Origin of the sequence: Rhodonellum psychrophilum GCM71 = DSM 17998 (assembly GCF_000381545.1) — a bacterium.
GTDB classification, from domain to species: domain Bacteria; phylum Bacteroidota; class Bacteroidia; order Cytophagales; family Cyclobacteriaceae; genus Rhodonellum; species Rhodonellum psychrophilum.
Genome location: NZ_KB906677.1, coordinates 191,980 through 249,650, shown reverse-complemented (window position 1 = coordinate 249,650; position 57,671 = coordinate 191,980). Strand labels below are relative to the sequence as shown.

Genomic DNA, 57,671 nt, shown 5'->3' with positions numbered 1-57,671 from the left:
GCGTTACTTGCAAGAGATTTTAAATAACCACATTCTTGAAAATGTTTTATTTCGTCTTCAATTTTTATTTTGTCATCTTCCATATGCTGTCTGACTTTTGTATGATAGTTTTCCCAAAGTTGTAAAGGCATATAATCTCTTAAAAAATCAATGCTATATGTGATGTCCAAAATTGTTATGTAATTAATAGTTGAATAAGTTGTTCTTCTAAGTTCTTCTTGTGTGAAACTTTTAATGATTGAACTTGTAAACATCGGCATAGCGTCAACCGCATAATTACTTTCTTGGGTTTCCTTAATCTCTTCTTCAGTTACTGCAACTATTGACTTTTTTATAAAGTCCAGGTCTTCTACGAATTTTAAAGATTTGTCAAGCCCAATATATTTTGAATAATCAAGTATTACCTTTCTTTGTCTGTTAAGTTTTGAAGCTGTAGCAAATCTGTCAAAAAAGGTTTTTAAAAAAAGTCCAATTAGAGAACCAATTAAAACACCTTCAATATTTATTTTAGAAAAATCCATTTGTTTAATTTGGGGTTGTGTTTCTACTTTTTTTTTAATTCATATGACTTCACTATTTCATTAATCATCGCTTTTGTTATTGCGTTTCTTGATTTTGTCAAAGTGTCTAAAGTTTCAAAGTCTAATTCAAATTCAGGAAGTTTAATCCCAGATTGTTTTATTAAGAGGTTGTTTTGAAAGTTCAACTCAAGAGATTTCCCTAAAACGGGTATTAAACTATCAACTTCGTTACCAAAATACAAAGAAGCCATATGAACTTTTGCTGCATTCAAATAAAGATCTTTGTGATATTGAACCATAAGATTTGTCAATTCCTTTACTTCTTCGGGAGTCGTATAGTATTTGGAAGCCGCTGCATTTATTTTTATTTCTTTTGCTTTTATTTCTAATTGTAGGAGTTCACTATTTATTTCATCAACAAGTTGTATGCGATGACTGTTAATTTTGTCAATAGTTTCAACTTCATATCTTTTGTTCCAATATTCTTGCTCGCTTGATAATTTGCTATTTTGTAAAAAATATTGAGTTAATGATGTTAAAAGAGCAGTCACGATTGCAGTAACTAAAATTTTGCCGTAACCAGTCTCAATTTTTTTTTCATTGTAACTGGATTTGTTAGAAAAATCTTTACTGCCTGTGGTGTTGGTAGTTTCTTTGTTGTCTATATTTTCGTTGTCTATTGTCATTTACGGTTATTTGCTGTTAATATAGCTGCTAACGTTTTGCCGCTTTGCGAAGGCGGGGATTTTTAGCACTAAACTTCATTAGATGCACAAAACTTGAATTTAGTACTTCACTTTCATAGAAGTACGAAACCCCCGCTTTTGCAAAACGGCTGTTAGCTGATGTTATTGATTTTCATTTTGTTTCATTAATTCAAAGCATAATTTGTCAATATTCTCCATTTTCGGATTAAATGCTGAAACATTAGATAAAATAATTACCCCATTTTTCTTTTCTGCATCTAAAACCATTGATGAAGAATAACCACCTGTCCCTCCATTATGCCAAATCCAATTAAACCCATTTTCAGTTTTGAGAATATGCCAGCCTAAACCAATTTTCATATTTTCGCTTATGTCAAAAGTTGGATTTCTAGTCAATGCAAGTTCTGTGTTTTTAGGATTGAATTGTGCATTTGCGAATTTTACCAAATCTTCTGTTGTCGATAAGATTCCGCCACCTCCAAAAAGAACATCAAAATCCCAATTAGAAACAAATTCGCCATTTTGGTCTACTCCTCTAACAAGTCTGTCATCCAACTTTTGAGAAGTTGTATATGAACTTTTCATTTTGTATTTGTCAAAAACCCTCTTTTCTAATAATTTCTGGAAACTCATTTTTTGTGATAAACCCAAGGTATAACCCAAAAGTCCTGCACCTAAATTTGAGTAGGAATATATTTTTGAAGGTTCATTTTCAAGTTTTAGCAAATTTTTAAGGTACTCCTCAATTTCTTTTTTACCATAATTCTTGTATGGATTAGATTCATTAGATAGGTCTAAGTTTTCAGGTAATCTTGATAAGCCCGAAGTGTGATTAGCTAAACTTTCAAAACTTATTTTAATGTTATTTTTGAAAGGAAATGAATAATATGTATTTATTTCGTCTGTCAATTTGAGTCTCTTCTCTACAACAAGCGAAGCCAAGACTGTTGAAGTGAAAACTTTTGTAATTGAACCGATTTCAAAAATTTTATTTTGATTTACGTAGGGTTTTATGGTGTCATTTACTTTTATAATTCCGTAATATTTTGTTTTTCCATTTTGAATTAAGGCAATGGAAAGTTGAGTGTTATTCGGAAAATCTTTGGATTTTGAAAAGATGATTTCAGCAATATCTGTCGGATAGTTGCTTAATGCGTTTACAGTGATGCTTTCGGTTTTTTTCGGCTCTTCGTAAGGCTTAATGAAAAGCCCATTAATTTGGTTTTGCTCGTCAAGTGAAATGTTGACCGCTAAAACAGCTTTTTCAAAATTCGTTTTATAAGTTGCATAAGTTCCTTGTTGATAACTCACAAATTCCGTTTTTTCAATTTTCCCAACTTGACTTTTCAAGCCAGTTAAAAATTGATTTGTTTTGTCAATAGGTAATGCTTGTTTCATTTCAAGCGAAAAACTGTTAAAAATATCTTCATACTTTTCAGCATTGTAATTCTTTTGAAAATTGTCAATAGCATTTTTGTAATTGTCGGTTTGTGCAAACACAACATTTGTCATAAATGTTAAAATAAAAATAATTGTCGTTTTTTTCATACGTTCGGTTGTTTATAATATCAGCTAACGTTTTGCAGCTACCCGAAGGTGGCGATTTCGGAGCACTTCACTGTCAACCAAGCAGAAACTTTGATAGAAGCACAAAGCTTGATTGAACCACTGAACCGCCACTTTTGGGTAGGTGCTGTTACAGGCTGGCGTTTTTGTTTCATTAAGTTGTCAAGTTTCATATTGTCAACTTGTTATGCTTTTTAATATTCGTCTGTTTCTGTTGTTCATTAAGTCTAATGTATGTTCCTTATATTTTTTATACTCGTCAATTGTCTGTGGTAATGGCGGTCTGTTGAAATTGTCAAACGGTAGAGAAAATTTAATTTGTCCGTTTTGGTCAACAAAGTCTTGTAAATGAAAAAAGTCAACATAGCCATTAAAGTCAACAAACAAGTCAAAAAAGTCATTGTAATTTGTAATTGTCTTTGAAAGTGGGCTTTCTTGGTCTTTGTAAAAACGTTTTATGCACTCCAATGTCAAGTCAAACCTGTCACAAATTATTCTACTTACTCCTCTGGCTTGATTAATTGTGAAACCATTCTTTTTATGTGCTGGAAAAACTATGTGTCCGCCAATTGTCCGCACTTTATGTTTTAGTTCTTCTCGTTCATTGTCTGAAAGCCAACCGTCAAATTTGTTGCTATATTTCCCGTCAAAATGAGGACACATTCTGTCGCTTGATAAATTCATTGTGAAGTTGTTTTTCAAAAGAAATCTTCCATAACTGTCTCCTTTAATTTCCAAGGTGAATTCTTTTCCGTTTGGTAATTCTTTATTCCATAACAACTTGTGAGTTTCATATAATTTTAGACTGTCCGTATCAGGGTCGCCACATTTACTGTCTTTTCGAAAGTCAAAATCTATATCAATTTGTTCTGTCATTTTTACGTCAAATTTCATTTTTATTGTCGGGCTGTGTCGTCCTACGCTTGCCTGTAACGTTTTACTTTCCGCAACCATTGCGCCATGTAATCCATTAGACTTACATGGCGCAATGGTTGCGGTTATTTTCCAATCAGCTAAATGTAAAACCAATCTTTAAATATCCAATCCGGCCATCGGACTTTTTATTTGGTCAGAACCCTTCGTAGTAATATGAGTGGTTTTTGAAGTTTCATGGCCTAATAAACTTTGTATATACCTTAAATCTGTTCCGTTTTCAAGTAGATGGGTGGCGAATGAATGTCTTAAGGTATGGACCTAACATTTTTCTGAATTCTGGTTATTTTTAAGGATTGAAAAGAACCGGAAACTCCGGATAAACTGGATGTCGGTTTCATTTTTGGGCAGTCTCAAGATGATTTTTCTGCCGATGACTTCTATTTGGAGCGGTTTTCTGTACATTTTAAAAAGATTTTCTAAAAATATTGGCTTTCGAAGCCCATATCCCGCCAATTTAACTCGGATTTTGCATTTGGATCCGTAGTGAGAGGTCAAAATGCAAGAAAATCAAGTATTTTACGAATAAGGCATAGCATCGCTATGGTGAATGAGTTAAATGCAGCGAAGCGATTGATTTTGAAGCATTTTGAATTCGGAATAGGAATTTTAATGCATATTCCGGGTTTAAAGTATCCGAACAAAAACCTAATCCATTTAAACGTTTAAAATCCCATCACTTTTATTTTCCCACAAACCCATTTCTTCCGACCTTTGGGAAATTTGTTTTTAATTTGCTGACAATGAAAAAAATAAAAGACAATGAAGTCCGCTGGGGTATACTCGGAGCGGGTGCTGTATGTGAACTCAAATCCGCACCTGCCATGAACCTGGTACCCAACAGTCGATTGGTGGCCGTCATGCGCCGCGACGAGGAAAAGGTCAAAGACTACGCCCAAAGGCATGGGGTGGAAAAATGGTACACCGATGCCCAAGCCCTGGTCAATGATCCGGAAGTCAGTGCCATCTATATTGCCACGCCGCCGGATGCCCATCTCGAATTGACCAAAATGGCTGCCGAAGCCGGGAAACCGGTTTATGTAGAGAAACCCATGGCCAGGACCCATGCCGAATGCCTGGAAATGATCGAGGTCTGCGAAAAGGCCGGAGTGCCCTTGTACGTGGCGTATTACCGAAGATCCTTGCCTCATTTTGTCAGAATTAAGGAACTTATCCAGTCCGGTGCCATCGGGGAAGTCAGGACACTGCACATAGACATGAAAAAACCCCAAAGGCATCAGAAAAAGGAGGCCTTGGAAAGCAATTGGCGCGTCAATCCCGAAATCGCCGGAGGTGGTTATTTTTACGACCTCGCTTCGCATCAATTCGACTACCTGGATTTTCTCCTCGGGCCCATCGCCCAGGTCAAGGGCTTTTGTACCAACCAAGGGCAACAATACCCTGCGGAAGATTTGGTCACGGCAGCCTTTAGGTTTGAAAATGGGGTTTTAGGCACGGGAAATTGGTGTTTTACCACTGCTGCTGATACCGAATCCGACCGGACCGTCATTTATGGCAGCAAAGGAACAATCGAATACGAAACCTTTGGCTCAGGAGGATTTATCCTGGATACAGAGCAGATGGGCTTGGAACGCTTCCAATTGGAACTCCCCAAAAACATCCAACATTTCCTGATTGAAAACATCGTGGAGGACTTGATGGGAGTGGGAGTAGCCTTGAGCACGGGCGTATCGGCTGCACGAACCAACTGGGTCATGGAGCAAATCATTGCCGATCGGGATGTCTGATCGGGATTTTTTGATACAGCACAATATTCTGTTTACAATTCCTGCTTAAATCGATACTTTTAATTGCTTGGTTGGTGAATAATAATATATTTGTTGGTATGTAGTATTAACAATAAACCAATCAATAAATATGGAACAAGCAATTACTTACTTAATCCCCGCACTGGGGATCATCGGGCTTCTTGCAATGGCCATTAAATCCGCCTGGGTAACCAAACAGGAAACAGGTGATGGAACCATGGTCGAATTGGCCGGTTACATCGCCCAGGGAGCCATGGCATTTTTAAGGGCAGAGTGGAAAGTTTTGACGTATTTTGTCATTATTGCTGGAATTCTTTTGGCTTGGTCCGGTACCACCGTGGAGACTTCCAGTCCGGTGATCGCCATTTCCTTCGTCATCGGAGCGGTTTTGTCCGCTTTGGCAGGCTATATCGGCATGAATATCGCCACCAAAGCCAATGTCCGCACGACACAAGCAGCCCGAACAAGTCTAAAAAAAGCCCTTCAGGTATCCTTTACCGGTGGTTCCGTGATGGGCCTCGGCGTGGCAGGATTGGCTGTTTTGGGTTTAGGATCCTTGTTCATCATCTTCTATCAGGTATATGTAGTGAGCGCCGGAGCGGGCGTGAATGGTCTTGAAATGGAAAAGGCACTTGACGTACTCGCAGGATTTTCCCTCGGTGCGGAATCCATCGCGCTATTCGCAAGGGTAGGGGGTGGCATCTACACCAAGGCTGCCGATGTAGGGGCTGACTTGGTCGGGAAAGTGGAAGCAGGCATCCCGGAAGACGATGTCAGAAACCCCGCAACCATCGCCGACAATGTCGGGGACAACGTTGGGGATGTGGCAGGAATGGGCGCCGATTTGTTCGGTTCCTATGTCGCCACGATTTTGGCCACCATGGTCTTGGGAAGGGAAATTATTTCCGAAGATCAATTTGGCGGCATTGCACCGATTTTATTGCCAATGGTCCTCGCAGGTTTGGGTATCATTTTTTCGATCATGGGCATGTTGTTTGTCCGGATCAGCGATGACCAAGGAGACGTTCAGAAAGCGCTCAACATGGGCAATTGGTCCTCGATTGTTTTTACTGGAATAGCATCTTACTTCATCGTGAGTTATATGCTTCCCGAAACGATGATCATCAGGGGGTACGCTTTCTCCAACATGGATGTGTATTATGCCATTATCTTGGGGCTTGTCGTGGGTACTCTGATGAGCATCATCACAGAATATTATACCGCCATCGGGCGGAGACCTGTGAACTCCATCATCCAACAATCCGGAACAGGACATGCTACGAATATCATTGGCGGACTTTCCGTAGGAATGGAAAGTACTGTGTTGCCGATTCTGGTCTTGGCCGGGGGTATTTATGGAGCGTATGAATTTGCGGGATTGTATGGTGTGGCCATTGCTGCTGCCGGCATGATGGCGACCACTGCGATGCAATTGGCCATTGATGCTTTTGGACCTATCGCAGACAATGCAGGCGGTATCGCCGAGATGAGCCAATTGCCGAAAGATGTGAGAACGCGAACGGATATTTTGGATGCAGTGGGGAATACCACCGCTGCTTCGGGAAAAGGATTTGCAATCGCTTCTGCGGCATTGACCTCCTTGGCGCTGTTCGCCGCTTTTGTGGGCATCGCCGGGATTGATTCGATTGATATTTACAAAGCCAATGTGTTGGCGGGATTGTTTGTGGGTGGCATGATTCCTTATATTTTCTCTTCCCTCTGTATCGCTGCCGTAGGCCGTGCCGCCATGGACATGGTCAACGAAGTGAGAAGACAATTCCGGGAAATCCCCGGAATCATGGAATACAAAGCCAAGCCGGAATACGAGAAGTGCGTGGAAATCTCCACGAAGGCATCCCTTAGGGAAATGCTCCTTCCGGGCGCAATCGCCTTGCTGGTTCCGATTGTCGTTGGCTTTACGTTTGGCCCCGAGGTTTTGGGAGGTTTGTTGGCGGGTGTGACCGTTTCTGGTGTGCTGATGGGACTCTTCCAGTCCAATGCCGGAGGAGCTTGGGACAATGCCAAGAAATCCTTTGAGCAAGGTGTCATGATCAATGGAGAAATGCATTACAAAGGATCTGAGGCACATAAGGCTTCCGTGACGGGAGATACCGTAGGAGATCCCTTCAAGGATACTTCAGGACCATCGATGAATATTTTGATCAAATTGATGTCCATCGTGGCCTTGGTCATTGCTCCGCACATTTCCGAAAGAGAACGTACAGAAACCATCGGAATGGAGAAACAAGAAATCAAAAAAGAAATCCAATTTGAGCAAGTCAAAAAAGTCGATGTAGAAAAAGTATTGGTGATCAATAAAAACGATTGATTTCCGAAAATGGATAACAATGGAAAAGCCACCTTTGGAAAGGGTGGCTTTTTTTGTGGGGATTTCAAAAACAGTTTGAGCCGAAGGGTGTAGAAGTATTATCCCTCCTTGGGGTTTTTTTTCGTCGGCGTTTCCTTTCCAAATCCCAAATGCTGTATTTTTCAGGCTTTTCCACTGGTCCATTGGGTCTGGTGGAAAAGTAGCGGATATTCATAAAATATATTCTTTCCCCAACAGTAAAAAAGAAAGGATTGCATCCAGAACACAATCAATATCAATACCCAATCGATAGAAAACCAAACAATAAACTAATCGGTGTTTTTTAGAATAAAATCAGTTTGTTTTTTGATCAATATGTGATATAATGCCAATGGGTTATAAAATAAAAGAGAATTTTATAACCCTTAAACCAGCCGATTATGTTTTTTTCATTTGTTTGCTCTTGTCGAAATCATTAAAAAAATCAATTACTCCCCATTCTCCACTTGGAAAAATTCGGTGAAGAATAAGAATTGATTTCATCACCTGCCATCGGTCCAATGCCTTCTGTGCATTGGGTGAAAACAAAATCAAATCATTTTTAACCCCTAAAAATCATATTATGAAGAGAAGATTTACGAATCTGGTCCTTTTTTTCACCCTGTTTGTGCTGGCAATTCCCGTGAATGCACAGCAATTTACAGTGAAAGGAAAAGTAACCACACAGGAAGATGGTGGGCCTTTGCCCGGCGTCAGTGTCTTGATCCGGAACACCACAACGGGAACGGTATCTGACATTGATGGCAATTTTAGCCTCAATTTGCCCACGGGAAATGAAACGCTCAGTTTTTCATTTATCGGTTTTGAAACACAAAATATCGCTGTAGGAAACAGATCCACCATCAATGTGGTGATGCGACAGGACATTTCACAGCTTTCCGAAGTGGTCGTCACAGCATTCGGTATCGAACAGGACAAAAAAGCCTTGGGCTATGCCGCCCAAAGTATCGGCGCCGAGGCCATCAGCAGAACCAAACAAGCCAATTTGGTCAATTCCTTACAAGGCCAAGTTGCAGGTGTTCAGGTCACCAATTCGGGTGGCGCTCCCGGCCAAAGTGCCAGGATCATCATCAGAGGAATCAACTCCCTTGATCCGAGCGCCGATAATCAACCGCTTTTTGTGGTGGATGGCGTCCCTGTGGACAATTCCACCATCGAATCCAGTGGTACGCCAAGAGGGCTTACCAACCGGGTGGCGGACATCAATCCCAATGACATTGAATCCATGTCGGTCTTGAAAGGTGCTGCTGCGACGGCACTTTATGGGGTTAGAGCGGCAAACGGCGCCGTGATCATTACCACCAAAAAAGGGAAAGAAGGGCAAGTGCGTGTTGATTTTGCAAGTTCGGTGGGTTTCGACGAGATCAATCAATATCCCGGATTCCAAAACAAATATGGTCAGGGATTTTCCGGAGTGTATGATCCAAACAGTTTCTGGCCCGCTTGGGGAGCCCCGATCTCCGAAGTGGCCCAGACGGTGGATGGCCATCGATACCAAGACAATTGGAGAGGTGCGATGCAAACAGGTGTACAAATAGACAATTCTGTTTCCATTTCGGGAGGAAGTGAAAAAGCGACCTTTTATGGCTCCTTCGGCAGATTGGATCAGGAAGGCGTGATTCCCTTCAGTGATTGGGACAGAACCACGGCCAAGCTCTCAGGGCAAATCAAAGTGAGTGAAAAATTCAACTTCGCCGGTTCCATCAATTTTTCCAACTCAGGAGGGAAAAGGGTTCCCCACGATAGGTTTATGGAAAGATTGGTGTATTGGTCCGAGACCACGGACATCAATGATTATATCAAACCGGATGGCACGATGGTCTCTGTCGGGAGCAATACCAACCCACTTTATGATGCTCGGTTTGCTACCTATGAGGATGATGTCAATAGGGTCATTGGGAATATTTCCTTCAATTACAGTCCCGCCGATTGGGTGACCTTTAGCTACCGATTGGGAAATGATTTCTACAGTGATAGCAGAACAGAAATCACTCCGGGTCCGAAGGGAATAGACGGGGAACAAGCATTGAGCGCCACAGGATTCCTGGAGGAAACCAGGATCAACAGCCGTGACTTGACCTCCAATTTTTATGTGACTCTCAAAAAACAATTCAATGACGATTGGAATACCACTTTGAGATTTGGAAATGATGTTTTCGAAAGAAAATTCGATCGCTTAACCTCAAGAGGTGAGAATTTTGTCATTCCCGAATTCTATAACCTCAGCAATACTTCCCAGATTTTTGCCAATCAGGGGAAAAGCATCAGAAGGCTCGTGGGTTTTTATGGGGATCTGATGGTGGATTATAAGAATCTATTGTTCCTGAACATTACCGGAAGGAATGACATCTCTTCCACACTTCCAAAGGACAACAATTCCTTCTTTTACCCATCGGTGAATCTTGGCTATGTGTTCAGTGAAAGTGTATCTCTTCCTTCTTGGATCACCTTTGGCAAGTTAAGGGCATCTTGGGCACAGGTAGGGAAAGATACCAATCCACACATCTTGGGTGCAACGTATTCTTCGCCTAATGTTTTTCCGCTCAACGGACAGGTGGGTTTCACTAGATTCAGCCGATTCGGGGATCCTATGCTGAGACCGGAGCAAACCACTTCATTGGAATTTGGCACCCAATTGGCCTTTTTTGACAACAAAATTGGATTGGATGTCACCTATTACAAATCAAACGCCAAAGACCAAATCATACCGGTGCCGGTTTCCGACGCAACAGGTTTTTCTTCTTACGTGACCAATGCAGGGGAAATCCAAAATGACGGGATCGAAATCGTGTTGAATGCTACGCCAATTAAAAGAGGTGATTTCAGATGGGATGTGACTGCAAATCTTTCCATGAACAACAATGAGATCAAATCCATCCGGGAGGGAATCGACGAGATTGTCTTGGGAAGCCAGTTTGGATATGTGGGAAGTACCGTCACCATGAAATTGGTGGAAGGGCAAGCCTACGGCAATATCTATGGCAGCAGTTACCAACGGTATTATGCCAACGGAACTCCGGAAGGACTACAGGTTTTGGACCGAAACCGACCTCAGATAATCGGCGCAAATGGTTTTCCCCTCAGAAATGCAAACCAGTTGATTTTGGGAAATGCCGTTCCAAAATGGTTTGGCGGACTGCGAAATCAATTCTCCTACAAGAGTTTTGATCTGTCCATGTTGATTGATTTCAGGACCAATGTCGAGCAGTACAACCAGTTTGACAATTTCCTTTCCGCATTTGGTATCGCAAAATATACCGAGAACAGGGAAGAATCCATTGTTTTTGACGGTGTCTTGGCCGATGGATCTGCCAATAATCAGGAAGTTTGGCTGGGACAGGGAGTGGGTCCAGACGGAAGAAACTACGGCGCTGGATTTTATAGAAACACCTATCGGGGTGTGAGTGAGAATTTCGTGCAAGATGCGAGTTTTATCAAGTTGAGAAACATCACGCTGGCCTATAACCTCAGTCCTGATTTATTAGAAAAAACGCCCTTCCGAACCGCGAGATTTTCCGTCGCAGCCAACAATATCATTCTTTATACCCCTTGGGACGGTTTCGATCCAGAATCATTTAGCGCAGGTGCCGGAGGAAATGCCATAGGCTTCACCGGTCTTGGTTTTCCAGGCGTGCAAAGTGTGTTTTTTACCTTGAATTTGGGCCTTTAATCAAAAGAAGACAACATGAAACTGATCAATATATTTAAAATATCCCTGGGCGTTGCCATCATTTCCATGGCTACTTCCTGTGAAACCTATCTGGACGTCAATGAAAACCCGAACAATCCACAGGATGCACCGATTTCAGGTTTGATGACTAATGCCACCTATGAGACCTCTCTCAATGTGTACAGGATCGGAAGCATTACCTCCAACTATGTTCAGTATTTGGCATCTCCCAATCCAGGAACTTCTTCCGATATCATGGAGCCGATCAATTATAGCGGGACATGGTTTTCACTGTATGACGTGATGACAGACTTGACGGACCTTATCCGAAAAGCAGAAGAAAGCGGCGCCAATCACCATCTGGGTGCTGGAAAGGTCCTGATGGCCCTCAACTTGGGCATGACCGTTGATATTTGGGGAAGCGTACCCTATTCAGAAGGTTTTAATTTTACCTCCGTGACTCCTGTTTATGACAATGACCAACAGTTATATACAGAAATCCTATCTTTATTGGACCAAGCCATCGCCAATCTTTCCGGTCCCACTTCCATTTCCATTGGCGGTGATGATTTCATTTTCAATGGGAATGTTTCCAAGTGGATCAAATTTGCAAATATGCTGAAGGCAAGAAATCTTTTGCATACCAGTGGATCAGCTTCCTACAATCCCAATGAGGTCCTGACTGCACTCAGCAATGGATTTACTGCCAATGCGGATGATGCAAAAGTTGACTTCTTTGAGCAAAGGTTCAATCCTTGGGCGCAAATTGCGATCAACAATCAAAATCTGTTGCTTGGAGGTTGGATTTCTACCCAATTTATCGAGGCATTGGATGGGACCTCTTATCCAGCCAGTGATCCACGGCTTCCCCTGATGGTCGGTAGGACCAACGCCGGGCAATTTGTAGGTGTCGAAAATGGAGCGGGTAGGGGCAATGCACCTGAATCCGGCGCAAGATCCACTTTGATCCCGGGCCAATTTTATACCAGCACGCAGTCTCCAGTGCTGATCGCCACCTTTGCAGAGCAAAAATTTATTGAGGCTGAGGCTGCTTTTGCCTCGGATAAAGGGCGTGCCTACCAAGCATATTTGGATGGAATCTCCGCCCACATGCAAATGCTAGGCGTGAGCAGTGTTGCCCAACAAGCCTATCTGCAAGACCCGAGTGTCAGCATGGGTGAAGCCAATTTTACCATCGATGCAGTTTTCAAGGAAAAATGGGTGGCTCTTTTCTTACATCCCGAAACCTGGAATGATGCCCGGAGATTTGATTATGGCTACAAAGACATGACCACGCCGCAGAATCTAAATCCAGCCTTGAACGGTCAGTTTATCCGAAGACTCGCCTATCCGGACAGTGAAGTGAGTAGAAATGGGAAGAATGTCCCTGAAGTAACCTTGTTGGACAGAATATGGTGGGATCAATAAAATCAACCGGTATTCAATAAATAAAAGCCTGTCAGAAAATCTCTGACAGGCTCATTTCTTCCTGATATTGCGATTCATGGTGAGATATTTCACATTGCCATTTTCCACAATTCTATCATCGGATCATAATCACCCACCTATGGTATACACAATTCAAAATTGGACAATGCATATTTTCTCCAGGCAGTTTTTCTTAGAATGGAAATGCTTCAGTCAAAACGCCAGACATACCTATTTCAAATTTAACTTGGAAAGATGAAGAAAATTTTAGCATTCCTGATCCTGCTCTCATTGGGGTCCTGTACGGTTCAGAAGATCAAAAAATCAGTTCGGGATTCCGAAGTTTTTGGCAAAGGCCATATTGGATTTATGTTGGTGGATCCGGAAAAGAAAAAAACGCTCTTTGCCCTCAATGAGGAGAAATATTTTATCCCTGCGTCCAATACCAAGCTCTTTACTTTTTACACCAGTTATAAACTCTTGGGCGAGGAGCGGGTCAACGGACTAAATTACATCCAAAAAGAGGATTCTCTTATTTTTTGGGGAACAGGTGATCCCACCTTACTTCACCCTGATTTCAGGGACAGTACTGTGGTGGATTTCTTAAAAAATGCACGGCAAGCGCTTTACATGGTCAATACTTTTGATCAGGTAACCGCTTTTGGTTCGGGTTGGTCATGGGATTGGTACAATTATTATTATGCGACCGAAAGGTCTTCCTTGCCTATTTATGGCAATGTGGTTCGCTTTTCCAAAAAGCCCGATGATAAGGTTGGTTTTTCTCCTGATTATTTCCAAAGTCAGTCATTTGAGGACATTCCTTCGGAACGGTACAGCATTTTGAGAGAAGAAGACCAAAATATTTACCATTATGGTATAAACAAACAGCTTGAGAAAGAACTCGGTTTTGAAAGCGACAAGCCTTATATCACCTCTGCCCAATTGACCGCGGACATGCTTTGTTTGAAGGTTGGGAAAAATATTACGCTCATTCCCAACCAAAATTACCAACACCGAATCCACCAAAAATTATCCACGGCAAAAGCTGACTCCGTCTATTCCCAAATGATGAAAATCAGCGATAATTTCTTGGCGGAGCAATTGCTGCTTTTGGTATCGGATCATTTATTCGATTCTCTGAATATCTCCTCTGCGATCGCTTATGCCAAGGAGAATCTGCTGAAGGATCTTCCGGATGAACCCATTTGGGTTGACGGTTCGGGACTTTCGGCCAAGAATATGTTTACCCCGAGAACCATCATCGCTTTGTTGGAAAAAATCAAGGAAGAAATCCCCATGGAAAAAATCCAAGCTTATTTCCCAGCGGGAGGGGATTCCGGGACGATCCGCAATTGGTACAAAGCAGATCCCGGACAAACGCCCTATATTTATGCGAAAACAGGTTCCCTGAGCATGAGCAATGCGCTCAGCGGATATTTAATCACCAAAAGTGGAAAAACCTTGTTGTTTAGTTTTCTCCTGAACAATTACGCAATCCCTTCGGGTGAATTGAAAAAGGAAATGGAGAAGGTATTGTACCAGATCCATAAAAAATATTGATGGAAGATCTTAAAAGCTGTCCATTCAGGATTTTCCCAAATCGATTCTTTCTCACACCTGTTAATCCGTATTTACAAAATTAAAATTTTGATTTGACCATTAAATGGCAAATCCAAAGCACTCTTAAAATTCACCAAATCATGCAAAGACAATCCTTAACGCTATTGTTCCTCAGTCTCTTCCTTTGGCATTGTGCATCGAAAGCCCCTGAAAATGAATTTCCTGAACTGGAATCTGCCCTGCTTGCTGAATTGGAAAATGCACAGGGAGATTTTGCAATCGCTTTCAAAACTCTCGACGATCCTTCTCAAATGGTATTGATCAATGAAAAAGAAGTCTTTCATGCCGCCAGTACCATGAAAGTTCCGGTGATGATCGAAATGTACAAGCAAGCTGGGCAAGGGAAATTTTCGATGAAGGATTCTATCCCCATCATCAATGAATTCAGGAGTATTGTGGACAGCAGCCTTTTCAGCATGGACTTGGGCGTGGACAGCCAGGAGAATCTCTACGAAAGAATAGGCCAGCAAGCCACTTATTATGAGTTGATGTACGAAATGGTGACCATGAGCAGCAATCTCGCCACCAATATCCTGATCGAAAAAATCGGGGCAGACAACATCAATGCCACCATGCGGGAAATGGGCGTTTTGGACAACCAGGTATTGAGGGGCGTGGAGGATTTGAAGGCCTTTGATGCAGGTCTCAACAATACCACGACTGCCTACGATTTGATGCTGATCATGGAGGCCATTGCCAAGGGTGAAACCGTTGATTCCGCCTCCTCTGAAGAAATGATGGACATTTTGATCGATCAAAAGTTCAATGAAATGATTCCAGAACTTTTGCCCAAAGACGTGGTCGTGGCACACAAAACAGGAGCCATTTCCGGTGTCGAGCATGATGCGGCCATCGTGAAATTGCCTGATGGAAGGGCTTATGTTTTGGTCATCCTGAGTAAGAATCTGGAGGATGTCGAAAAAGGGAAATCGCAAATCGCCCAGATTTCCAAAATTATTTATGAGTATGTGATTTCAACAGACAAATGATGAAAAAGTTAATACTGGTATTTTTCAGCTATATTTTTCTGCTGACCGAGTTGGCGGCGCAGTCGTTTTCCGTCGAGCAGATTTCCAGTTTCTCCTTTCCTTCGGAATTGACAGCTTCAGCCAGTGGAAACAAAATCGCCTGGGCCATGAATGAAAAGGGACTGCGCAATGTCTATGTTGCAGAAGGTCCGGAATTTTCCCCCCGAAAAATCACCGCTTTTATCGAAGACGATGGCCAGGAAATCAGTGGTCTCCAATTTTCCCCCGATGGAAACTGGTTGATCTTCGTCCGTGGCGGGGACCATGGTGGAGGAAATGCCAATGTTCCCGTAAATGTCACACATGCCACTGTGATGCCAAAAGTAGAGATTTGGAAAGTCCCATTTGCCGGAGGCCAAACAGAGGTGGTCGCGGAAGGGGATGAACCCATGGTTTCTCCAGATAGCAAAACTGTCGCTTATCTAAAAAATGGCCAGGTTTGGAGCGTTTCGATTTCTGAGGGTGAACCAAAGCAGCTCTTTCAGGTCAAGGGAAATGTGCATTCCCACAGTTGGTCGCCGGATGGAAGCCAACTGCTGTTTGTCGTCAACAGAGGCACGCATGCCTTGATCGGGGTATTCTCCAATGAAAATCCAGCGCTTCAATGGCTGGCGCCTTCATTCAGCCGAGACCTAAGTCCAAAATGGTCTCGTGATGGAAGCCAGGTGGTTTTCGTAAGGACTCCCGGTGGATCCGGAGCCGCTTTGCCATTATTAGAGCAGCGGCATCAACCTTGGGAAATCTGGATTGCAACAGTCGAAACCGGATTGGCAGTCAAAAGATGGAAAGCACCCGAAACGCTAAGAGGTTCCGTACCCACCACCAACGGTGGATTCAATCTCCACTGGGCAGCCGACAATAAAATCGTTTATCTGTCTTACGAAGATGGCTGGCCACATCTCTATGCGATGGATGCCAATGCTGGTCCTTCTTCTCTTTTGACACCAGGGGAATATATGGTCGAACACATAAAACTGGCCAAGGATGGGAAATCATTGGTTTTCTCTGCAAACACTGGGAATTTACCAGAGGATATCGATCGCAGACATATCGGCAGGGTTTCCATCAATGGTGGAAAAATGGAACTGCTGACCGAAGGGGAAGGAATCGAAGCCATTCCAGTACCACTTGCCGATGAAAAACAAATCGCTTTTTTCAGCGCTACCGCAAAAAGATCCTTGTTGCCCGCACTCGTGCATTCAGAAACAAAGGAAATCAAGCTGCTTGCAGAAAACCTGATTCCCAATGATTTTCCCCAAGACAGGTTGGTGGTGCCCAAGCAAGTCAAATTCCAATCTCCCGATGGTTTCACGGTGTATGGTCAGCTCTTTGAAAAGGAGGGAGGCCCTGCCAAGAAACCTGCGGTGGTCTTTGTCCATGGCGGTCCACAGCGGCAGATGCTATTGGGTTGGTCTTATATGGATTATTATTCCAATACCTATGCAGTCAACCAGCAATTGGCCGAAATGGGTTTCGTCGTCCTTTCGGTCAATTTCCGCCTCGGAATTGGCTATGGTTATGAATTTCACAAACCCGCCAGAACTTGGATACAGGGTGGGGAAGAATACTTGGACGTCAAGGCTGCGGGAGAATATTTGGCCAAATTGACCCAAGTGGATGCGCAAAGAATTGGTGTTTACGGAGGTTCTTACGGAGGTTATCTCACCGCAATGGCATTGGGCAAGGATTCCGATTTGTTTAAGGTCGGTGTTGACATTCACGGCGTACATGATCTTTCCGGTAGGTTGGAAATGCCGGACGGCTATGAGAAAGCGCCTGATTTTGACCATGCAGTCAAGACGGCCTGGCTTTCCTCTCCGATGGCCTATTTGGATACATGGAAATCGCCTGTCCTTTTTATCCATTCCGATGACGATAGAAATGTAAATTTCAGCCAAACCACGGATTTGGTCAGGAGATTTGAAGAAAGAAAAATGCCCTTCGAATCCCTGATGATTCCCGGAGACACCCATCATTGGATGAAATACGCCAATATGGTCAAAGTCAACAAAGCCACGGTGGAATTCTTGAAAAAACATCTGATGCCAGAGTGATTTCTGAAAGCGCCCACACTTCACCCGAAAAATGCTGTAGGTTCTCTAATGGGGTTATAACGACAAGAAAATCAGGGTATTTGAAGAATAGAATAAGGAGTAGTGCCGATGTGAGGAAATCAAAAACAGAAACTATCTGAATTGAATCTAAAATATGCAATAGTTTCCCAATGGTGTTGAACCTGTTTTATATATTACGAACTCCATTCAATATTTTAATTTACTGATGATCAATTAGGTGTTGACTATTTTTGACTTCACCCTATTGAGGTCAGGAATTATTCTCCCAATAGTCCGATTTTCTTTCAGTTTCAATCCCATTTGGAAACCTCTTGCATATTTCGGGTTGAAATAACAAGACAATCAGACCATTTGGAGAATCACGTGCGGTACTGATTTGGTGAAGGCAACTACATGAAACAAAGACTGATTATCAAGCAATTTTAAGTTGGAATGGAATTGGTATTGCTTGGAAAACATGGGTTGAATTAAAAAACGAGTTCCAAAACCGCCCCTTTCTGCAGGTCAAATTGTTTTTCTTTCCCTTGATAGTTCACTTTTCCTTTTCCTCCTAAATGGGATGTAATGACTGCCGATTTCAATATCCCATTTTCCCAGGAAATGTCCACTGAATAATTCCCACGTGCTTTCAATCCCTTGACTTCACCGCTTGCCCAAGCGCCCGGTAAGGCAGGAAGCAAATGAATGGAATTGCCCTCATGGGATTGGAGCAGCATCTCGGCGACCCCTGCAGTGTAACCAAAGTTTCCGTCGATCTGAAACGGAGGATGGGCGTCAAATAAATTGGAATAGAGGGATTGTGTGATCAGTTTTTGGATGTGTTCATGGGCCATTTCACCTTCCTGTAGCCTTGCTGAAAAATTGATCAGCCAAGCCCGTGACCAACCTGTGCCTGCACCCCCATTGGCCAACCGGTAATCCAATGTTTTTTTTACGGCGTCAAAAAGTTCTGGAGTAGTCGATTTTGTCACCGCATTGCCAGGATGGAAAGCATAGAGGTGTGACATGTGTCGGTGGCCTTTCTCGGGTTCGGCATATTCCTGATCCCATTCCAAGAGCCTACCCTCTTTTCCCACTTGCAAACCTGACCTTAACTTCCCCCTTTTTTCCTTGATTTCATCCAAGAGTGCCGGTTGAAGGTCGAGAATTTCACAGGCCGCGATAAAGTGGTCAAATACTTCGGCAATGATCTGTTGGTCCATGGCCGCACCCATGGTGGTGGCAACGGATTCTCCTTTTGCATTGATAAAACTGTTTTCGGGAGAAGTGGAGGGGGCTGAAACCAACTTCCCGTCTTTTGGGTCTTCGACCAACCAATCCGCATAAAAGGCAGCGACTTCGGTCAAGGCTGGATAGAGGCGTTCTTGGAGAAACCGCCTGTCTTGGGTAAAGGCAAACCTTTCCCAATAATGCTGCGCCATCCAGCCTCCCGCACCGATCCATCCGCCCCAATACGCCGTGGCAGCCTGCAAGAAAGTGGGTTTCCAAATGTCAGTGGTGTGCCCAAAGGCAGCGCCCCGCATACCATAACTTTCCCTTGCCGTGATCTTGCCGCTGTTGACTATTCCATCGGTAAAATCAAAAAATGGGTCATGCAATTCGCTCAGATTGGTCACTTCCGCCGGCCAATAATTCATCTGCATGTTGATATTCATGTGGTAATCTGCATTCCACGGGGCGGAAATATGGGGATTCCAAATCCCCTGAAGATTGGCGGGAAGGGTTCCGGGGCGGGAGGAAGCAATCAGCAAATATCTTCCAAAATCAAAAAGCAGGGATTCGAGGAAAAGATCAGTTTTCCCTTCTTGCACCTGTTTGATCCTGAGATCGGTTGGAATGTCATTTTTCACCACATCGCCCAATCGCAGGGAAACCCTGTTGAACAATTCGCCATAGTCTTTTAGGTGCCTTGCATACAGCGAGTCAAAATCCATACCCTTGATGGCCAACAGCTGCTTTTGGTTTTCACCCCTGAAATCACGGTGGTAAAATGAGGTGTTGGTGACCAATTTTAGGGTGAGTTTTTGAACGCCACGCATGGAAAAACGATCTTTTTCGACTGTGAGCGTTCCTTCTTTGTTTTCCGCAAAAAGCAAACTCTGAAACCTTACCCCATGCAGAATCGGTGCGGGTTTCGAATCGACTTCCCCCTTTCTTTGGGTGATTTCCCCACTCATTTCCAGAATTTGGGGAGTGACTGTTTGGACCGATACCGTTGGAAATCCCTCGTCATCAGGTCGGGAAAGTCGGATGTGGCCATTCAATCCATCTGGGTGTTCGGTGGTGATTTCCACGACAAGGGCTTGGTCTGGAGCGGAGGAAAAGACTTTTTGGGTAACCTGAAATCCATCGGTTTTGTAGCGAATGATGACTGAGGCAGTTTCCAGATCGAGTTCTCTGCTGTACGCACTGATATCGGTATGTCCCAGATCCAGCCAAAGATCTCCCAAGGTTTGATGGGAGCGGAGCACTCCCTTCCTGGAAAATCTTTCCACAAGGAGGGAATCGGCCTTTTTGTTTTCTCCCAAGAGGAGCATTTTCCTGATTTCTTCCAAATCCGATCTTTTGCCAGGCGCAGGTCCCCAATCATCAGGACCTCCCGGCCAAAGGGAATCTTCATTGAGCTGAATCCGCTCTGTATTCGTTTTGCCAAATACCATGGCCCCTAATCTTCCATTTCCGATGGGCAAGGCATCTTCCCATTTTTCTGCGGGTTGTTGGTACCAAAGGGATTTTTGGGCAAATGAGGAAGTGAGACAAAAGAACAATACAGCTACACTTATAAAAAAGGATCGGGAATTTGCGGTCATGGTGATCTTAGGTTTGATCGCCTCAAGTTCCTGAATTTTAACTCTTCTTACAAGCTGGATAAGGTTTACTGCAAAAATCGTATCAGAATTTGTTCGGATTTTGAATCCTATAATAAAGGTGTGGGTTGAGTCGATGGTCTGCGGGCAGGAAGGGATAAATGAAGGTACCCACTTTATCCATTCCCAGCTTTACCATCACATTTTCCGATGGGTGATTGATCAGGGGAGTGATCGCGAAAATTTCTTGTATTCCTTTTTTAAACCCAAAATCCAAACAGGCTTTTGCCCCTTCAGTCGCAAATCCTTTTCCCCAAGCTGATTTCTTTAACCTCCAACCCACATCTATAAATGGACTCATGGGGCTTTCATAGGTCCTGTTTCCCAATCCGATGATGCCAATCAATTCTTGGTTGGCAAGGGCTTCCGCCACAAAAAAACAAAACCCAAATAATCCCAAGTGGTCATTTTGCCTTTGGATGAATTCCTCACTTTCCTTAATGGACAAGGGCTTTTCAAAAAATCGCATCACTTCCGGATCCGCATTCATGGAGGCGATTTCATCAAGGTCTTTTGGAAGATAACCACGGAATCCGAGGCGTTGAGAGGTGAAAATGTAAGGATCCAAAGTTTGTGAGTTGTACGGTGAGGCTCTTTTAATGGAGAAAACCACTGCCGGTAAAGACAGTGGTTTTCCAAATTCAATTTAACCCTTAAAATGGGATTTTAAAACTCCCCCGTCAGAAAATCCATAAATTCCTTCGTGTCGAAATTGCTCATGCCTTCCTGATAGAAAACGATTTTTCCCTCGGGACTGACCACCAAAGTTGTTGGAATGGATTCACTCTGAAGGGAATTGTTCAAGCCAAACCCTGCATGGACTACCGGAAAGGTAAACTCCTTTTGGTCGATGAAATCCTTGCTTTTTTTAGCCTCTTTGTCCAAGGCAATCATCAGGAATTCAATGTTTTCATTGTCTTTCACTTTCCCGTAGAGGGATTCGATATGGGGCATTTCAGCCCTACACGGAGGACACCAAGTCGCCCAAAGGTTGATGAAGACGGTTTTTCCTTTATAATCTTCCAAGAAAACTTCCTTCCCTTGCATATCCGTGAATTTCCCGCGGTAATCAAAATTCTGCGTTTCTTTATTGGTCAAGGTGATTTTGGGCTTGATCAATCCGGTGGACAACAATACCGATTGCACGCCACCCATGATCGGTGTCATCAATCCCGTAAAATATAGAAATGCAAATACCGACAGCATCAATCCCCAGCTCTTAATTTCTTTCTTCCAATTCATTGTTTGTTTTTTTATAAATCAGCAATAATATCACTTGACGCGAGGAATCAGAAGATTTTTGCTTGAAATCTTAATTGGCATCTTCTGTCTTCCCGCTTCGGTCTTCCGATTCTTTCCTATAATAAAATATGTTTTACAGGCACGATAGCAGATGATCAGATTGTTTTTAATTTGACCCGTCAATAACAGCAACCTTCGTCCTTTTCCAATCCCTTTATATCCTAAACAAAAGAGAAAGAATGGGCAGCTGAATTACGGATTTCCCAGCCATAATATTCCTCATCCTGAACACAAATTTACCATCAGATATTCAATTGCTTGGTAACATAAAGCACAAGAATACATTTTTACTTTATGTTTCGCGGGTTGAAACCTTTAAATTGCAAGTCTTAATTTGACTAAGGACAAAGCTTTATGAATACGATTCACTATACTAAAATTGCCGAGGAACTCAATATCAGGCAGAAACAGGTTTCGGACACTGTAGATTTATTGGATGAAGGCGCGACGATTCCCTTTATATCAAGGTATCGAAAAGAAGTGACGGGCAGTTTGGATGAAGTTCAGGTTGCGGCCATACGGGACAGGGTCCAGCAATTGCGTGACTTGGACAAGAGAAGAGAGGCTGTCCTCAAGTCAATTCAGGAACAGGGGAAATTGACGCCCGAACTGGAGAAAAAGATCAATGGAGCGGAAACGATGTCCATTTTGGAGGATATTTATCTTCCTTACAAGCCCAAAAGAAGAACCAAGGCCACCATCGCCCGAGAGAAGGGATTGGAACCCTTGGCAACAAAAATATTCGAACAGGAATCATTTGACCTGAATGCGGAAGCGCAGGGATATGTCGATCCGGAAAAAGAAGTGAATACACCCGAGGAAGCCTTGCAAGGTGCCAGGGATATTCTAGCTGAATGGATCAATGAAAATGCGGAATTGAGAAAGAAAATGCGTGCCCTTTTCATTGAGGAAGGGATTTTTACCAGCAAAGTCATTCCGGGAAAAGAAGCAGAAGCCGAAAAATACAAGGATTATTTCGATTGGTCTGAGCCGATCAAGAAAACACCATCGCATCGCGTTTTGGCCATGAGAAGAGGCGAAAAGGAGATGTTCTTGATGTTGGACAGTTGTCCTGCCGAGCTTCAGGCAACGGCCCTGATGGAAGAAACAGTACTGAAAAAAGCAGCAAACACTGCCGTAGAGCAAGTGGGTATGGCGATCAAAGATTGTTACAAACGCCTTTTGAAACCTTCCATGGAGACTGAGGTAAGGCTATATTCCAAGAAAAAGGCGGATGAGGAAGCCATTAAGGTTTTTGCCGAAAATCTGAGACAATTGCTCTTGGCGGCCCCATTGGGAGAGAAATCCGTCATGGCCATCGATCCGGGTTTCAGGACAGGATGCAAGACAGTTTGCCTGGGACCACAGGGACAGTTTTTGAGTTATGACACCATCTATCCAAACGAACCCCAACGCAAAACCGCTGAAACCGCTGCACTGATCAAGCATTTGGTCGATTTGCACAAAATCGAAGCCATCGCGATCGGAAACGGTACGGCGGGAAGGGAAACGGAAGCTTTTGTAAAATCCATCGGATTGCCTAAAAACGTGGTGGTGATCATGGTGAATGAAAGTGGAGCGTCGATTTATTCGGCATCGGATGTGGCCAGAGAGGAGTTTCCCGATCAGGATTTGACGGTAAGGGGAGCGGTATCCATCGGACGAAGGCTGATGGATCCTTTGGCAGAATTGGTGAAAATAGATCCCAAATCCATCGGAGTGGGCCAATACCAACACGATGTGGACCCGACAGCACTCAAAAATGCCTTGGACGATACGGTGATGAGCAGTGTCAATGGCGTTGGCGTCGAGGTGAACACCGCCTCCAAACAGTTGCTGACCTACGTTTCTGGACTGGGTCCGGTTTTGGCACAGAACATCATCACATACAGAAATGAAAAAGGACCTTTCAAAAGCAGGGACGAAATCAAAAAAGTGCCAAGGTTGGGCGACAAGGCATTTGAGCAGGCGGCTGGATTCCTGAGAATCCGGAATGCAAGCCATCCTTTGGACGCCAGTGCCGTACATCCGGAGCGCTATGGATTGGTAGAGAAAATGGCAAAGGATATCGGTGCCAAAGTGAGTGATTTGATGACAAGTGAGGAGCTGAGAGCGAAAATTGTCTTGAAGAATTACATCTCCGAGACGGTTGGTTTGCCGACACTCCAGGACATCATGGAAGAGATTTCCAAGCCAGGGCGTGATCCTCGCGAACGATTTGAGGTATTCAGTTTTCAGGAAGGCGTAAACAAAATCTCTGATCTGAAAGTGGGAATGAAATTGCCAGGTTTGGTGACCAACATTACCAAATTCGGCGCCTTTGTGGACATTGGGGTGCATCAGGACGGACTGGTTCATTTGAGTCATTTGGCCGATAAGTTCGTGACCGAACCGACAGATGTGGTTTCGGTCAACCAAAAAGTGGAAGTAACCGTCATGGAAGTGGATACCCAAAGAAAGAGAATTGCGCTGAGCATGAAATCCGATCCTTTTGCCGAGAGGGGAAGTGCCAAAACCAAGCAAAAGCCCAAACCCAAAGTGGAGGAAGAAGGAGATATGGCCGCAAAACTGGCCCTTTTGAAAGGAATGTTTAGGTAGCCAGTAAAAGCAGGGCAGTGTGAAAACCATTGGAAATCTTTAATTTCCAATGGTTTTTTTGTTTTAGGGGCTTGAATGCTCATCATGAATTCCAGAAGAATAAAGCACTGAAAGTGTTTCTTCTTTTTCTTCAACCCGAAATATGCATTCCGTTTCCAAATGAGATCGAAACGGCAGGAAAATCAGACTATTGGGAGACTAATCCCTGACACCAATAGGGTGAAGTCAAAATCAATCAACACCCAATTGAATTGAGTTCGTAATGCATAAAACGGGTTAAGCCGGTCTAGAAAGAGTGGGAAATGTTCATGAGACCAACATTCCCGAAGGGAATGAATTGGTGCTGCCCTGGATTTAATCTGATCTTCAAACTATTTTTGAGCATTCTAGCAAGCCTGAAGGGGATGAACTTTTTATTCCAAAAATCTTCGGTATAAAAGTTCGACACCCTTCGGGGTCGAAGGATTTTCTCTGAGATTGATTTTCCATGGGTTCCACCCATGGTTATTGAGAGGTTCGATCCCTTTAGGATCGGAATTCCAAGATTTAGATTGCAGGATTCGCTCTGATTCATTACCGACCACAAAGTGGTCAAACTTTTCAATAGCCCTTGGTGCAACTGGGGGATTGTGAATCAATAATGGGAACAACAACCCTGAAGGGGATGAACTTACAGCAGAAATTTTCCTTTTATTATTACAAGTACATTTAGGCGTAACCGATTTTCCTTCCCTCATTTAATTGGGTTTTATACACCAAAAAATAGCAGTTTTGGCAACCAATCCTTCTAAAAACTCAGTCAAAATCAAAAATTGTGACAATAGCTGTCAGGCATTGGTTTATTTTATGAACTTGTGATAGTTTATTAAACAAACATTTTTAAATTAGCTGTTGTTAAAACAAGGAAGCTATGGAAGATCAAACAAAAATCAGCGTAACCAGCAAGCAATTGCCTTCAGGGAATTGCCAGGTTAAATTTTTTATTGAGGATGAACAAAAGCCCCAATATGGTTATTTGTTGGTCAATGAACCCAAGCCGGTGGGAGAGATCATAGCGGAAATCAAGGAAAGAATGGCACAGCGAAGAATGGCGATGTCTGGATTGAATCCGTTTTCGGTAAAAACCCAGGTAAAGGACGACCATAATTTTTACCTTTACTCAGCATAACCCAAGGCCATGAAGCTCCACAAGAATCTGAAATTTTTAAGAACGGAATTGGGACTTACCCAAGCGGAACTTTCCGAGAAATTGGGTTTGCAAAGAACCATGATTTCCGCCTATGAGGATGGGAGATCAGAACCCAAGCTGGCGACCTTGAGCATTCTTTCGGAGACTTTCCATGTCTCCATCGATGAATTGCTGTACCACGATATTCAGGAAATGGGAAGAAAACCCCTCCAAAACAAGGACATTAAAATCCTGACCATAGCAGTGGATGAAAATGACCGGGAGAACATCACAATGGTGGGGCAAAAAGCTTCTGCAGGCTACTTGAACGGTTTCGCTGATCCTGAATACATGGAATCCTTGCCCCAATTCCATCTCCCCAATTTGGCTACAAACAAGACCTATAGGGCCTTCGAGATTTCCGGAGACAGCATGTTGCCCCTGGTTTCGGGCACATTGATCATCGGAGCCTACATAGAACAGCTCCAAGAAATCAAAAGTGGCAAGACCTATGTCCTGGTCACCTCATCAGAAGGCGTTGTGTACAAACGGGTTTTCAACTATCTGGAAGAAAATGGGAAGCTGTACTTGGTTTCCGACAACCAACAGTACAAGCCTTATGAAATCAAGGGGGAGGATGTGATGGAAATATGGGAAGCCCGTGCATTTATCAGTACTGATTTTCCCAATCCCAAAGACAAAGCCGCACCCGCAACCTTGGAAGACATCTCCGAAATGATCATGGAGCTGAGGCGGGACATCATCAAATTGCGGTAGGAATGGTTTTTTCTTCAATGCCATTTGCAATGGAGAAAAGTCGGTTGGTGTTTCCAAATTCAAGAATTCCTAAGTCCAACGAATATTGAAAAAGTACATCCAAGAACCTCTTCAGATTTTTCCGGATCAGCCTTCCTTTTTATTCGATACAAATAAAAAGGAAGGCTGATGGCATTAAAAACCTTCAATTACTTTTAAAATTGCTCCCAGGAGTGAAAAAATCTGGTTTTGTTGTAATAAATCCAATCTCGGAAAGTGAAGCATTACCAATGCTATTGGTCAATCCCTGCTGTGCTTCCCACTCCCAAAACACCCATTTCGTTGCTATTGGTATACCATTGGATTCCACATAGTCCAAATATTGAATGGCATGGGGGTCTTTTTCTGCGTCTTCTTTATTTCCCCTGACAGTGACGATATAAGCCACTTTTTCAATTAAGTTGTTTGATTTATCCGCATAAACAACATACCAATCATCAGGCGCATCTCCTGTACCTGGTTCAAATGTTAGTTTGTGAGTCTGATATCCCAATTTGTCAACTTCTGTATTTTCATAGTTATCCCACTTTGTACCTGTATCACTTAATTTATATGGGAAGAGGAAAAAATATGCCCATGTATACGCATCAAAACGAACCAATGCTTCATTTGGGATATCAGGGGAATAGTGGACCTTTTGGCCGTCAAAAATAATTTTTGAACCGTTATCAAAAGCAATTAACCCTTTGCTGGAATTGGTGAGCAAGGTGATTTTGGCATCAAGCCTCTCTTTTCCCCCAAACTCCAATTTTATATCAAATTGAATGGCGTTCTTAGAAAGAAAAGATTTTTTTTGATGTGCCTCTTCAATCCTATTGACAAAAGTTTCATTTTCATTTGAAGTGTTACAGGAAAGAAAAGAAGACGAAACTATCAAAACTGTGATGAATGCTTTTATCATTTTTTGGAGACTGTTATTGGATTGTAATAGTGTATAAACTGAGGAGTGCTCTTTTTGGATTCGTTTCAAAAGGCCTAAAATCATCCAATTGTGTTTTTTTGGTTTTTAAATCAAAATTGGGGCTTCACGATCGTTTTTTGAACAGGCGAAAAAGGGAGTGAAAAAATAAAAAAAAGCCAATCCCATTTCTGAGATTGGCTTTTAGAGATTTTCGGGGTATTAATTCTCGATTTCTCCTTTTTCTGCTTTCTCGATCAATACATCGGTGGCAGTGATCAATACTTCAACTCTTCTGTTTTTGGCTCTGCCTTCGTCGGTGTCATTGGTAGCGATAGGTTTGTCAAATGAATGACCAATGGTAAACAATCTGCTGTCTTCCACACCTTTCATCTTTAAGTAATTCCTGACCGACTGGGCTCTTTGTACAGATAACTTTTGATTATAATCATAAGCGCCTTTGTTATCAGTATGTCCTTCAATGGAAATGTTGGTGTCTGGGTATTCGTTCAGGATTTCAGACAATTTCAAAATGCTTTCCTGCGCATCTGGGGTCAAGGAAAATGAATCGAATCCGAAAAGAATTCCAGAATCGAAAGTCAATTTAATGGCTTCTCCGACACGTTCCACTTCAGCATCTTTGATGTCTTCCATTTTTTTGGCTTGTTTGTCCATGTAGATACCAACAGCTGCACCCGCTGCACCACCTACAACTGCACCAATGGCAGCACCTTTCCCAGCCTGTCCACTTTTGTTGCCAAGTACTGCTCCGATGGCAGCACCAGTTCCACCGCCGACGGCGACACCTTTTTCGGTATTGTTCCAGCTTGCACAGCCAAATAACATGGATGCGCCTACAATTTGGTAAAAAATGCTTCGTTTGAATTTAAAGATCATAATCAGGGTGTTTTTTTGGTTTTTGTTTCATCTTGATTTTATCAATTTAGATCAAGATGAAAACATTAAATGTCATGGTTCTAAATTCATGCCAGACTTATTGTATTGAGAAAAATGCTTTCGCGATAATATGACCAACAATTTTAAATTTTTTGAAAAGTCTTGTCTGTTATGGTTTTGGCTAAAAAAATTGAATGGGTGAAAAGAAAATAGTTTAAAAAATAATTGATCATGTTACGTTTAATCCAACATTTTCAAAAAACCTTCTTTTATTTTGGAAACCGCATCAAATGAGTTGTCAATGTTGACCACGCCCTTTTCCAGTTCGTGCCAATATCCATCTCCACATTCAATATAATACCCTCTTTTTGTCGGCTTGGAAGTTTTGGCTTGGCTATAATCGTAATCGGGAAGGAATATATTGGACAATAGCGTTTTGGTTTCAGCCCAATCTGATTCTCTGCTTTTGCCATCGACCAAAGCATCAATTTTTCTTATGGAAAATTTGACGGTGAAGGAAAAATCATGGATGCCATTTTGGTCCTGTGCATAGAACTTGATGGTCAATGGAGCTTCTTTTTTGCTGATTTCATAGATGGCTTGAAGGTAATCCTGTGCCAACAGTTGCCAGTCATTTTGATTGATGGGGATGGTCCTGGAGATTTTGCCATGGATATCCTTGGCCAATATCTTGACACCACCTTCTTCTTCGTCAAATTTTTTGCTGGTCCATTTGGACTCGGAATAAAGGTCCTTGAGTGGTTTTTCCCAAACTTTGGGGATTTCTCCCAAAAAGGAATAGTCATCGCTCAGCGAAAATCCCTCTTCCAGGATCTCCTCATCCTCCAAATCTTCCCTTCCGGTATAGTGGAGGTCCAATTGGGTATTGAGAAAATTCTTTTCAAAGCTGATTCGGAGCTTAAATGTGTGGCTGTATGGGGCTGGGATGGATCCGGAATCGAATTCTATCTCCAGCCTAGTGAGGTCTTCTGTTTTCAAATGCATATCGCTAAATTTATAGTCAGAGGTAAAAATTTTCAATGAAAATAATCGAAAGGCAAAATTAGTTTTTTATCAACAATAATCGAATGCTTTTGCAATTACCTGATGGGGTTTTAGACTTGGTCTTCATGTGTCTTGGACGAGGAGGAAACCAATCGATGGATTTCACCCATTTCTTCCTCCGTCAGATCCCTCCATTGTCCGATGGGGATGTCCAGCCTGACGTTCATGATCCTGATACGTTTGAGAATGACCACCCCAAAACCCAGGTGATCACACATTCTCCGGATTTGTCGATTTATCCCTTGTGTCAAGATGATGCGGAACTTGAATTTACTGAGTTGTTCTACCTCGCATTTCCGGGTGACTACGCCGAGAATCGGTACCCCTTGGCCCATTTTTTTGATGAAATCCAAGGTGATGGGTTTGTTGACGGTGACGAGGTATTCTTTTTCGTGGTTGTTTTTGGCCCTTAAAATTTTATTCACAATGTCCCCGTCATTGGTCAAAAAAATCAATCCCTCGCTGGGTTTATCCAATCGGCCGATTGGGAAAATCCGCTTGGGATGCTTGATGTAATCAATGATGTTGTCTTTTTCCCCTTCCGTGTCAGTGGTGCAAACGATCCCTACGGGTTTGTTGAAGGCGATGTAAACAGGTTTTTCCTCAGGGGTGGAAATCAGTTTTCCATCTACCCGTACTTCGTCCTCGGGAAGAAGCTTGGTCCCCATTTCTGGTACATTGCCGTTGATGGTTACACGGCCTTCAGCGATCAGCTTATCCGCTGCCCTTCGCGAGCAGAATCCAACTTCACTCAGGTACTTATTGATTCGGGTTGAATGCACTTCTTCCATCTCATTTGTCTTGTTCTTCCAAAATTCAAATTTAAGGGAAATAAAATTGTTTATCGGGCCCTATCGTCCAGATTTAAAATGAAAGTGAGTCCATTTGCAAGGGGATAAAGCAGGGGGTAAAATCGATGAAATTCTTTTTTCTGATAATATTCAGCATTTTTAATGACATTAATCATTTGATTAAATAATTATAATTTATAGATTTATTATCCTAAAAAAATAAAAAAAATAGGATATGTTTTTAATAAAAAAAGAAGTAGTGTTATTCGGTCCCTCAGGACATAAGTTTGAAAGCCATGGCGTATTCAATCCTGCGGCAGTGGAAGCGCATGGGAAGATGTACTTGCTTCACCGTGCGACCAACAAAGCAAATTTCGTCAAGGTTGGGAATGCTGCTTTGAAAACCCCAAGGGGAATAGGGGAGCGGAGTGTGGAACCTCCTATTGATTCCGCAGGAGTTTTGTGCGCTACAAGGAATCGAGGATCCTCACCTTGGATATGTGTACCATACCGGGGTCTCACTTTTGGGTCTGGAGAATCCGACTAAGGAAGTTGGGAGATTGGAAACTCCCTTTTTTTGGCCAGCGCATGATTGGGAAAAAATGGGTCTGGTCAAAAGCCTGTTGTTTCTCACGGGAGCCATCCTGAAGGATGAATCCCGATACATCTACTATGGTGCTGCGCACAATCGAATAGGCACTGTTTCCCTTGATTTAAAAGAACTGATCACTGAAATAAAAAGCAATAGCCATGAGAGAAAACTTCAATACAGATAAGGAAATCCTGGTACTTACATCCTATCCACCGCGAGAATGCGAGATTGCCACCTACAGCAAGGATTTGTTCGATGCGTTGGCGGATGGCATGAGCCGCACTTTTTCGGTTTCTATCTGTGCCTTGGAAAATGGAAAATCAAGAGAAAGTTACCCTTCTGAAGTGAAGTATGTCTTGGACGTAACCGATCAATCCGCTTATATCCACTTGGCAGAGAGGATCAATAGGGAGAAGAAGATCCAGGCAGTTTTCATCCAACATGAGTTCGGAATGTATGGAGGTGAATTTGGTGAGTACCTGATGTATTTTTTGTATTCCCTGAACAAACCGGTGTATGTCACTTTTCACACCGTCATTCCCTCTCCTGAGGAAAAGAGACTATTGATCGTCAGAAGCATGGTCACGATCGCAGAAAAAACGATCGTCAAGAACAAAAATTCCGTTCGGATTTTGGTGGAGGACTATGGGCTCTCCGATTCGAAAATCACCATTATTCCCCATGGAATCCATCCGATTGAATCCAAAGAGAAAGCCAGCCTGCATAAAGCTCATGGCTATGAGAACAAAAAGATCATCTCCACTTTTGGACTCCTCAGTTCGGATAAAAGCGTGGAGACTGCACTGGAAGCCCTACCTAAAGTCATTGCCGGATTTCCGGATTTGATGTTTGTCATCTTGGGAAAGACACAACCCGAAGTGATCAAAAAGGAAGAGGAAGTGTACCGAAAACATCTCCAGCGGAAGATGAAGCAATTGGGATTGGAAAATCATGTATCCTTTGTCAACCGATATTTGGAAACCCCTGAGTTGCTTGAATTCCTTCAGCTGACGGATATTTACCTATCCACCTCAAAAGACTGGGATCAGGCCGTCAATGGCACTCTTGCTGTTGCAATGGCATGTGGTTGTGCAGTCGTTGCCTCGGTAAATCCACAGGCCAAGGAATTGCTGTCCGAAGATATCGGTATTTTGGTGGATTTTGAAGATCCGGATCAGTTGGCAACTGCTTTGACACGGTTGTTGGAAGACGACGAATTGCGGGAGCGGATGGGCAAAAATGCGATCTATCAAGCAAAGGCAAGTGAATGGAGGAATGTGGCGGTAAAACATGCCCATGTCCTACAAAGCCATGTTCCGGGACAGGAACTCATTTTCGACTTGCCGGAAATTTCGCTGAAACATATCCTTAAGCTGACCGATCGGTTTGGCATCCTTCGGTTTTCCAAAATGGGAACCCCTGATATTTCATCGGGCTACACCCTGGATGACAATGCCAAGGCACTTATCGCGATGTGCATGCACCTGGAATTCAAAAAAGATCCCATGACTTTTTTGCTGATGCATAAATATTTGTCCCTGATGGAATCCTGTCAAAGGGAGGATGGTGTTTTCTTCAACTATGTCGATTCTGAAGGGAATGAGCATCTCCAAAACGCAGGGGATAATCTGGAGGATGCCAATGGTGGTGCAATCTGGGCATTGGGAACTTTGGTCGCACACCGGGAACACCTTCCCGCTAATTTTATCATCAGGGCCGAAATGTGTATCCATCGGGCAGTCTATTGGGTAAAGGAATTGGAATCCCCACGTGCCATTGCCTTTGCGATCAAGGGTCTCTATTTATACAATCAGTCCCACCAATACCGACATATTCGAGAGTTGATCCTTTCACTTGCAGATGTTTTGTTAGAAAAATACCATGCCGTCAGCGATGCAGAATGGCAATGGTTTGAGGAGTACATGACCTGCGGCAATAGTATCCTTCCAGAATCCCTGCTGTATGCCAACTTTTTGGACGGAAAGGAAAAGTACAGCAGCATCGCAAAGACCACTTTTGATTTTCTTCTTTCGAAAACTTTCGAGGGCAAAAGCATAAAAGTTATATCCAACAAAGGATGGCTTCAAAAGGGAGAGGACCGTAGCCAAGAAGGAGGCGGACAGCCCATAGAGGTCTCAAATACCATTCAGTCGTTACAGCTTTTTCATCAGGTTTTCGATGAGGAGGGATATCGTGAGAAAATGGAGATTGCTTTCAGTTGGTTTTTAGGCAACAATCATTTGCACCAATTGATCTATAACCCCCTCACTTGCGGTTGCCATGATAGCCTTGAAAAAGAAAATGTCAATCTCAACCAAGGGGCTGAATCCACCATCAGTTATTTGATGGCGAGATTGACCATGGAAAAAGCAGGCAAAGGAATACCCTTTTTGCAAGACGCTTCTCTTGTTGAATACCAGGATTTGGAGCGGCGACTGATAGGGCGGAATTCCAAGTTTTACCAGAAAAACAAACATTGATTTTGATGTAAAAATGAACTCTAAAAAAAATTAGCCATGCCATTGAACTTCGATCAACACGCACAAAAAGGAAATCAATTCCTAAATCAACTCCTGGTGGAGTTGGGAGAAAATTCGACAAAAGAATCTGCCCAAAGAATCCTCAGGGCTGTATTGAGGACGCTTAGAAACTACCTGACCATGGAGGAGAATTTCCAATTGCTCGCCCAGTTACCTGTGGCCATTAAAGGTGTTTATGTGGATGGCTGGTCCCCGTCAGCCAAAAAAAAGGGGGAGAGTAAAAAAATAAAAGGTTTTTTGGCGGAAGTCATCCATGAAGAAGGAATTGCTTCCTGGAAGGATTTCTCGAATGAAGATGAAATATATGCGGCTGTCAAAGCCGTGTTCAGGACCCTTGGGAAATTCGCCTCTGAAGGCCAGATGAAGGATGTGGAAGCCGTTCTCCCCGAAGATTTAAAACAATTGCTAAGGGAAAACAATGTTTCCCAAAAAAAATAAACCGTCTCAAAAGGAAGGAAAGAATAGGGTATCAGAGATTTTCTCGGCTCTTGATCAAATAAATTGATGGATAAAAACAAGTCTGAAACAATGAAATATTCCCTGCCATTCAATCAACTCCGAAATACAGACCTACCCAAGGTAGGAGGTAAAAATGCATCCTTGGGTGAAATGATCCATGAGTTGAGCGGTTTTGGGATTAAAATCCCCGATGGCTTTGCAATCACGGCCGAGGCCTATCGTTTTTTTATCCAACACAACCAGCTGGAAGAAAAACTACGAAAGGAACTTGATCAATTGGATGTGGAAGGACTTAGCAATCTAGACACGGTCGGAGCAAATTGCCGGGAAATTATGAACAGCGGTCATCTTCCCGAAGCAGTAAAAAAAGAGATACTCGAATCGGCTGCAAATCTGGATGCCGGGACGGGGATTTCGGTAGCCGTAAGAAGCAGTGCTACCGCCGAAGATTTACCTACCGCAAGCTTTGCCGGGCAACACGATAGTTTTTTGAATGTTCAGGGAAATGAAAACCTTCTGTTGGCCATAAAAAAATGTTATGTTTCGATTTTCAATGACCGGGCCATCAAGTACAGGATTGACAATGGATTCGAACACCTGATTGTGGCACTTTCAGTTGGAGTTCAACGCATGGTCCGTTCGGATATCGGTAGTGCCGGCGTGGCTTTTACGCTGGATCCCGAAAGCGGTTTCGAGAATGTAATTTACATTACATCCGCTTGGGGTTTGGGCGAAAATGTGGTTCAGGGAGCCGTCAATCCAGATGAATTCTATGTTTTCAAACCCGCCATTTCTAAACATCAGCAGAGCATCATTCACCGGAAATTGGGTGAAAAGGAAAACAAGATGGTGTATTCCAATGGTAAAGGGACGGAAAAGCCCATTGTGAACATCCAAACACTTCCCTCGGAAAGAACTGTTTTTTCTCTTTCAGACAAAGACGTGGTCATCCTCGCAGAATGGTGCTATAAAATTGAAAAGCATTATCAATTGGCCATGGACGTGGAGTGGGCCAAAGATGGCTTGACAGGGGAATTGTTCATCGTACAAGCAAGACCGGAAACTGTTCACGGTAGAAAGGAAAACATTTCGATCAAAGAATATACACTGCTCTCCAAAACAGAACCGGTTTGTAAAGGCAAGGCTGTAGGTCGCTCCATTACCTCTGGAATAGCAAGGATCGTGCATTCAATCGCAGATGCCGGGAAAGTGCAAAAAGGGGATATAATCGTGGCAGACATGACCAATCCCGATTGGAATGCCATGTTGCGGAAAGCCGTGAGCATCGTCACCAACAAAGGAGGAAGAACCAGCCATGCGTCCATTGTGGCTCGGGAACTTGGTATTCATGCCATCGTAGGAGCAGGTGATGCCACCGAAAAACTCAAGGATGGCCAGATGATTACGGTTTCCTGTATCGAAGGAGACGATGGATTGGTCTATGATGGGCAGTTGGATTGGGAGGAGAAAGAAATCAGCATAGAACATATCGGCACCACCAAAACCAAGCCCATGTTGATATTGGCGGACCCTTATAAAGCATTCCGGCTTTCATTTTACCCCAATCAAGGGGTGGGACTTCTTCGAATGGAATTCATCATTGCCAACTCCATCCGCATTCATCCCATGGCTTTGGTGAAATACAAGGAACTGGAAGAGAGCAATGACAAAAAAGCCATAGAAGCGATTACCCATCAGTATGCAGACAAGAAGAAATACTTTGTGGATCGGCTATCGGAGGCACTCGCAATGGTGGCTGCAGCATTTTATCCCAAAGAGGTCATTGTGCGGATGAGCGATTTCAAGACCAATGAATATGCGCAATTGATCGGCGGGAAAATATTTGAGCCAAAAGAGGAGAATCCCATGCTGGGCTTCCGAGGAGCATCACGCTATTACCATGAGCGGTATCGGGAAGGATTTGGATTGGAATGCGAAGCAATACGGGTGATACGGGATGAAATGGGATTGACCAATGTGAAGATCATGATCCCCTTTTGCCGAACCGTGGAGGAAGGGAAGCGGGTACTGGAAACCATGAAGGAGTTTGGTTTGGAACGCGGGAAAAATGGTTTGGAAGTCTATGTGATGGCCGAACTCCCCAGCAATGTCATTCTTGCAGAAGCATTTGGAGAGATTTTCGATGGCTTCTCCATCGGGTCCAATGACCTCACCCAGCTCACATTGGGAATAGACCGCGATTCTGCCATCATCAGTGATTTGTTTGATGAAAACGATGCCGCGGTCAAGCAATTGCTGAAATCTGTGATCCTCTCCGCAAAAAAATCAGGAAGAAAAATAGGGCTTTGCGGACAAGCCCCGAGCGATTATCCCGAATTCGCAAAATTTCTTGTAGAACTGGGTATTGACAGTATTTCTTTCAATCCGGATGCTTTGCTCAAGGGCATTGAAAACATCCAGTTGGCAGAAGTGGCAATGGAAAAAGTTTTGGATCCTATCAACCTAAAATCCTGAATTATGAAATCAGTCCATCCCATAAAATCGGTTATGCCCAATCTTTCAGAATACGATGCTTTGTATTCGGGTTTTGAGTGGAACGAAGAGAGAATACATCTTGATGGTCTCCCCTCAGGAAAAGGATTGAACATCGCACACGAAGCCGTTGATCGACATGCAGAAAGTGATTTGAAAAACACAATCGCTTTGCGGTTTATCAATACTGAAAGAAGCACGGTCGATTTTTCCTACTCAGAGCTGAGGAAGCAAACATCCAAGTTTGCCAACGTCCTGGAAAAAATAGGAATTGGAAAGGGAGAAACAGTTTTTACGCTTCTTGGAAGGGTTCCCGAATTGTATGTTTCGGGATTGGGGGCACTGAAATACAGGGCGGTTTTTTGTCCTTTGTTTTCCGTTTTTGGCCCAGAACCCATTTTCCAAAGATTGAGTAGGGGGGATGCTCGGGTTTTGGTGACCAATACCGCTTTTTTTGAAAAGAAAATCAAGTCCCAACTGGAACGACTTCCATCATTGCGGTATATCCTGCTTACCGATTCTCAAGAGCACCTCGCTGATAATGTGCTTTCGTTTTCAAAAGCAATGGAAGAGGCATCAACGGATTGGGTCATTGGCCCAACCGATCCGGAAGATCCGGCATTGTTGCATTTTACCAGTGGGACTACGGGCATGCCAAAAGGGGCCTTGCATGTGCATCAGGCGGTGCTGACGCATTACAGTACGGGTAAATATGTGCTTGATTTTCACAAGGGGGATATTTTTTGGTGTACAGCAGATCCTGGTTGGGTTACGGGAACTTCTTACGGGATAATCGCTCCCCTGGTAAACGGTGTGACGAGCATCATCGACGAAGAGGAATTCGATGCGATGCGGTGGTACAGCATTCTCGAAGAGCAAAAAGTCAATGTTTGGTACACCGCCCCCACTGCCATCAGAAGATTGATGCGGATGGATATCTGCCCAAAGGAAGCCTATCAGCTGGACAAGCTTCGGTTGATTTTGAGCGTCGGCGAGCCGCTTCATGCCGAAGCGGTGATCTGGGGAGAGAAAAACTTCGGTTTTCCCATCTTGGATAACTGGTGGCAAACCGAAACCGGCGGGATCATGATCGCCAATTATCGATCGATGAAGGTAAAACCCGGTTCGATGGGAAAACCCCTTCCCGGAGTGGAAGCAGCCATTGCCGAGATCAAGGACAATGAATTGACACTCTTAACCAATCCTGGCGATCAAGGTCATTTGGTATTGAAAAAAGGCTTTCCGTCACTTTTTCGGGGATATCTGCATGATGCCGAAAGATTTCAAAAATGCTTTGTGGGGGATTGGTACATCACAGGCGACTTGGCGAAGATGGATGAGGATGGTTATTTCTGGTTTATTGGTCGGGCCGATGACATCATCAAAACGTCAGGCCATATGGTGGGGCCATTTGAGGTGGAAAGCACATTGATGCGGCATCCCTCTATTGCAGAAGCTGCGGTGATTGGAAAGCCGGAGCCGTCGATTGGGGAATTGGTGAAAGCATTTGTAGTCCTGAAATCCGGGACTGAGGCAGGTGAGGAGATGAGGAGGAACATCATGGGTTATGCCAGAAAGGAAATGGGGCCGGCAGTAGCACCCAAAGAGATTGAATTTGTGGAGAGCATTCCCAAAACCCGCAGTGGAAAGATTTTAAGAAGACTTTTGAAGGCACGCGAACTTGGTTTGCCCGAAGGGGATACTTCCACTTTGGAGTGAGGAAGAAACGCTTGGAGAGTAAACCGTAATTTTCATTTAAATCATTTTTGGTCATGAGACGATTTAGGAAAATAAATTTTTTAGCGCTAATAGTTTCTTTGTTTCTCTTATTTTTTGTTTTTCAGGCTTGCCAAGCACAGGAAAATAAAAATGAAAAAGACATAGAGGCCATTCAGAAAAGTGCCGAAATCGTCACGGAGAAAATCAATTATTCAGGAATTGTTGATTTCAGAATGGCTGCAAAAATAGCCACACCGGGTGTCGTGAACATCAGGAGTACTTTTAATCCTCAAAATCAGGAATCTAGGGAAGAAGACAGGTTTTACAATATTCCGGATCCTTTTAGGGATTTTTTCAAAGACGATCCATTTTTTCGGGAATTCAGGTTTCAGTTTCCAGAGTCCCCAAGGTTCAATCCGGACACCCTGATTGGGAGTGGTTCCGGCGTGATTCTGACACCTGATGGATACATCATCACGAATCATCATGTGGTGAAAAATGCCGATGAGATCAACATTACCCTATTTGACGGGCGCAGCTATACGGCCTCTGTGATAGGCAATGACCCACAAACGGATCTCTCCTTGCTGAAAATTGAGGAAAAGGGACTTTCCTTTATTCGGTATGGGGAAAGTGATATTTTGGAAGTTGGAGAATGGGTCGTTGCAGTAGGCAATCCCTTCAATCTCGCCTCGACTGTCACGGCTGGAATTGTCAGCGCCAAGGCCAGGAACATCAATATCCTAACCGATCAAGGGGCTGTTGAATCTTTTATCCAAACGGACGCCGCCGTGAATCGGGGAAACAGTGGCGGTGCCTTGGTGACATTGGATGGAAAACTTGTAGGGATCAATACCGCCATCGCCACACCCACAGGCGTTTATGCAGGATATGCTTTTGCGATTCCTGTAGATATTGTGAAGAAGGTCGCCAACGATTTGATGAATTATGGCACTGTAAAAAGAGGGGTTTTGGGGATCATGATCCGGAATATGAACAGTACACTGGCCAGAGAATTGAAAATGGATAGGGCCAATGGGGTATATGTCGACAGTGTGATGCTGAACAGCGCTGCCAAGAATGCCGGATTGAAAGAAAAGGATGTTATCATCGGGATTGACGGTGTGGAAACACTTTCAGCTGCCAGCCTTCAAGAGCTCATCATGCGCAAACGGCCCGGTGAGAAAGTGAAAATATCCCTGATCAGAAACGGTGTCGAACACATCGAACTCGTGGCCACACTCAAGGAGCAGGAGAGAACAACCGATACCGCCATCTCGAAGAATGTCGATTTGCTAAAGGATCTGGGGGTGGAGCTTGCCGAAATCAATGAGGAGGACCGAAAGCGGTACGATGTGAAAAGCGGATTGAAAATCATCAAGCTCTTTGACGGGAAATTGAAAAGAAACACCAGTATCCGGGAGGGGTTTGTCATCACATCCATCAACAACAAAGCGGTGACCACTTTACAATCATTCCTACAGGCCATTGAAGGGCAAAAAGGGGGCATCATGCTCGAAGGAAAATATGCCGGTGATCCCACCTATTATTATTATGCTTTTGGGTTATAAAAGAAGTTTCATATAAATGAAGAATCAAAATGTCAAGCTCCTCAAAAAAATCGAAAACCTTGGACCCCGAAAAAGGACAGCACCTTTTTTACCAAATGCTGCTCATTCGACGGTTTGAGGACAAGTCCGCTGAACAATATACCAAAGGCAAAATAAGGGGTTTTTTACACCTTTATGTTGGAGAGGAAGCCGTGGCGGTCGGGGTGATCCAAGCCTTGACCGAGGAGGATAATATTTTAAGCACTTATCGGGAACATGGACATGCTTTGGCTAGGGGAATGGAACCCGGAGGCATCATGGCGGAAATGTATGGCAAACAGGAAGGTTGCAGCAGGGGAAGAGGAGGCTCAATGCATCTTTTTGATGCTTCCAGAAGGTTTTTCGGAGGAAACGCGATTGTTTGCAGTCATCTTCCGATGGCTGTTGGAATGGCTTTGGCCTCCAAAAAACAGAAAAAAAACCAGATTACCTGCTGCTTTTTTGGCGAGGGGGCAGCGGCCGAGGGGGAATTCCATGAAGCCATGAACCTGGCGGCTTTGTGGGAGGTTCCGGTTTTGTTTGTCTGCGAAAACAATCAGTATGCGATGGGGACGGCCATTCAATATTCACACGCAGTACTGGAAATCGAAAAAAAAGGCGCTGCCTACGGGATTGAATCTACCGCTGTGAATGGCATGGATCTGATGGCGGTGATGGATGCCACAGATAAAGCTGTCGATAAAATCAGGAAAACCGGGAAACCCTATTTTTTGGTTTGTAATACCTATCGATTTAGGTCACATTCCATGTTTGATGCGGAATTGTACAGGGATAAAAAGGAAGTGGAGGAATGGAAAAAAGCAGATCCTATTCCAGCATTTCAGGACTACTTGTTGAAACAAAAATTGATAACGAAAACTGAGCTGGAAAAAATTTCCGCGCGGGTGGACAAAGAAGTTCAGGAGGCGATCGATTTTGCGGAAGCCGGAACATGGGAGCCATTAGAAGATTTGACAAAGTTTGTTTACAGCGAAAAGTAAAGGATTGATTTTCCATTGACTATTGAAATGCAAAAGCCAAAAGACATGCAAAAGAAACCAGAAGAATTTCCGATTCTGCCCAAAATCCCCGGCATCACGCCGAACCCTGATTTTCCCTTACCGGCAATCGACCCGGAATACCCGGGAATTCCCCACCCGGAAGAAAATCCCAAAGAATTCCCAATACCGGAAATCGAGCCGGAGGATTGGCCGGAGATTGACCCCGACGCAGAACCCGAAAAGGAACCTGATATGAAACCCAATTGATTTTTTTTCTATGGAAGCGAGCAATACGATCAAAATCACTTACCGGGAGGCACTCAAGCAGAGTCTCCGTGAAGCACTTCAAAAAGACGACAGGGTTTTTTTGATGGGGGAGGATGTAGGCCGTTACGGCGGGGCTTTTGCAGTGAGTAAGGGGCTTTTGGAAGAGTTTGGAGAAGAGAGGATTATGGATGTACCGCTTTCCGAATCTGGGTTTGTGGGGGCTGGCATCGGGGCGGCAATGGCTGGAATGAAGCCCATCGTCGAAGTGATGACCATTAACTTTGGACTATTGCCCATGGACCAGATCATCAACAATGCCGCTACTTTACTGCACATGTCCGGAGGTCAGTTGAATGTGCCCGTGGTGATTCGGATGGGATGTGGCATTGGGCGGCAATTGGCAGCTCAGCATTCCCATAGTTGGGAACCTTTTTATGCCCATGTCCCGGGATTGGTGGTGCTGTCGGTGGGCACACATGAAGATGCCAGGGGAATGCTCGCTGCTGCCCTTGAAAGTCCAGACCCTGTCATCATTTTCGAATATACTTCCATGCTCAATATGGAAATGGAAATAGCCAAGGATGTCCCCGAGCTAGGGATAAGCAAAGCGAAGGTGAGACGGGAAGGCAATGACATTTCCATCATCACCTATGGAACAGGCGTGCATAAATGTATGGAAGCGGCAGCTGAATTGGCAAGGGGAGGCATCGATGCCGAAGTTATTGATTTGCGGGTATTGCGTCCCTTGGATGAGGAGACTTTTTTGGCTTCCGTGGCCAAGACCCATCAGGCATTGGTTGTGGAAGATGCTTGGTGTTCAGTTGGTTTTTCTGCGGAAATAATTTCGCGGATTATGGAAAAGGCTTTTTATGAATTGGATGCTCCCGTAAAAAGATTGTGCGGCGTGGAGGTGCCCATTCCCTATCCCTTACATCTCGAGGAGGCTTCGGTTCCTCAAGTAAAAGATATTGTCAATAGTGTTCAGAAAACTTTAAAGCCATGATAGAATTTTTGATGCCCAGTTTGGGAGCAGATATGGAAGACGGAACCCTAGTGGAATGGAGGAAAAAACCGGGTGATTTTTTAAACCGAGGAGATATCATTGCCGATGTGGATACGCAGAAAGGATTGATAGAAATCGAGGTTTTTGAAGAAGGGGTCCTTGAAAAACTACTGGTAGAAGAAGGTTTGAAAGTGCCAGTAGGGACGATTTTGGCCCTAATTAATCCCGATGGGATTGCAGGGAAAAAATCAAAGGGTCAGCCCATGGATGAAAAAGTCCCGATACAGCAGCCGATTGAAGAAACGCGGCCAGTTTCTTTTGAAGAGCAAAATTCAGAAACGAAAAGGATAAAAGCCTCGCCTTTGGCAAAGAGAATCGCCGAAGCAGAGCGTATTGATCTTTCGAGCATTTCCGGAACTGGAGAAAATGGCGCCATCACCAAGGAGGATGTTGAAAATGCCATCGCCACTCGGGAAGGGGTAGCTGAAATGGAAAAACCCAAAGGAATTAAAATGGAGATAGCGGGAGAGCCTGAAAAAGGCAAAGCGGGTACGGAGCAGGTGGGAATGGAACAGCTTAAAGAAGCTGTTCCCGAAAAAAAACCAATGGGGACTGTTCCGCCAGTGGAGGCCATTCGATCGGCAGTCGCTGCGGCGATGAGCAAATCCAACCGTGAAATTCCGCATTATTATCTGGAGAAAAAAATAGACATGTCCAAGTCGCTTTCCTGGCTAAAAGAAGCGAACAGCGAGCGCCCGGTCCAAAAACGCCTCCTCCCTGCGGCATTGCTCATCAAGGCAGTGGCACTTGCCGTGGATGAAGTCCCGGCGCTGAATGCGGTTTGGGAAAATGGTTTGCAGCTGAAAAACGAGATCAATATTGGTTTTGTAGTTTCTCTGCGCACAGGCGGAATAATGGTCCCAGCAATCCACCAGGCAGATGCAAAAAGCGTGGATGAAATCATGGAAGTGCTGAATGATGTCATCCCAAGGGCAAGGGCATTGAAACTCAGAAGCTCGGAACTCAGTGATTCCACGATCACCATCACCAATATCGGTGAAGGAAGTGCAGACAAGGTTTTCGGGGTGATTTACCCACCACAAGTGGCCATCATCGGTTTTGGGGGTATTTCTGAAGAACCCTTTGCGGAAAATGGCTTGTTGGGTATCCGTCCCATTGTCCATGTCACCTTGGCAGGGGATCACCGGGCGACGGATGGTCTGACTGGAAGCCGGTTTTTGGGGGCATTGAACAAGTACCTACAAAATCCTGAAACGCTATGAACAAATCCGAAATTTTAAATACCATTCATGAATTGCTGAAAAATATTGCGCCAGAAATGGATCCAACGCTGCTGGGTCAGGAGGAAAATATTCGTGAGGCACTCAATATTGACTCCTATGATGCCTTGCAGTTTATTGTGGCCTTGTGTGAAAAATTAAAGATCGATATCCCCGAGCAGGATTATGGAAAAACGGCTACGATCAAAAGTCTGCTTACGTATTTGGAAAAGAAAATAATTTGAACCCGAAACATGCATTAGATTTCCAAATAGGGGTTGAGACCGAAAGAAAATCAGACTGTTTGGAGAATAAGGCCAGTGCCGAAAGGATGCGTTCAAAAACAGGAAGCAGCAGGCTGGATATTAAGCAATTTTAGGCTGGAATTGAATGGGTAATGCATGTCACGGGATGAAGTTCAACTTTTAAACCAAACAGATCATGAACAGGGAATTTGAAAATAAAGTAGCCATTGTCACCGGAGGGAGTTTTGGGATAGGCAAAGCAACGGCGATTGCCTTTGCGCGAAAGGGTGCAAAAGTTGTTGTTTCGGATTGGGTGGAGGACGAGGGTACAGTTGATCAGATCGAGAAGGAGGGGGGAGAGGCGATCTTTATCAAGTGTGATGTTTCAAAGGAAGAAGAAGTCAAAAACATGGTGGAGAAAACCTTTGCACATTTCGGAGGACTGGATTTTGCCTTCAACAATGCAGGTATTGAAGGCCACAAAGGCATCACGCACGAGTGCACGGATGAAAACTGGGACCAAACTTTAGCAATCAACCTAAAAGGCACCTGGCTTTGCATGAAATACGAAATCCCATTGATGCTCAAAGCAGGAAAAGGAGCCGTTGTCAACAATTCTTCCGTCGCAGGATTGGTGGGTTTTCCGGGTATTCCCGCCTATGTGGCTTCGAAGCATGGCATGATTGGTCTTTCCAAAAATGCAGCCTTGGAATATGTAAAACAGGGAATCCGGGTAAATGTCGTGTGCCCAGGGGTAATCAAAACACCGATGATCGATCGCTTCACGGGAAAAGACAAAACAGTCGAGAAAAACATGGCGGCGAGCGAACCCATTGGAAGATTTGGTGAACCAGAGGAAGTGGCTGCAGCGGTATTGTTCCTTTGTTCTGACGGGGCCTCCTTTATTACCGGCCAATCTCTTGGAGTGGATGGGGGTTGGCTTGCCCAATAATTAGCTAAATTATCCGTTCTAATAAAAATTAGAGGCCGGAAAAGGTGCTTTTGTTCACTTTAAACCCTAAATTAATGGGGTGTAAACAGCTTTTATCATCTATAAAAATCAATAAATAATTATGGAGACTGTATCAACAAAACAAATCGGAGTGTGGCTGGATCATTCAAAGGCGCATATAGTCGGACACAAAGATGGCAAGGCATTTTTGATTGAATCCGTCGATTCTCCTTACGAAAGAATTAAAAGGGAAGAAGGAGAGGTAAGCGACCACTCTAGGTTCGGCTCCGATCCCTTTATGTCCTCTAACAATGAGAACAAGAAGCACAACATTACCCAAAACGAAATCAATGAATATTTTAAAATCCTCGAAGGAAAACTCAAAAACTACGAAGATATTTTATTGTTTGGTCCCAGTACGGCAAAAGATCAATTGATCAACAGACTTTCGGGAAATAAATCCTTTGATGGGAAATGGGTTTCCGTGCAGAGCAGCGATAAGTTGTCAGAAAATCAACTGCTGGCCTTTGTGCGCAATTTCTTCAAGAGTTGATTCCTGAATAATTGCTTGAAAGTATGCAATAGAGCCAATTTCCCGAAAGCCTCGAAATCTTAAGTGCTTAGGGAGTCGGCTTTATTTTTTTGAATTAATTGCAATAAAATCCAATTGAAATTGAAGCTGCCTTAAATCCGAAATATGCATTCGGTCTCCGAATAGGGTTGAAACTTCAAGTAAATCAGACTATTTTGAGAAGAAGAAGTAGTACCAAGTATGGTGAAGTCAAAAACAGTAAACAATCTGATGACTACGAAGCATTTTAGGCTATAATTCAATTGGCAATGCATAAAATGGGTTAAACCGTAAAGGCGAAACTGTTGGCACTTGATCCAAGAACCAGGAAATCTCTCCTGGTTCTTTTTTTGATTGGAACGCAATGGGGGAAAGATTTCAGTTTTACTGAAAATGATTTATTCGGGAAGTGCAACTGATTCTTGTCATGAAATTTCTAGGGAAATCCCGCTAAATTGTAGTTGGAAAATAAATTCAATTTTTAAGTTTAAATCACAGAATCATGAAAGGAAAAACCGTCATCATCACCGGTGCTGCGTCGGGAATAGGGAAAGCGACAGCAGAATTATTTGCCAAAGAAGGAGCCAACGTAGTGGTTTCAGATATCAATGAGACCGCAGCAAGAGTCGTCGCAGAAGACATCGTTTCCAATGGTGGTAAGGCGGTCTTCATCAAAACAGATGTGTCCATGCCAGAGGAGATGGAAAAATTAGTGGATTTTGCTGTTAAGACCTATGGCAAACTTGATATTGCTGTCAATAATGCAGGAATAGGTGGAGAAATCAACCCGATCGCAGATATGAGTATTGAAGGTTGGCACAAGGTGATTGGGGTGAACCTAAACAGCCTTTTTTATGGACTGAAATATCAGATCCAGGCCATGCTGAAAAGTGGAGGCGGAAGCATCGTCAATATTTCTTCCATCTTGGGTTCCGTGGGTTTTGCAGGTTCTGCCGGATATGCCTCTGCCAAACATGGCGTCCTTGGTCTTACCCAAACCGCAGCGATGGAATATTCTTCCCAAAACATCCGTGTAAATTCCGTGGGTCCTGGATTTATCGAAACTCCTCTATTGGAAGCATTGGATAGTGAAATGAAAAGTCAATTGGTCGCGCTTCATCCGATAGGTCGCTTGGGGAGAAGTGAGGAGGTGGCAGAATTGATATTTTGGCTCGGTAGCGATAAAGCCTCCTTTGTGACGGGAAGTTATCATCCTGTAGATGGAGGGTATTTGGCCAGATAAATCATTCCTGCAGGCGAATTTTGGTTTTGAGTAATCATGGTTGAACCCGAAATATGCAATAGGTTTCCAAATGGGATTGAAACTGAAAGAAAATCAGACTATTGGGAGAACAATTCTTGACATCGATAGGGTGAAGTCAAAAATAGTCAACACCTAATTGATTATCAGTACATTAAAATATTAAATGGAGTTCGTAATGCATAAAACGGGTTGAAGTGGATGAAATACCCATTGGATTGGTGGAGTAGGTCAAAGACTTAAACCCGAAATATGCATTCGGTTTCCTATTGGGTGTTGAAATTGTAAGAAAATCAGACCAATTCAAGAATAGGGTGAAGTACCGAAATGGTGAAGTAAAAAAAAGTAACCAACTGAATGATTATTAAGCTATTATAGGATTGCATTGAATTGGGAATGCATGAAACGGATTAAATTTGATTCAAGCCCTGATCCAATGGATATCTTCCCTTTTGCCATGATTTTTTTGAGTCCCAGCCCCAAATCGAGACAAAAATTTCATTTTGTTTTGAACCCAATCGCTTTTTCATTGTTAAAATAAATTGGTGTGTTGAATGTACCCAAGTAAATTGGAAGATAAACCTCTTTTAAAGTTGATATCCAATAAAGTGATATGCCAGTTGGCTAAGGGTCAATTGAATGAGGTGTTTGATTTTCAATCTTTTAAAATCCCAATAAAACGATGCTTATATTTGTGAGGTCGGATCTTCAGGAAGTTTGGGAAGGCGAAGTGATTCAAGAAGTAAAATAATAATGAAAGAGAAAGTAGAAATCTCCGTACTGATGTCTGTTTACAATACAGAATTTGGTTTGGTGAAAAGAGCCATTGATTCGGTATTGGCCCAAGATTTCCCGAATTTTGAATTGATTGTCATCGATGATGGCAGTGACAACGATCCTCAAAATTTATTGCTGCAATATATCATTGGGCACGAGGACAGAATCACCTATCTAAGACATAAAAATCGAGGGCAATCCAAATCCATAAACCGTGGCATTTTGAACAGCCGCGGAAAATACATCACCATTTTGGATGCGGACGACGAATTTGAAAGCCATCACCTTAGCGCTTGTCTAAAAGAATTGCAATCGGTCGATTTGATCGCTTCCACGACCAAAACCATCGTAGACAAGGAAGAGGATTATTATGTTCCTGACAAAAGAGATCCCTCTAAGATGATTCATGTGGATGATTGTGTTTTGTTTGCGACATTATTTGGAAAAAAAGAGGTTTTTCAAGAAATCGATTTTAAGGATTTTTACGCAGCCGATGCGGACTTTTATGAAAGGGCAGCAAGGAAATACAAGGTGAAAAAGGTCGATTTAAGAACATACATTTATTATCGAAATACACCCAACAGCATTTGTTCCCGCCTGAAAGTGGAAAATATATCCATAATGAATTAGTAGAAATGGATGATTTTTTGAATATCGGGAAGGGAAATGTGATCATGGCATGTCACATGACGGGAATATATGACGTAAATCGCAATACCGTTTTGCCAGATGATGCTTATGCGTTGATCAAGGATTGGGCGGATTCCATCATCGATTTGAACCTCAAAGGGATTGTGTTTCACAATAATTTTTCGGATCAAACCTGTGCCGAAATCCAGGGACAACATATCCAGTTCATCAAGGTGAATCACGATACAAGATTTACCCCAAATGTGTATCGTTATTTTCTCTACAGGGATTTTATCCAACAACATTTCGATGAACTTCTAAATGTTTTTGTGACAGACATTACGGACGTGGTGGTCCTCAAAGATCCTTTCCAAGAGCCAATTTTCACAGGAAATCCCCAAGCGATTTTTTGTGGAGACGAACCAAAGCCGCTGCTGGATGATTGGATGCTATTGCATGCGGCACATTTAAGGAGTAAAATTTCCGACTATCAAGGCTATGAAGAGGAATTCAAAGAGGCAACTTTGCTCAATTGTGGCATCATCGGCGGGAATGTTCAAGTGATGCAGTTGTTTCTCAGCCAACTCTGTTCACTCCATGAAAAATACAACAGCGACAATAAAACCGCATACACAGGGGATATGGGCGCTTTTAATTATCTGGTCAGAACAGAATTCAATGATCGGGTCATTCATGGAACTCCCGTCAATACGGTTTTTAAGGAGTATGAGGCGGAAAGAAAAGACTGTTGGTTTAGGCACAAATAATCAAAGCGTAGAAATCTTCAGAGGTTTATTTTCAACATAAACTGATCATCCTCTTTCTTTTTGTTCTCGACCATTTCAATATTTCCTCCATCATAATCCTCTTTTTTATTGAACAATGGGATCGGTACACCACCGCTCAAACCTATACCAGCTGAACCCAATATCAAAAGGATAAAATAGCAAAATCTTCTCAATTTTCTTTTGAAGGATTTCATTTTTTAATAAATTAAATTGATTTGCCGACACCCAATAAATGTATCGGTATTTACAAAGGAAATTCCGCCATTTTCGATGGCTATGGGAATGAATTTTATCCCAGATTAAAAAGGGATGCTTCCTCTTTTGAGTTTTTCGGGATTGTTTTTAATGGAAAAAGTCGACCCGATGTTGGGAAAAAATTTGATTTATTTATAAGGACATTCCATTTTAGCTTTGTTAGCCTCTTGAAATTCAATAAAGTATCCGTTAGAGATATTTGGGAGTTTTTAGAATGTTTGGGAAATTGAAGAATTAGAATTGTCTTTTCAAAGGAAATTGATTTAATCGAAAAATTGGAGTTGGGCGTAAAAAGAGACGTGGTAAGGGTACTTTGGCCAAGATCAGGAGTGGAAATGATTGTTGATCCTGAAAAAGAAAAAACACCCAATAACAAGACTATTATCAGTGATACATTTTTAAGATTGGTTTTTCCTGATGTAAATAGTTGATTCATAGGGTAAGCGAATATAACGATTTCCCAATGAATCTTTGCAATGATTTTTAAAGGCTATCAATTTTCACTCACCCAGTTTCGGTTTGACTTAATGGCTTAGAATCGGATACGGACTTCTACTTTCTGTTTGTCCACACTAAACTTTGCTTTTTCAAACGAAGGTGGACCAAAGTGCCCTGAGGCATTGTTGGAAAAACCATAATCATCCTTTGGGATTCCCAGAATATTTGTGCGTAAATATCCCAGGTTTTGGCTGTCATGGAAAACCGAAATCGCATAAGCTCCTTTGGGGATTCCTTTAAAAGTGAAAGTGACCTTGTTGTTGATAATTTCTCCTGAGGCACTTTTGAACGCTTTTTTGGGGTCATTTGGGAAACCATTCTCCCCATCGAATAGCAAAACTCTAACCACGCCCTGGCTGTTTTTTACATTTGTGACCTCTAACTTGATTTCGGCACAGGGTTGATCTTGCATCATGATAAAAACTGAAAAGAAGAGGATCAATAATTTCATTTGGCAATGTTAAGGTTGGCCCTTCGGTTAATCTTTCCGGAAGGGGTTCTCATGAAATCCGAAACGAATAAAACTGTTTTGGGAACAAGATGTTTATGGAAGTTTTTCCGGATCTCCATTAGCAAATCTTTTGCCCTTTTTTGTTCTGGCTGTGTATTTTCAATGACCAAAACCAATTTTTGGCCAAACTTGGAATCTTCAAGGGCGGAAAGGAAAAAATCACTTTTTGGAAAAAATTCAGAAACAATCGCTGCCAGCTGGGGTTCAAGGATTTCCGGTTGGATTTTGATCCCTCCTGAATTGATCGTAAAATCGGCTCTTCCAAGCCAGACAAACTGATTGTTTCCGATCAATTCCACCAAATCATTGGTCTGTAAGTGTTTTTCCTGAGCCATCGGCGCTTCCAACCACAAGCGCCCCGACGCATCCGTTCCGATGCCAACGTTGGGCAGAGCGGTATAGATGGGTTTTTGTCCGTTGATTTTAGCCAAGGCCACATGGGAAACCGTCTCGGTCATGCCGTAGGTTTGGTAAGCATTCAATTTTTCCATCCCTATTTTCTCCAAAAGGGCGGGGGATATTGGAGCACCTCCAATGATCAGTTGTTTGATTTTTTTCAGCTCGCCGGCGGTTTTTGTACTGTCCAGACACGCCGCTACCTGCATGGGTACCATCGCGGCAAAATCGAATTCCCGATTCATACTTAGTTCCAAGAGCGGATTCTCCTTTGGTGCAACCAATACAACATCTGCATCCCACTCCAAGGCCCTGACCAACATCATTTTCCCTGCGATCATGTCTGTACTCAGGCAGCACAACAAAAGCGAATTGGGCTGAATGCCAAAGAAATCCTTGGTGGCCTTGGCGCTGATCTCCATCTGCCGGCGATGGACGGTGATGGTTTTGGGAGTACCAGTAGATCCGGAAGTTGAAAGTTCGAAGAGCATTTCTCCCCTCAGCCAATCCCTACAAAACCGCAGGGAAGATTCCAAGTAGGGGTCTTTCTCAGTCCAAAGGCTATTCTTGATTTCCTCAAATGAATAACTCCCGATTTGTAAAATGATTTTCCCCATGGTTCAAATTAATGGAACGCAAAATAATGATAACTGGATCAAAATTCGAATTTTCATCCAATTCAGGAGTTTTAATTTCAGCAAAAGAAGGGAACTAAAAAACCGTAGAATTTTGGTGAAGCCTGTTATCTTGCATAAAATTTATTGCTCAATCAAATCAAGAATACCATGAATTGGATAACGGTAAAAGAATATCAAGACATCACATATAAAAAAAGCGGGGGAGTGGCAAGGATTGCCTTCAATCGTCCTGAAGTCAGAAATGCTTTTCGACCCAGAACGACCAGCGAACTTTATGAGGCATTTTTGGATGCAAGGGAAGATACTTCCATTGGGGTGGTTTTGCTATCGGCAGAAGGACCTTCTCCGAAAGATGGTGTCTATTCTTTTTGTTCAGGTGGAGATCAAAAAGCCCGTGGACATCAGGGATATGTAGGAGATGATGGAATGCATCGCTTGAATATTCTGGAAGTACAGAGATTGATCCGCTTCATGCCCAAAGTCGTCATTGCGGTGGTTCCCGGATGGGCAGTTGGTGGGGGACACAGTCTCCATGTTGTCTGCGATTTGACCTTGGCAAGCAAGGAACATGCGATTTTCAAGCAGACGGATGCAGACGTGACCAGTTTTGACGGAGGATATGGATCTGCTTATCTGGCCAAAATGATCGGGCAAAAAAGAGCAAGGGAAATCTTCTTTTTAGGCAGGAATTATTCCGCTCAGGAGGCTTTTGAAATGGGTATGGTCAATGCCGTAATTCCCCATGCAGAATTGGAAGAAACTGCCTATCAATGGGCCACAGAAATTCTGGAGAAATCTCCGACTTCCATCAGGATGCTGAAATTTGCCTTTAACCTGACGGATGACGGAATGGTGGGGCAGCAGATATTTGCAGGAGAAGCCACGCGCTTGGCCTATATGACCGAAGAAGCGAAAGAGGGAAGAGATGCTTTTCTGGAGAAAAGAAAACCTGATTTCAAGGATGTCAAGTGGATTCCTTAATGATTTTTTTTGGGTTTTGGAGGAATCTCTTCAAAACCCAATTTTTCCCAATCCTTAACTTTTCCAGGTTTGGGAACAAGCTTAAGCTTGTTGTCTTAATGGATTTCCAAAGACTGGATTTTTCTTTGTAGGATAAAACTTCGCAGACATATTTATTTTGGATACAATGTTCTGTATAAGTGGATTTTAGTAAATTCGGTGAAACCTAGAACCATATTTATATAAACAGGTTTTTCATTATTCTACTTGTGATTATTTTTGAATAGCGTCATTTTGGGTGTAATGATTTCATCAGTGCTGGGGGCGAAGCCCTCGGGATTCTGTCCTTTGCCGGAAGAAGAATCATTCAGGCCGTTGAATTGGGTTTTGGATTGCTTGGCCCTTTTGCAGTGGATTAAGAGATATTGTTGCGATTCCTTGGTTGGGATTGACGATACCCTTTGGAAGGAAAAAAATTGCATGGTTGCAAACTAAAAAATTATACATGAAACATCTGGAAACCGAATATACCACTCATGACGGGATCAAACTTTATCTTCAAGCGTGGTTGCCAGAAGTTCCCAAGGCAGCGGTATTGATTGTCCATGGCTTGGGGGAGCATAGTGGTAGGTACATGCATTTTGCCGAAAAATTGGCGTCCCATCATATTTCGGTTTTCACTTTTGATGGAAGGGGCCACGGGAAATCCTCTTTGCCATCTCCAACAGCCTATTTTGAAAACTATGAGGATTACCTAAAGGATATTGATGCTCTTTTTGGGAAGGTCAAGGGTTTTGCGGGAAGTATTCCATCTTTTATATTCGGCCACAGCATGGGCGGGGGCTTGGTGACGAGCTACGTGGTCAACTATCAGCCAGATGCGAGAGGTATTGTATTGAGTGCCGCAGCTTTGATGCCTGCCGAAAATGTGTCCAAGATTTTAATCGCGGCCTCTGCTTGGATCAGCAAGCTTGCCCCCAAATTAAAGGTATTGAAATTGGACAGTAAAATGGTTTCAAGAGACCAAGAGGAAGTCAGGAAATACGATGAAGATCCGCTGGTCTACCATCAGGCTGTTGCTGCAAGAACAGCGTACGAAATCTTGAGGATGATGGGGCAGGTGGAAGAAAAGATGCCTTCATTTACCTTGCCAATACTCATCCTGCATGGTACCGATGACAAGTTGATCAACCCAAAAGGAAGTGATCTTTTGTATGGAAAAATTTCTTCCCAAGACAAGAACCTCATCAAATATCCTGGTCTCTACCATGAACTGCTCAATGAATTTGAAAAGGAGCAGATCATGGATGAGATCTTGATTTGGATCGAAAAAAGGTTGAATTAAGGGTTGGTCTTTAATACCAAAAGGGGGACATGGGTGTGGTAGACCATTTCCACGGTTTGGCTCTTGTTGAAGAGGTATTCAAAGAATGACTTGTTTTTGTAGAACATGACCAAGAGTGTGCCTTTGTTTTTTTTCAAATATTTGTCAATGCCTGTGGTCACTTCCTCGGCCGTTTTGACTATAAAAGAGATGGATTGCTTCGGATAGTTTTCCTTCAAATAGGACTCCAATCCCTTGAGTGTGATGTCTTTTTCGAAAGCATGGGTTTTTTCCACATGGAGAAACTCATAGGGAACCTTGAATGGTGCCGTGAGCATCATCAATTTTTTGTAATTCAGTTCCTCTTCCTTCGCCAATTCGACGGAAACACTGATTTTGTTTATCTTTTTCCAAGTGGCATTGCTAGGTACCGCCAATACGGGGACTTTACTTTCTTTGATGACATTTCCGGTATTGGAACCCATCAATGCTTTTTTCATGCCACTCGCGCCTTGGGTACCCATCACGATGAGGTCATAGCCTTCTCTAAATGCCGTGGCCGTGATGACAGTGGAAACGGCTCCTTGCAGGATCTTATAATCCACTTTCAGTCCTTCTTTTTCTCCTTCCTTCACTTCTTCTTTCATCGCTTTTTTTGCATCCTTTTCTATTTGGTCGACGATTTCGGCAGCTTGCGCCGCAAAATCATAAATCGCATAAAAAGTAAACAATAAGGTAATGGAAGCGCCATGCATAAGGGCTATTTTTTTGGCAAATTCCAAAGCATTATTGGCATTGTCGGAAAAATCAGTGGGAACAAGGATTTTCATGGTTTCGGGATTTTTGTTTTACTAATTTACGAATATTAAATTAAACTAAAAGGTGATTAAAATCATCACTTTTAAATATATTGTTTATTTCTTTATCCCTTTCAATCGGATGATATGTCCATCTCCCAGATGCCCTTCTCCTTCCCGAAGCGTGAGAATTCCATCAAATTCCTCAATCCACTTGACCCCAGGAAAAACGCCTTTCAACTCATTCATGGCATAGAGCATTTCTATGTCTTTGGGGCCACCCGATGGGTAATTCAACTGATCCTTACCAAATCCCTCAATGACCAAAGTGCCCCCGGGTTTGAGCGCCTTCAGCAATTTTTGGTAGATGGAGACAGACAGGGGAGGTGGTAAATGAAAATAAATGAAGGCCAACATGTCAAACTCGTTCGGTGTGGTCCGGAAGTCATTGACATCGCAGATCTGAAAATCTATATGGAGTCCTAAGGATTCTGCCCGCTGGACCGCACGGGTTTTCCCAATTACACTCTGATCAAATGCAGTGACCTTCCAGCCTTTGGATGCGGCGTAGATTGCATTTCGGCCTTCACCCTCGCCGGGGAGCAATATTTTACCAGGTAAGGTTTCTTCTAGCTTTTCTTTGAAATACAAGTTGGGTGCATTACCATATAAATTTGGTTGGTTTTTAAATTTTTCATTCCAGAAATTTTTCATGCATTTTGTTTTTTGTGCCGCTAATTTCGGGACGAGGAGGGACGAATTGCGTAACATTGGATACAGACGATCATTTTCACAAGTTGTGGTTTTATGGGGCTTGTAACAAACATCACAGATGTTGCCTGTCAAAAATGCTAATTTTGTTAAATAACTTGAATCAGTAATATGAAAAAAATCCCCATTTATTTACTCTTGTTTCTTGTATTTTTTTCCAATGCAGACGCCTTTCAATTTGAACAGTTGATCAAAGCAAAATCGTTGGAAAATGTGGAAATCAAACAATTCGAAGACGATGGATTGGCACATTTCAGCTATGCAGTCGGTGTGGATGGAGGAATAGTTTTGGTGGATCCGGGACGTGATCCCCAGCCGTATTATGATTACGCAGCGTCCAAAAACGCCAAAATTATCGGGGTGATCGAAACCCATCCCCATGCGGATTTTGTCAGTTCCCATTTGGAGATTTATCAAACCACAGGCGCTACGATTTATGTCAGCAAATTGGTCGGAGCCAATTACCCGCACCAAGCCTTTGATGAAGGGGACGAAATAGTGCTTTCACCGAACGTAAAATTGAGGGCTGTTTTCACTCCCGGGCATTCTCCGGACGGGATTTCCATTGTGGTGGAAGAGAATGGTGAAGATGTTGCTGTTTTTACGGGTGACACGCTTTTCATCGGTGACGTAGGCCGTCCCGACCTCAGAGAATCCGCAGGTAGCATCATGGCAAAAAGAGAAGAATTGGCCAAGATGATGTACAAAAGTACGCGCGAGAAACTCATGACACTGGATGATGAAGTGGCCGTCTTTCCAGCCCATGGGGCGGGCTCACTTTGTGGGAAATCCATGAGTCAAGAAAAAAGCAGCACCATCGGAGCCGAAAAGGCAACCAATTATGCATTGCAAGAAATGACGGAAGCGGAATTTGTTTCCCTTCTTTTGGAGGACCAACCTTTTATTCCGAAATATTTCCCTTTCAATGTGGATGTCAATAAAATCGGAGCGGAACCCTTTGTCGCCTCGGTAGAAAAGGTCACTATACTGGAAAGGAATTACCAACCAGGACCTGGGAGCATCATTATCGATGGTCGACATGAAGCGGAATACAAAGCTTCGCATCTGGAGGATGCTGTTAACATCATGGATGGCGCCAAGTTCGAAACCTGGTTGGGAAGTATTGTGGCGCCAGGAGACAGCTTCTATTTGATAGGCAAAGATGAAGTGCATCTTCAAGCACTCATCTCCAAAACCGCCAAAATCGGGTATGAAACCTTTATTCAGGGTGCATTTGTGTTTGATGCCAAGGATGGTATGCAATCCGACACTTTCGATCAAGACCTCTTTGATCAAAACAAAGATGCTTTTACAATCATTGATATCAGAAATGCAGGAGAGGTGGCCGAGGGTAAGGTGTTTGAAAATGCCATCAATATCCCCCTTCCAGAGCTGATGGAACGTGCCGGGGAAATTCCAACTGGAAAGCCAGTGGTGATCCACTGTGGTACCGGATATCGCTCCGCGGCGGGTAGCAGTATTGTGAAGAATGCCCTTAAGACCACAAAAGTACTCGATATGAGTGGTGCAATTTTGGAATACAAGAAATAAGAATTGATAAAACCCCTGTTTTATAGGCAAAATGGAGAATCAAGAGGTTGTCCTAATTGCTTTTGAAACAGCCCAATAGAGATAAAATGATCCATATTGCGGATTTGGGGGGCTTTGTTGACAAAAGCTGGATCTCAATGACGCACAAAAATAAAGGAGCGAAAAAAATGAAATCAACTATAAATAACTGGCGTCTGGTGATCATCTTCTGTTTGACACTCGGTCTGGCACCTTTTTTTCCTGAGCCACACATCTGGGGGAAAATCAAATGGATCGCCGGAGGGGGCGTTGGAATGCAGCTGTTGGATTGGTTCGACTTCGTCTATCATGGTCTTCCATGGGTACTTTTGCTCAGGTTGGTCGTGCTGAAAGTGAATACAAAATTTATTGTCAAAAAGGAAGTGGCGTAAAAAAAAACAATGATTGTGATAAAGGTTACGGTTTAGAGATGTTCCGGGGCGTAATTTTGTATTGATAAAACCATAAAAAACTATGTTTGATTTCTTTAGATCAAAACCAAAAAACTATATAGACTTGAAGTCAGAAGATTTCAACAAAGGTCTAACTGCAAAAGATGCCGTGCTAATCGATGTAAGATCGGCGGGAGAATTCAATTCTGGGAAAATAAAAGGAGCCAGGAATATTGACATCATGGGTCCAGGATTTTTGGCTCAGATCCAGAATCTTCCAAAGGACAAGTCCTATTACCTTTACTGTCGCAGTGGCAACAGAAGTGGCCAAGCGGCTGATGTAATGGGGAAAAATGGATTTGAAAAAGTATATAATCTTGCCGGTGGAGTAATGGACTGGCCATTCGAATTGGTGTAAGAATAAATGTAGGTTTGGGAAATTGGAAAAAGCATGGCCAGGTAGGTCATGCTTTTTTTGTGCTCTTAGGAACTGTTTTGTTTTTTGCCGGTAAAAGGAGGTGGGCTCAACAAAAAAATAAACAGCACTATTTGGGCAATTGCCGGCTCGGTGAAGGTAGATTAGTTTCTTTTGCTCATTTTGTTCAAGGCAATTCCTTTTTGCATCTTCGATTTGAAATGATTCACTTCTTCGGTGGCCTTGGCGGCATGTTTGGTTTTTCTTCCCTGAACCCTTTCGCGCCACATCCTGAAGGAACTTGGTTTCATCTCCCTTCTCATGATGGTGATCACTTCTTTTTCGACAAGATTAAATTGCCTTTCGATGGCATCAAAAGCCGTACGGTCTTCCCAAGCCATTTCGATGACTCTATCAATATCCTGATCGGTCAGTTCTGAAATATTTCCCATAATTTCAAAACCATGGACAGTCACAATTGTTTAGGCATCACATGGAGAAGGTAAACGTCGTTTGGTTAAAAAGGGATTTGAGAATCAGGGACCATGAAGCATTGCACAGCGCCATTTCAGATGGACTGCCCTTGATTTTGGTCTACCTGTTCGAGCCTAGCCTGGTCGCAGCCAAACAGAGCGATCAGCGCCATTGGCGGTTCGTCTCCCAAAGTCTGGTTGACCTGAATGCTCAACTTTCCCCATTTGATGGCAGGGTTCATTATTATCAGATGGAAGTGGAAGATTTTTTTTCTGCATTGACCCGCCATTTTGAAATCAAGCAGGTTTTTTCCCACCAAGAAACGGGTATCGCTGTGACCTTCGAAAGAGACAAGCGCATGAAAAGGTTTTTTAGGGATAGGAATATCCTTTGGAACGAATACAGTCAGCAGGGAGT

Annotated in this window: 49 protein-coding genes and 1 pseudogene (2 of these 50 only partly in view); 32 read left to right on the top strand and 18 right to left on the bottom strand. The window is 43.2% G+C overall.

Features of this window, described 5'->3' with window-relative positions:
• The 5 genes and pseudogenes from F824_RS0110465 to F824_RS27495 all read right to left on the bottom strand — a co-directional run.
• Positions 1-521, bottom strand: the 5' portion of a protein-coding gene (locus tag F824_RS0110465; RefSeq protein ID WP_019597841.1) for a hypothetical protein. Its footprint begins 124 nt before the window's first position; 521 of the gene's 645 nt are visible here — the first part of the coding sequence; its start codon is at positions 519-521; its stop codon lies beyond the left edge, outside the window.
• 23 nt (positions 522-544) lie between these two features.
• Positions 545-1,207, bottom strand: coding sequence for a hypothetical protein (locus tag F824_RS0110460; protein WP_019597840.1), 663 nt, complete (start codon positions 1,205-1,207; stop codon positions 545-547).
• 162 nt (positions 1,208-1,369) lie between these two features.
• The gene (locus tag F824_RS0110455; protein WP_026333633.1) at positions 1,370-2,776 is read right to left on the bottom strand and encodes a serine hydrolase; all 1,407 of its coding nucleotides are present in this window, start codon (positions 2,774-2,776) and stop codon (positions 1,370-1,372) included.
• A gap of 195 nt (positions 2,777-2,971) precedes the next feature.
• Positions 2,972-3,823: a DUF6994 family protein gene (locus F824_RS0110450; RefSeq protein ID WP_019597838.1), complete on the bottom strand. Its 852-nt coding sequence runs from the start codon at positions 3,821-3,823 to the stop codon at positions 2,972-2,974.
• Between the two features lie 3 nt (positions 3,824-3,826).
• Positions 3,827-3,937, bottom strand: a pseudogene (locus tag F824_RS27495) (tyrosine-type recombinase/integrase); the annotation flags it as partial.
• A 533-nt stretch (positions 3,938-4,470) separates the two neighbouring features.
• Here F824_RS27495 and F824_RS0110440 point away from each other — a divergent pair.
• The 7 genes from F824_RS0110440 (at position 4,471) to F824_RS0110400 (ending at position 17,664) form a co-directional block, all read left to right on the top strand.
• Positions 4,471-5,475 (top strand): Gfo/Idh/MocA family protein, encoded by a 1,005-nt coding sequence (locus tag F824_RS0110440; protein ID WP_019597835.1) that lies wholly within the window; start codon positions 4,471-4,473, stop codon positions 5,473-5,475.
• Between the two features lie 130 nt (positions 5,476-5,605).
• Positions 5,606-7,825: a sodium-translocating pyrophosphatase gene (locus F824_RS0110435; RefSeq protein WP_019597834.1), complete on the top strand. Its 2,220-nt coding sequence runs from the start codon at positions 5,606-5,608 to the stop codon at positions 7,823-7,825.
• A 601-nt stretch (positions 7,826-8,426) separates the two neighbouring features.
• The gene (locus F824_RS0110420) at positions 8,427-11,534 is read left to right on the top strand and encodes a SusC/RagA family TonB-linked outer membrane protein (protein WP_026333631.1); all 3,108 of its coding nucleotides are present in this window, start codon (positions 8,427-8,429) and stop codon (positions 11,532-11,534) included.
• Positions 11,535-11,549: 15 nt separating this feature from the next.
• A complete protein-coding gene (locus tag F824_RS0110415; RefSeq protein ID WP_019597830.1) occupies positions 11,550-12,962 on the top strand; it encodes a SusD/RagB family nutrient-binding outer membrane lipoprotein in 1,413 nt (470 codons plus the stop codon).
• 255 nt (positions 12,963-13,217) lie between these two features.
• The gene (locus F824_RS0110410; protein WP_019597829.1) at positions 13,218-14,522 is read left to right on the top strand and encodes a D-alanyl-D-alanine carboxypeptidase; all 1,305 of its coding nucleotides are present in this window, start codon (positions 13,218-13,220) and stop codon (positions 14,520-14,522) included.
• A 140-nt stretch (positions 14,523-14,662) separates the two neighbouring features.
• On the top strand, positions 14,663-15,571 hold the full coding sequence (locus F824_RS0110405; RefSeq protein ID WP_033405299.1) for a serine hydrolase: 909 nt from the start codon (positions 14,663-14,665) through the stop codon (positions 15,569-15,571).
• Positions 15,568-17,664, top strand: coding sequence for a S9 family peptidase (locus tag F824_RS0110400; RefSeq protein ID WP_019597827.1), 2,097 nt, complete (start codon positions 15,568-15,570; stop codon positions 17,662-17,664). The genes F824_RS0110405 and F824_RS0110400 overlap by 4 nt, the downstream gene beginning before the upstream one ends.
• A 488-nt stretch (positions 17,665-18,152) precedes the next feature.
• Here F824_RS0110400 and F824_RS25760 read toward each other — a convergent pair whose 3' ends face one another.
• The 3 genes from F824_RS25760 to F824_RS0110380 form a co-directional block, all read right to left on the bottom strand.
• Positions 18,153-20,495, bottom strand: coding sequence for a glycoside hydrolase family 95 protein (locus F824_RS25760; protein WP_019597825.1), 2,343 nt, complete (start codon positions 20,493-20,495; stop codon positions 18,153-18,155).
• Between the two features lie 82 nt (positions 20,496-20,577).
• Positions 20,578-21,120 (bottom strand): GNAT family N-acetyltransferase, encoded by a 543-nt coding sequence (locus tag F824_RS25755; protein WP_033405295.1) that lies wholly within the window; start codon positions 21,118-21,120, stop codon positions 20,578-20,580.
• Between the two features lie 98 nt (positions 21,121-21,218).
• Positions 21,219-21,794: a TlpA family protein disulfide reductase gene (locus tag F824_RS0110380; protein ID WP_019597823.1), complete on the bottom strand. Its 576-nt coding sequence runs from the start codon at positions 21,792-21,794 to the stop codon at positions 21,219-21,221.
• 414 nt (positions 21,795-22,208) lie between these two features.
• Between F824_RS0110380 and F824_RS0110375 the strand changes: the two genes are divergently transcribed.
• The 3 genes from F824_RS0110375 (at position 22,209) to F824_RS0110360 (ending at position 26,397) form a co-directional block, all read left to right on the top strand.
• A complete protein-coding gene (locus F824_RS0110375; protein WP_019597822.1) occupies positions 22,209-24,452 on the top strand; it encodes a Tex family protein in 2,244 nt (747 codons plus the stop codon).
• Between the two features lie 910 nt (positions 24,453-25,362).
• Positions 25,363-25,620: a hypothetical protein gene (locus F824_RS0110365; RefSeq protein WP_019597820.1), complete on the top strand. Its 258-nt coding sequence runs from the start codon at positions 25,363-25,365 to the stop codon at positions 25,618-25,620.
• A gap of 9 nt (positions 25,621-25,629) precedes the next feature.
• Positions 25,630-26,397, top strand: coding sequence for an XRE family transcriptional regulator (locus tag F824_RS0110360; protein WP_019597819.1), 768 nt, complete (start codon positions 25,630-25,632; stop codon positions 26,395-26,397).
• A gap of 184 nt (positions 26,398-26,581) precedes the next feature.
• Here the strand turns inward: F824_RS0110360 and F824_RS0110350 are convergent, their stop codons facing one another.
• From F824_RS0110350 to rluF, 4 genes are all read right to left on the bottom strand, one after another.
• The gene (locus tag F824_RS0110350; RefSeq protein WP_033405292.1) at positions 26,582-27,337 is read right to left on the bottom strand and encodes a hypothetical protein; all 756 of its coding nucleotides are present in this window, start codon (positions 27,335-27,337) and stop codon (positions 26,582-26,584) included.
• Between the two features lie 219 nt (positions 27,338-27,556).
• Positions 27,557-28,231 (bottom strand): OmpA family protein, encoded by a 675-nt coding sequence (locus tag F824_RS0110345; protein WP_139189778.1) that lies wholly within the window; start codon positions 28,229-28,231, stop codon positions 27,557-27,559.
• Positions 28,232-28,471: 240 nt separating this feature from the next.
• A complete protein-coding gene (locus F824_RS0110335) occupies positions 28,472-29,236 on the bottom strand; it encodes a hypothetical protein (protein WP_019597814.1) in 765 nt (254 codons plus the stop codon).
• A gap of 110 nt (positions 29,237-29,346) precedes the next feature.
• The gene (gene rluF, locus F824_RS0110330) at positions 29,347-30,087 is read right to left on the bottom strand and encodes a 23S rRNA pseudouridine(2604) synthase RluF (protein WP_019597813.1); all 741 of its coding nucleotides are present in this window, start codon (positions 30,085-30,087) and stop codon (positions 29,347-29,349) included.
• A 428-nt stretch (positions 30,088-30,515) separates the two neighbouring features.
• Between rluF and F824_RS0110320 the strand changes: the two genes are divergently transcribed.
• The 16 genes from F824_RS0110320 to F824_RS0110235 all read left to right on the top strand — a co-directional run bounded on the left by F824_RS0110320 (position 30,516) and on the right by F824_RS0110235 (position 48,233).
• Entirely contained in the window at positions 30,516-30,863 is a 348-nt protein-coding gene (locus tag F824_RS0110320) for a glycoside hydrolase family 130 protein (RefSeq protein ID WP_019597811.1), read from the top strand.
• Positions 30,838-33,159, top strand: a complete 2,322-nt coding sequence (locus F824_RS25750) for a glycosyltransferase (protein WP_019597810.1) — start codon at positions 30,838-30,840, stop codon at positions 33,157-33,159. Before F824_RS0110320 ends, F824_RS25750 begins: the two co-directional genes overlap by 26 nt.
• Positions 33,160-33,195: 36 nt before the next feature.
• A complete protein-coding gene (locus F824_RS0110310) occupies positions 33,196-33,657 on the top strand; it encodes a DUF2267 domain-containing protein (RefSeq protein ID WP_019597809.1) in 462 nt (153 codons plus the stop codon).
• Positions 33,658-33,747: 90 nt separating this feature from the next.
• Entirely contained in the window at positions 33,748-36,153 is a 2,406-nt protein-coding gene (ppsA, locus tag F824_RS27490) for a phosphoenolpyruvate synthase (protein WP_051107558.1), read from the top strand.
• 3 nt (positions 36,154-36,156) lie between these two features.
• Positions 36,157-37,890, top strand: a complete 1,734-nt coding sequence (acsA, locus tag F824_RS27485) for an acetate--CoA ligase (RefSeq protein ID WP_019597807.1) — start codon at positions 36,157-36,159, stop codon at positions 37,888-37,890.
• Positions 37,891-37,943: 53 nt separating this feature from the next.
• Entirely contained in the window at positions 37,944-39,461 is a 1,518-nt protein-coding gene (locus F824_RS0110295; protein WP_026333627.1) for a trypsin-like peptidase domain-containing protein, read from the top strand.
• A gap of 29 nt (positions 39,462-39,490) precedes the next feature.
• A complete protein-coding gene (gene pdhA, locus F824_RS0110290) occupies positions 39,491-40,480 on the top strand; it encodes a pyruvate dehydrogenase (acetyl-transferring) E1 component subunit alpha (RefSeq protein WP_019597805.1) in 990 nt (329 codons plus the stop codon).
• Positions 40,481-40,525: 45 nt separating this feature from the next.
• The gene (locus F824_RS0110285) at positions 40,526-40,747 is read left to right on the top strand and encodes a hypothetical protein (protein WP_139189776.1); all 222 of its coding nucleotides are present in this window, start codon (positions 40,526-40,528) and stop codon (positions 40,745-40,747) included.
• A gap of 10 nt (positions 40,748-40,757) precedes the next feature.
• Positions 40,758-41,750, top strand: coding sequence for an alpha-ketoacid dehydrogenase subunit beta (locus F824_RS0110280; protein ID WP_019597803.1), 993 nt, complete (start codon positions 40,758-40,760; stop codon positions 41,748-41,750).
• Positions 41,747-43,033: a dihydrolipoamide acetyltransferase family protein gene (locus F824_RS0110275; protein ID WP_019597802.1), complete on the top strand. Its 1,287-nt coding sequence runs from the start codon at positions 41,747-41,749 to the stop codon at positions 43,031-43,033. Before F824_RS0110280 ends, F824_RS0110275 begins: the two co-directional genes overlap by 4 nt.
• Positions 43,030-43,275: an acyl carrier protein gene (locus F824_RS0110270; RefSeq protein WP_019597801.1), complete on the top strand. Its 246-nt coding sequence runs from the start codon at positions 43,030-43,032 to the stop codon at positions 43,273-43,275. The genes F824_RS0110275 and F824_RS0110270 overlap by 4 nt, the downstream gene beginning before the upstream one ends.
• Positions 43,276-43,471: 196 nt before the next feature.
• Positions 43,472-44,227: an SDR family oxidoreductase gene (locus F824_RS0110260; RefSeq protein ID WP_019597799.1), complete on the top strand. Its 756-nt coding sequence runs from the start codon at positions 43,472-43,474 to the stop codon at positions 44,225-44,227.
• A gap of 121 nt (positions 44,228-44,348) precedes the next feature.
• Positions 44,349-44,780 carry a hypothetical protein gene (locus F824_RS0110255; RefSeq protein ID WP_019597798.1) on the top strand — a complete coding sequence of 144 codons (432 nt, stop codon included), beginning with the start codon at positions 44,349-44,351 and terminating at the stop codon, positions 44,778-44,780.
• 520 nt (positions 44,781-45,300) lie between these two features.
• Positions 45,301-46,041, top strand: a complete 741-nt coding sequence (locus tag F824_RS0110250; RefSeq protein WP_019597797.1) for an SDR family NAD(P)-dependent oxidoreductase — start codon at positions 45,301-45,303, stop codon at positions 46,039-46,041.
• 771 nt (positions 46,042-46,812) lie between these two features.
• Entirely contained in the window at positions 46,813-47,466 is a 654-nt protein-coding gene (locus F824_RS0110240; RefSeq protein ID WP_019597795.1) for a glycosyltransferase family 2 protein, read from the top strand.
• A gap of 5 nt (positions 47,467-47,471) precedes the next feature.
• Complete coding sequence (locus F824_RS0110235; RefSeq protein WP_051107556.1) at positions 47,472-48,233, top strand: hypothetical protein; 762 nt, start codon at positions 47,472-47,474, stop codon at positions 48,231-48,233.
• A gap of 17 nt (positions 48,234-48,250) precedes the next feature.
• On the opposite strand, the gene F824_RS0110230 is transcribed toward F824_RS0110235, so the two are convergent.
• The 3 genes from F824_RS0110230 to F824_RS0110210 form a co-directional block, all read right to left on the bottom strand.
• Positions 48,251-48,448 (bottom strand): hypothetical protein, encoded by a 198-nt coding sequence (locus F824_RS0110230; protein WP_019597793.1) that lies wholly within the window; start codon positions 48,446-48,448, stop codon positions 48,251-48,253.
• A 593-nt stretch (positions 48,449-49,041) separates the two neighbouring features.
• Positions 49,042-49,458 (bottom strand): DUF2141 domain-containing protein, encoded by a 417-nt coding sequence (locus F824_RS0110215; RefSeq protein ID WP_019597790.1) that lies wholly within the window; start codon positions 49,456-49,458, stop codon positions 49,042-49,044.
• Positions 49,455-50,531, bottom strand: a complete 1,077-nt coding sequence (locus F824_RS0110210) for an AMP-binding protein (protein ID WP_019597789.1) — start codon at positions 50,529-50,531, stop codon at positions 49,455-49,457. Before F824_RS0110210 ends, F824_RS0110215 begins: the two co-directional genes overlap by 4 nt.
• A gap of 168 nt (positions 50,532-50,699) precedes the next feature.
• Here F824_RS0110210 and F824_RS0110200 point away from each other — a divergent pair, with 168 nt between their 5' ends.
• Complete coding sequence (locus F824_RS0110200) at positions 50,700-51,533, top strand: 1,4-dihydroxy-2-naphthoyl-CoA synthase (protein WP_019597787.1); 834 nt, start codon at positions 50,700-50,702, stop codon at positions 51,531-51,533.
• 484 nt (positions 51,534-52,017) lie between these two features.
• Positions 52,018-52,857, top strand: a complete 840-nt coding sequence (locus F824_RS0110185) for an alpha/beta hydrolase (protein ID WP_019597784.1) — start codon at positions 52,018-52,020, stop codon at positions 52,855-52,857.
• On the opposite strand, the gene F824_RS0110180 is transcribed toward F824_RS0110185, so the two are convergent.
• A complete protein-coding gene (locus tag F824_RS0110180) occupies positions 52,854-53,666 on the bottom strand; it encodes a universal stress protein (protein WP_019597783.1) in 813 nt (270 codons plus the stop codon). The two genes, F824_RS0110185 and F824_RS0110180, sit on opposite strands and share 4 nt — an antisense overlap.
• Before the next feature lie 84 nt (positions 53,667-53,750).
• Complete coding sequence (locus tag F824_RS0110175) at positions 53,751-54,347, bottom strand: class I SAM-dependent methyltransferase (protein ID WP_019597782.1); 597 nt, start codon at positions 54,345-54,347, stop codon at positions 53,751-53,753.
• Positions 54,348-54,515: 168 nt separating this feature from the next.
• On the opposite strand from F824_RS0110175, the gene F824_RS0110170 reads away from it, so the two are divergent.
• From F824_RS0110170 to F824_RS0110160, 3 genes are all read left to right on the top strand, one after another.
• Positions 54,516-55,955, top strand: coding sequence for an MBL fold metallo-hydrolase (locus tag F824_RS0110170; protein ID WP_019597781.1), 1,440 nt, complete (start codon positions 54,516-54,518; stop codon positions 55,953-55,955).
• Between the two features lie 167 nt (positions 55,956-56,122).
• Complete coding sequence (locus F824_RS25745) at positions 56,123-56,365, top strand: hypothetical protein (protein ID WP_033405290.1); 243 nt, start codon at positions 56,123-56,125, stop codon at positions 56,363-56,365.
• 82 nt (positions 56,366-56,447) lie between these two features.
• On the top strand, positions 56,448-56,783 hold the full coding sequence (locus F824_RS0110160; protein WP_019597779.1) for a rhodanese-like domain-containing protein: 336 nt from the start codon (positions 56,448-56,450) through the stop codon (positions 56,781-56,783).
• Between the two features lie 161 nt (positions 56,784-56,944).
• On the opposite strand, the gene F824_RS0110155 is transcribed toward F824_RS0110160, so the two are convergent.
• Positions 56,945-57,232, bottom strand: coding sequence for a TIGR03643 family protein (locus tag F824_RS0110155; protein ID WP_019597778.1), 288 nt, complete (start codon positions 57,230-57,232; stop codon positions 56,945-56,947).
• 41 nt (positions 57,233-57,273) lie between these two features.
• Between F824_RS0110155 and F824_RS0110150 the strand changes: the two genes are divergently transcribed.
• Positions 57,274-57,671, top strand: partial view of a cryptochrome/deoxyribodipyrimidine photo-lyase family protein gene (locus tag F824_RS0110150; RefSeq protein WP_019597777.1) — the 5' end (the start) only. 1,072 nt of this gene lie beyond the right edge of the window; the window shows 398 of its 1,470 coding nt (coding positions 1-398); it begins with the start codon at positions 57,274-57,276; its stop codon lies beyond the right edge, outside the window.

Coding starts and splice junctions, on each gene's coding strand:
- F824_RS0110460 (WP_019597840.1), bottom strand. CDS start 1,207: ATGACAATAGACAACGAAAATATAGACAACAAAGAAACTACCAACACC.
- F824_RS0110455 (WP_026333633.1), bottom strand. CDS start 2,776: ATGAAAAAAACGACAATTATTTTTATTTTAACATTTATGACAAATGTT.
- F824_RS0110440 (WP_019597835.1), top strand. CDS start 4,471: ATGAAAAAAATAAAAGACAATGAAGTCCGCTGGGGTATACTCGGAGCG.
- F824_RS0110435 (WP_019597834.1), top strand. CDS start 5,606: ATGGAACAAGCAATTACTTACTTAATCCCCGCACTGGGGATCATCGGG.
- F824_RS0110420 (WP_026333631.1), top strand. CDS start 8,427: ATGAAGAGAAGATTTACGAATCTGGTCCTTTTTTTCACCCTGTTTGTG.
- F824_RS0110415 (WP_019597830.1), top strand. CDS start 11,550: ATGAAACTGATCAATATATTTAAAATATCCCTGGGCGTTGCCATCATT.
- F824_RS0110410 (WP_019597829.1), top strand. CDS start 13,218: ATGAAGAAAATTTTAGCATTCCTGATCCTGCTCTCATTGGGGTCCTGT.
- F824_RS0110405 (WP_033405299.1), top strand. CDS start 14,663: ATGCAAAGACAATCCTTAACGCTATTGTTCCTCAGTCTCTTCCTTTGG.
- F824_RS0110400 (WP_019597827.1), top strand. CDS start 15,568: ATGATGAAAAAGTTAATACTGGTATTTTTCAGCTATATTTTTCTGCTG.
- F824_RS25760 (WP_019597825.1), bottom strand. CDS start 20,495: ATGACCGCAAATTCCCGATCCTTTTTTATAAGTGTAGCTGTATTGTTC.
- F824_RS0110380 (WP_019597823.1), bottom strand. CDS start 21,794: ATGAATTGGAAGAAAGAAATTAAGAGCTGGGGATTGATGCTGTCGGTA.
- F824_RS0110375 (WP_019597822.1), top strand. CDS start 22,209: ATGAATACGATTCACTATACTAAAATTGCCGAGGAACTCAATATCAGG.
- F824_RS0110365 (WP_019597820.1), top strand. CDS start 25,363: ATGGAAGATCAAACAAAAATCAGCGTAACCAGCAAGCAATTGCCTTCA.
- F824_RS0110360 (WP_019597819.1), top strand. CDS start 25,630: ATGAAGCTCCACAAGAATCTGAAATTTTTAAGAACGGAATTGGGACTT.
- F824_RS0110350 (WP_033405292.1), bottom strand. CDS start 27,337: ATGATAAAAGCATTCATCACAGTTTTGATAGTTTCGTCTTCTTTTCTT.
- F824_RS0110345 (WP_139189778.1), bottom strand. CDS start 28,231: ATGATCTTTAAATTCAAACGAAGCATTTTTTACCAAATTGTAGGCGCA.
- F824_RS0110335 (WP_019597814.1), bottom strand. CDS start 29,236: ATGCATTTGAAAACAGAAGACCTCACTAGGCTGGAGATAGAATTCGAT.
- rluF (WP_019597813.1), bottom strand. CDS start 30,087: ATGGAAGAAGTGCATTCAACCCGAATCAATAAGTACCTGAGTGAAGTT.
- F824_RS25750 (WP_019597810.1), top strand. CDS start 30,838: ATGAGAGAAAACTTCAATACAGATAAGGAAATCCTGGTACTTACATCC.
- F824_RS0110310 (WP_019597809.1), top strand. CDS start 33,196: ATGCCATTGAACTTCGATCAACACGCACAAAAAGGAAATCAATTCCTA.
- ppsA (WP_051107558.1), top strand. CDS start 33,748: ATGAAATATTCCCTGCCATTCAATCAACTCCGAAATACAGACCTACCC.
- acsA (WP_019597807.1), top strand. CDS start 36,157: ATGAAATCAGTCCATCCCATAAAATCGGTTATGCCCAATCTTTCAGAA.
- F824_RS0110295 (WP_026333627.1), top strand. CDS start 37,944: ATGAGACGATTTAGGAAAATAAATTTTTTAGCGCTAATAGTTTCTTTG.
- pdhA (WP_019597805.1), top strand. CDS start 39,491: ATGTCAAGCTCCTCAAAAAAATCGAAAACCTTGGACCCCGAAAAAGGA.
- F824_RS0110285 (WP_139189776.1), top strand. CDS start 40,526: ATGCAAAAGAAACCAGAAGAATTTCCGATTCTGCCCAAAATCCCCGGC.
- F824_RS0110280 (WP_019597803.1), top strand. CDS start 40,758: ATGGAAGCGAGCAATACGATCAAAATCACTTACCGGGAGGCACTCAAG.
- F824_RS0110275 (WP_019597802.1), top strand. CDS start 41,747: ATGATAGAATTTTTGATGCCCAGTTTGGGAGCAGATATGGAAGACGGA.
- F824_RS0110270 (WP_019597801.1), top strand. CDS start 43,030: ATGAACAAATCCGAAATTTTAAATACCATTCATGAATTGCTGAAAAAT.
- F824_RS0110260 (WP_019597799.1), top strand. CDS start 43,472: ATGAACAGGGAATTTGAAAATAAAGTAGCCATTGTCACCGGAGGGAGT.
- F824_RS0110255 (WP_019597798.1), top strand. CDS start 44,349: ATGGAGACTGTATCAACAAAACAAATCGGAGTGTGGCTGGATCATTCA.
- F824_RS0110250 (WP_019597797.1), top strand. CDS start 45,301: ATGAAAGGAAAAACCGTCATCATCACCGGTGCTGCGTCGGGAATAGGG.
- F824_RS0110240 (WP_019597795.1), top strand. CDS start 46,813: ATGAAAGAGAAAGTAGAAATCTCCGTACTGATGTCTGTTTACAATACA.
- F824_RS0110235 (WP_051107556.1), top strand. CDS start 47,472: ATGGATGATTTTTTGAATATCGGGAAGGGAAATGTGATCATGGCATGT.
- F824_RS0110230 (WP_019597793.1), bottom strand. CDS start 48,448: ATGAAATCCTTCAAAAGAAAATTGAGAAGATTTTGCTATTTTATCCTT.
- F824_RS0110215 (WP_019597790.1), bottom strand. CDS start 49,458: ATGAAATTATTGATCCTCTTCTTTTCAGTTTTTATCATGATGCAAGAT.
- F824_RS0110210 (WP_019597789.1), bottom strand. CDS start 50,531: ATGGGGAAAATCATTTTACAAATCGGGAGTTATTCATTTGAGGAAATC.
- F824_RS0110200 (WP_019597787.1), top strand. CDS start 50,700: ATGAATTGGATAACGGTAAAAGAATATCAAGACATCACATATAAAAAA.
- F824_RS0110185 (WP_019597784.1), top strand. CDS start 52,018: ATGAAACATCTGGAAACCGAATATACCACTCATGACGGGATCAAACTT.
- F824_RS0110180 (WP_019597783.1), bottom strand. CDS start 53,666: ATGAAAATCCTTGTTCCCACTGATTTTTCCGACAATGCCAATAATGCT.
- F824_RS0110175 (WP_019597782.1), bottom strand. CDS start 54,347: ATGAAAAATTTCTGGAATGAAAAATTTAAAAACCAACCAAATTTATAT.
- F824_RS0110170 (WP_019597781.1), top strand. CDS start 54,516: ATGAAAAAAATCCCCATTTATTTACTCTTGTTTCTTGTATTTTTTTCC.
- F824_RS25745 (WP_033405290.1), top strand. CDS start 56,123: ATGAAATCAACTATAAATAACTGGCGTCTGGTGATCATCTTCTGTTTG.
- F824_RS0110160 (WP_019597779.1), top strand. CDS start 56,448: ATGTTTGATTTCTTTAGATCAAAACCAAAAAACTATATAGACTTGAAG.
- F824_RS0110155 (WP_019597778.1), bottom strand. CDS start 57,232: ATGGGAAATATTTCAGAACTGACCGATCAGGATATTGATAGAGTCATC.